Annotated in this window: 50 protein-coding genes and 1 pseudogene (1 of these 51 running past the window's edge); 23 read left to right on the top strand and 28 right to left on the bottom strand. The window is 58.1% G+C overall.

Translation table 11 applies throughout. From position 1 onward, the window contains the following. The 5 genes from ACWKV9_RS01215 to ACWKV9_RS01195 all read left to right on the top strand — a co-directional run. Nucleotides 1-523, top strand: the end of a protein-coding gene (locus tag ACWKV9_RS01215; RefSeq protein WP_483834266.1) for a sigma-54-dependent transcriptional regulator. 806 nt of this gene lie to the left of the window's left edge; only the last 523 of its 1329 coding nucleotides appear in the window; its start codon lies off the left edge, out of view; it ends in the stop codon at nt 521-523. A 278-nt stretch (nt 524-801) separates the two neighbouring features. Further along, nucleotides 802-2124 carry an MFS transporter gene (locus tag ACWKV9_RS01210; RefSeq protein WP_483834265.1) on the top strand — a complete coding sequence of 441 codons (1323 nt, stop codon included), beginning with the start codon at nt 802-804 and terminating at the stop codon, nt 2122-2124. A 224-nt stretch (nt 2125-2348) separates the two neighbouring features. Further along, nucleotides 2349-2813: a hypothetical protein gene (locus tag ACWKV9_RS01205; RefSeq protein WP_483834264.1), complete on the top strand. Its 465-nt coding sequence runs from the start codon at nt 2349-2351 to the stop codon at nt 2811-2813. Nucleotides 2814-3216: 403 nt separating this feature from the next. Beyond that, on the top strand, nt 3217-3696 hold the full coding sequence (locus tag ACWKV9_RS01200) for a hypothetical protein (protein ID WP_483834712.1): 480 nt from the start codon (nt 3217-3219) through the stop codon (nt 3694-3696). Nucleotides 3697-3888: 192 nt separating this feature from the next. Beyond that, complete coding sequence (locus ACWKV9_RS01195; RefSeq protein WP_483834263.1) at nt 3889-4512, top strand: flavin reductase family protein; 624 nt, start codon at nt 3889-3891, stop codon at nt 4510-4512. Here the strand turns inward: ACWKV9_RS01195 and ACWKV9_RS01190 are convergent, their stop codons facing one another. Next, entirely contained in the window at nt 4513-4752 is a 240-nt protein-coding gene (locus ACWKV9_RS01190) for a hypothetical protein (RefSeq protein WP_483834262.1), read from the bottom strand. Between the two features lie 176 nt (nt 4753-4928). Beyond that, nucleotides 4929-5282: an antibiotic biosynthesis monooxygenase family protein gene (locus ACWKV9_RS01185; RefSeq protein WP_483834261.1), complete on the bottom strand. Its 354-nt coding sequence runs from the start codon at nt 5280-5282 to the stop codon at nt 4929-4931. Nucleotides 5283-5679: 397 nt separating this feature from the next. Between ACWKV9_RS01185 and ACWKV9_RS01180 the strand changes: the two genes are divergently transcribed. Beyond that, nucleotides 5680-6567 (top strand): AraC family transcriptional regulator, encoded by an 888-nt coding sequence (locus ACWKV9_RS01180; RefSeq protein ID WP_483834711.1) that lies wholly within the window; start codon nt 5680-5682, stop codon nt 6565-6567. On the opposite strand, the gene ACWKV9_RS01175 is transcribed toward ACWKV9_RS01180, so the two are convergent. The 6 genes from ACWKV9_RS01175 to ACWKV9_RS01150 form a co-directional block, all read right to left on the bottom strand. Further along, on the bottom strand, nt 6568-7623 hold the full coding sequence (locus ACWKV9_RS01175; protein ID WP_483834260.1) for an ABC transporter ATP-binding protein: 1056 nt from the start codon (nt 7621-7623) through the stop codon (nt 6568-6570). A 15-nt stretch (nt 7624-7638) separates the two neighbouring features. Then, a complete protein-coding gene (locus ACWKV9_RS01170) occupies nt 7639-8484 on the bottom strand; it encodes an ABC transporter permease (protein WP_483834259.1) in 846 nt (281 codons plus the stop codon). Next, the gene (locus tag ACWKV9_RS01165; protein WP_483834258.1) at nt 8481-9389 is read right to left on the bottom strand and encodes an ABC transporter permease; all 909 of its coding nucleotides are present in this window, start codon (nt 9387-9389) and stop codon (nt 8481-8483) included. The genes ACWKV9_RS01170 and ACWKV9_RS01165 overlap by 4 nt, the downstream gene beginning before the upstream one ends. A 173-nt stretch (nt 9390-9562) precedes the next feature. Then, entirely contained in the window at nt 9563-10666 is a 1104-nt protein-coding gene (locus tag ACWKV9_RS01160; protein WP_483834257.1) for an ABC transporter substrate-binding protein, read from the bottom strand. Between the two features lie 207 nt (nt 10667-10873). Beyond that, a complete protein-coding gene (locus tag ACWKV9_RS01155; protein ID WP_483834256.1) occupies nt 10874-12346 on the bottom strand; it encodes an aldehyde dehydrogenase family protein in 1473 nt (490 codons plus the stop codon). Next, complete coding sequence (locus tag ACWKV9_RS01150; RefSeq protein WP_483834255.1) at nt 12343-13980, bottom strand: 5-guanidino-2-oxopentanoate decarboxylase; 1638 nt, start codon at nt 13978-13980, stop codon at nt 12343-12345. Before ACWKV9_RS01150 ends, ACWKV9_RS01155 begins: the two co-directional genes overlap by 4 nt. 175 nt (nt 13981-14155) lie before the next feature. Here ACWKV9_RS01150 and ACWKV9_RS01145 point away from each other — a divergent pair, with 175 nt between their 5' ends. Beyond that, nucleotides 14156-15052 carry a LysR substrate-binding domain-containing protein gene (locus tag ACWKV9_RS01145; RefSeq protein WP_483834254.1) on the top strand — a complete coding sequence of 299 codons (897 nt, stop codon included), beginning with the start codon at nt 14156-14158 and terminating at the stop codon, nt 15050-15052. 523 nt (nt 15053-15575) lie between these two features. Continuing rightward, nucleotides 15576-17084: an MDR family MFS transporter gene (locus ACWKV9_RS01140; protein ID WP_483834253.1), complete on the top strand. Its 1509-nt coding sequence runs from the start codon at nt 15576-15578 to the stop codon at nt 17082-17084. Nucleotides 17085-17112: 28 nt separating this feature from the next. Here the strand turns inward: ACWKV9_RS01140 and ACWKV9_RS01135 are convergent, their stop codons facing one another. Both ACWKV9_RS01135 and ACWKV9_RS01130 read right to left on the bottom strand, forming a co-directional pair. Further along, nucleotides 17113-17976: a cache domain-containing protein gene (locus ACWKV9_RS01135; RefSeq protein WP_483834252.1), complete on the bottom strand. Its 864-nt coding sequence runs from the start codon at nt 17974-17976 to the stop codon at nt 17113-17115. Nucleotides 17977-18282: 306 nt separating this feature from the next. Continuing rightward, the gene (locus ACWKV9_RS01130; protein WP_483834251.1) at nt 18283-18915 is read right to left on the bottom strand and encodes a TetR family transcriptional regulator; all 633 of its coding nucleotides are present in this window, start codon (nt 18913-18915) and stop codon (nt 18283-18285) included. Nucleotides 18916-19165: 250 nt separating this feature from the next. On the opposite strand from ACWKV9_RS01130, the gene ACWKV9_RS01125 reads away from it, so the two are divergent. The 3 genes from ACWKV9_RS01125 to adeC are packed head-to-tail and all read left to right on the top strand — an operon-like array spanning nt 19166 to nt 24951. After that, the gene (locus tag ACWKV9_RS01125; RefSeq protein ID WP_483834250.1) at nt 19166-20332 is read left to right on the top strand and encodes an efflux RND transporter periplasmic adaptor subunit; all 1167 of its coding nucleotides are present in this window, start codon (nt 19166-19168) and stop codon (nt 20330-20332) included. Nucleotides 20333-20335: 3 nt separating this feature from the next. Further along, entirely contained in the window at nt 20336-23488 is a 3153-nt protein-coding gene (locus ACWKV9_RS01120) for an efflux RND transporter permease subunit (RefSeq protein ID WP_483834249.1), read from the top strand. Further along, nucleotides 23485-24951 carry an AdeC/AdeK/OprM family multidrug efflux complex outer membrane factor gene (gene adeC / locus ACWKV9_RS01115; protein WP_483834248.1) on the top strand — a complete coding sequence of 489 codons (1467 nt, stop codon included), beginning with the start codon at nt 23485-23487 and terminating at the stop codon, nt 24949-24951. Before ACWKV9_RS01120 ends, adeC begins: the two co-directional genes overlap by 4 nt. Before the next feature lie 191 nt (nt 24952-25142). Here the strand turns inward: adeC and pcaD are convergent, their stop codons facing one another. From pcaD to pcaR, 5 genes and pseudogenes are all read right to left on the bottom strand, one after another. After that, nucleotides 25143-25931, bottom strand: a complete 789-nt coding sequence (gene pcaD, locus ACWKV9_RS01110; protein WP_483834247.1) for a 3-oxoadipate enol-lactonase — start codon at nt 25929-25931, stop codon at nt 25143-25145. Between the two features lie 90 nt (nt 25932-26021). Further along, on the bottom strand, nt 26022-27311 hold the full coding sequence (locus tag ACWKV9_RS01105) for an MFS family transporter (protein ID WP_483834246.1): 1290 nt from the start codon (nt 27309-27311) through the stop codon (nt 26022-26024). Between the two features lie 188 nt (nt 27312-27499). Continuing rightward, complete coding sequence (gene pcaF, locus ACWKV9_RS01100; RefSeq protein ID WP_483834245.1) at nt 27500-28702, bottom strand: 3-oxoadipyl-CoA thiolase; 1203 nt, start codon at nt 28700-28702, stop codon at nt 27500-27502. Between the two features lie 52 nt (nt 28703-28754). Beyond that, nucleotides 28755-28856 (bottom strand): annotated as a pseudogene (locus tag ACWKV9_RS01095) (CoA transferase subunit A); the annotation flags it as partial. A 238-nt stretch (nt 28857-29094) separates the two neighbouring features. Then, complete coding sequence (gene pcaR / locus ACWKV9_RS01090) at nt 29095-29937, bottom strand: pca regulon transcriptional regulator PcaR (RefSeq protein ID WP_483834244.1); 843 nt, start codon at nt 29935-29937, stop codon at nt 29095-29097. Between the two features lie 839 nt (nt 29938-30776). Here pcaR and ACWKV9_RS01085 point away from each other — a divergent pair. Together ACWKV9_RS01085 and ACWKV9_RS01080 are read left to right on the top strand one after the other, a co-directional pair. Then, nucleotides 30777-30974 (top strand): hypothetical protein, encoded by a 198-nt coding sequence (locus tag ACWKV9_RS01085; RefSeq protein ID WP_483834243.1) that lies wholly within the window; start codon nt 30777-30779, stop codon nt 30972-30974. Between the two features lie 256 nt (nt 30975-31230). Then, nucleotides 31231-32706, top strand: coding sequence for an inorganic phosphate transporter (locus ACWKV9_RS01080; protein ID WP_483834242.1), 1476 nt, complete (start codon nt 31231-31233; stop codon nt 32704-32706). A 123-nt stretch (nt 32707-32829) separates the two neighbouring features. On the opposite strand, the gene ACWKV9_RS01075 is transcribed toward ACWKV9_RS01080, so the two are convergent. Further along, entirely contained in the window at nt 32830-34314 is a 1485-nt protein-coding gene (locus ACWKV9_RS01075) for a helicase HerA-like domain-containing protein (protein ID WP_483834241.1), read from the bottom strand. Between the two features lie 560 nt (nt 34315-34874). Between ACWKV9_RS01075 and gpgF the strand changes: the two genes are divergently transcribed. Then, the gene (gpgF, locus tag ACWKV9_RS01070; RefSeq protein WP_483834240.1) at nt 34875-35870 is read left to right on the top strand and encodes a glucosaminyl phosphatidylglycerol flippase; all 996 of its coding nucleotides are present in this window, start codon (nt 34875-34877) and stop codon (nt 35868-35870) included. Here the strand turns inward: gpgF and ACWKV9_RS01065 are convergent, their stop codons facing one another. Next, nucleotides 35871-36065 carry a hypothetical protein gene (locus ACWKV9_RS01065; RefSeq protein WP_483834239.1) on the bottom strand — a complete coding sequence of 65 codons (195 nt, stop codon included), beginning with the start codon at nt 36063-36065 and terminating at the stop codon, nt 35871-35873. Nucleotides 36066-36087: 22 nt separating this feature from the next. Beyond that, entirely contained in the window at nt 36088-36939 is an 852-nt protein-coding gene (gene purU, locus ACWKV9_RS01060; protein WP_483834238.1) for a formyltetrahydrofolate deformylase, read from the bottom strand. Between the two features lie 348 nt (nt 36940-37287). Between purU and mvaT the strand changes: the two genes are divergently transcribed. Then, complete coding sequence (gene mvaT / locus ACWKV9_RS01055; RefSeq protein ID WP_483834237.1) at nt 37288-37668, top strand: histone-like nucleoid-structuring protein MvaT; 381 nt, start codon at nt 37288-37290, stop codon at nt 37666-37668. Between the two features lie 97 nt (nt 37669-37765). Here mvaT and sbcB read toward each other — a convergent pair whose 3' ends face one another. Further along, on the bottom strand, nt 37766-39196 hold the full coding sequence (gene sbcB / locus ACWKV9_RS01050; RefSeq protein ID WP_483834236.1) for an exodeoxyribonuclease I: 1431 nt from the start codon (nt 39194-39196) through the stop codon (nt 37766-37768). 240 nt (nt 39197-39436) lie between these two features. Here sbcB and ACWKV9_RS01045 point away from each other — a divergent pair, with 240 nt between their 5' ends. Genes ACWKV9_RS01045 through ACWKV9_RS01020 form a run of 6 tightly spaced genes read left to right on the top strand, consistent with a single transcriptional unit; the run spans nt 39437 to nt 46407 of the window. Beyond that, a complete protein-coding gene (locus tag ACWKV9_RS01045; RefSeq protein WP_483834235.1) occupies nt 39437-40162 on the top strand; it encodes an RDD family protein in 726 nt (241 codons plus the stop codon). Nucleotides 40163-40175: 13 nt separating this feature from the next. Continuing rightward, nucleotides 40176-41156, top strand: coding sequence for a stage II sporulation protein M (locus ACWKV9_RS01040; protein ID WP_483834234.1), 981 nt, complete (start codon nt 40176-40178; stop codon nt 41154-41156). Next, nucleotides 41143-42750: a DUF4129 domain-containing protein gene (locus ACWKV9_RS01035; protein ID WP_483834233.1), complete on the top strand. Its 1608-nt coding sequence runs from the start codon at nt 41143-41145 to the stop codon at nt 42748-42750. The genes ACWKV9_RS01040 and ACWKV9_RS01035 overlap by 14 nt, the downstream gene beginning before the upstream one ends. Next, the gene (locus tag ACWKV9_RS01030; RefSeq protein WP_483834232.1) at nt 42747-43964 is read left to right on the top strand and encodes a DUF4350 domain-containing protein; all 1218 of its coding nucleotides are present in this window, start codon (nt 42747-42749) and stop codon (nt 43962-43964) included. Before ACWKV9_RS01035 ends, ACWKV9_RS01030 begins: the two co-directional genes overlap by 4 nt. Beyond that, nucleotides 43961-45055 (top strand): AAA family ATPase, encoded by a 1095-nt coding sequence (locus tag ACWKV9_RS01025; protein ID WP_483834231.1) that lies wholly within the window; start codon nt 43961-43963, stop codon nt 45053-45055. Before ACWKV9_RS01030 ends, ACWKV9_RS01025 begins: the two co-directional genes overlap by 4 nt. Next, complete coding sequence (locus ACWKV9_RS01020) at nt 45052-46407, top strand: DUF58 domain-containing protein (RefSeq protein WP_483834230.1); 1356 nt, start codon at nt 45052-45054, stop codon at nt 46405-46407. The genes ACWKV9_RS01025 and ACWKV9_RS01020 overlap by 4 nt, the downstream gene beginning before the upstream one ends. Nucleotides 46408-46420: 13 nt before the next feature. Here ACWKV9_RS01020 and ACWKV9_RS01015 read toward each other — a convergent pair whose 3' ends face one another. Both ACWKV9_RS01015 and ACWKV9_RS01010 read right to left on the bottom strand, forming a co-directional pair. Continuing rightward, nucleotides 46421-46780 (bottom strand): PilZ domain-containing protein, encoded by a 360-nt coding sequence (locus ACWKV9_RS01015; RefSeq protein WP_483834229.1) that lies wholly within the window; start codon nt 46778-46780, stop codon nt 46421-46423. Nucleotides 46781-47072: 292 nt separating this feature from the next. Then, nucleotides 47073-47447 carry a tetratricopeptide repeat protein gene (locus ACWKV9_RS01010; RefSeq protein ID WP_483834228.1) on the bottom strand — a complete coding sequence of 125 codons (375 nt, stop codon included), beginning with the start codon at nt 47445-47447 and terminating at the stop codon, nt 47073-47075. Nucleotides 47448-47614: 167 nt separating this feature from the next. Between ACWKV9_RS01010 and pyk the strand changes: the two genes are divergently transcribed. Continuing rightward, nucleotides 47615-49066 carry a pyruvate kinase gene (gene pyk / locus ACWKV9_RS01005; protein ID WP_268797742.1) on the top strand — a complete coding sequence of 484 codons (1452 nt, stop codon included), beginning with the start codon at nt 47615-47617 and terminating at the stop codon, nt 49064-49066. A 167-nt stretch (nt 49067-49233) separates the two neighbouring features. Here the strand turns inward: pyk and ACWKV9_RS01000 are convergent, their stop codons facing one another. Continuing rightward, nucleotides 49234-50172 (bottom strand): iron-sulfur-binding ferredoxin reductase, encoded by a 939-nt coding sequence (locus tag ACWKV9_RS01000; RefSeq protein ID WP_483834227.1) that lies wholly within the window; start codon nt 50170-50172, stop codon nt 49234-49236. Further along, nucleotides 50165-51271: a GGDEF domain-containing protein gene (locus ACWKV9_RS00995; protein WP_483834710.1), complete on the bottom strand. Its 1107-nt coding sequence runs from the start codon at nt 51269-51271 to the stop codon at nt 50165-50167. Before ACWKV9_RS00995 ends, ACWKV9_RS01000 begins: the two co-directional genes overlap by 8 nt. Before the next feature lie 434 nt (nt 51272-51705). On the opposite strand from ACWKV9_RS00995, the gene ACWKV9_RS00990 reads away from it, so the two are divergent. Beyond that, on the top strand, nt 51706-53229 hold the full coding sequence (locus ACWKV9_RS00990; protein ID WP_483834226.1) for a fumarate hydratase: 1524 nt from the start codon (nt 51706-51708) through the stop codon (nt 53227-53229). A 75-nt stretch (nt 53230-53304) separates the two neighbouring features. Here ACWKV9_RS00990 and ACWKV9_RS00985 read toward each other — a convergent pair whose 3' ends face one another. The 5 genes from ACWKV9_RS00985 to ACWKV9_RS00965 all read right to left on the bottom strand — a co-directional run bounded on the left by ACWKV9_RS00985 (nt 53305) and on the right by ACWKV9_RS00965 (nt 57248). Continuing rightward, nucleotides 53305-53610 (bottom strand): ribbon-helix-helix domain-containing protein, encoded by a 306-nt coding sequence (locus ACWKV9_RS00985; RefSeq protein WP_483834225.1) that lies wholly within the window; start codon nt 53608-53610, stop codon nt 53305-53307. Between the two features lie 108 nt (nt 53611-53718). Next, nucleotides 53719-54300, bottom strand: coding sequence for a DJ-1/PfpI family protein (locus tag ACWKV9_RS00980; RefSeq protein ID WP_483834224.1), 582 nt, complete (start codon nt 54298-54300; stop codon nt 53719-53721). A 191-nt stretch (nt 54301-54491) separates the two neighbouring features. Continuing rightward, the gene (locus tag ACWKV9_RS00975; RefSeq protein WP_483834223.1) at nt 54492-55649 is read right to left on the bottom strand and encodes a phospholipase D-like domain-containing protein; all 1158 of its coding nucleotides are present in this window, start codon (nt 55647-55649) and stop codon (nt 54492-54494) included. A 166-nt stretch (nt 55650-55815) separates the two neighbouring features. Then, a complete protein-coding gene (locus tag ACWKV9_RS00970) occupies nt 55816-56154 on the bottom strand; it encodes an amidase (RefSeq protein WP_483834222.1) in 339 nt (112 codons plus the stop codon). Continuing rightward, on the bottom strand, nt 56151-57248 hold the full coding sequence (locus tag ACWKV9_RS00965; protein WP_483834221.1) for a serine hydrolase domain-containing protein: 1098 nt from the start codon (nt 57246-57248) through the stop codon (nt 56151-56153). The genes ACWKV9_RS00970 and ACWKV9_RS00965 overlap by 4 nt, the downstream gene beginning before the upstream one ends. Between the last annotated feature and the right edge of the window lie 423 nt (nt 57249-57671).

The raw sequence follows: 57671 nt of genomic DNA, 5'->3' as shown, positions 1-57671 counted from the left end.
CTCGAACCAGAGCATCACTGTGGACCTGCGGATCATCGCAGCGACCAAACCGGATCTGCTGGAGGAGGCTCGCGCCGGGCGTTTTCGCGAAGATCTGGCGTATCGCTTGAATGTGGCCGAATTACGTCTGCCACCGGTACGCGAGCGGCGCGAGGACATTCCCTCTCTGTTCAGCCATTTCGCGCAGGCGGCGGCGCAACGCCTGGGCCGTAACGCGCCCGTACTTAGCGGTGCGCAGCTAAGCCATTTGCTTAGCCACGACTGGCCGGGCAATGTCCGGGAACTGGCGAACGCGGCGGAGCGGCTGGTGCTGGGTCTGGATAATCCTGCCCCGTTGGAGGAGCCCAAGAGCCAATCCCTTGCAGCTCAGCAGGAGTCGTTCGAGGCCCATTGCCTGCGATCGGCACTGACCCGGCACAAGGGCGATGTCAAAGCAGTGCTCAACGAGTTGCAACTGCCGCGCCGCACGCTCAATGAAAAGATGCAGCGCCACGGGTTGTTGCGCGAGATGTTTCTGGATTGACCTGCCGCGTCTCTTTGTAGGAGCGCGCTTGCCCGCGATGCGTCGTGTCAGTCGCCTTCAATAAGACAGATGCACCGCAATCGCGGGCAAGCGCGCTCCTACAGGGAACAGATCAGCGGAAATCCGCTCACCACTTCTCAGCTCATGAGCGGATTCCCGCTCATAATTCTGCTGTAAGCCCTCTAAATCAACCCTCTCCCCGCTGGCACAGCTCCTGCTATCAGTTCAGTCAGACCGCATTTGCGCTCCCTCTAAAAACAATGAATAGCAGGAACCCCATGGACATCCCCAACTCTCTGTCAAAAGGGTCGGCTGCCACGCCGGTCACCGAAAAAACCACCAAAAGCCGTTTGAAATCCATTTTCAGTGGCTCCGTCGGCAACATGGTCGAGTGGTACGACTGGTACGTCTATGCCGCCTTCTCTCTCTACTTCGCCAAAGTCTTCTTCCCCAAGGGCGATACCACCGCACAACTGCTCAACACCGCTGCAATCTTCGCCGTCGGCTTCCTGATGCGCCCGATTGGCGGCTGGCTGATGGGGCTGTACGCCGACCGCAAAGGTCGCAAAGCCGCATTGATGGCCTCGGTGCTGTTGATGTGCTTCGGCTCGTTGATCATCGCCCTCACCCCCGGTTACGAAACCATCGGCGTCGGCGCGCCCATCCTGCTGGTCTTCGCCCGCTTGCTTCAGGGCCTGTCGGTAGGCGGGGAGTACGGCACATCGGCCACCTATCTCAGCGAGATGGCGACCAAAGAGCGTCGTGGCTTCTTCTCCAGCTTCCAGTACGTGACGCTGATCTCCGGGCAGCTCATCGCGCTGGCGGTACTGATCGTGCTCCAGCAAACCCTGACCACTGAACAACTGACCTCGTGGGGCTGGCGCATCCCGTTCGGCATCGGCGCGTTGTGTGCAGTGGTCGCGCTGTTCCTGCGTCGCGGCATGGAGGAAACCGAGTCGTTCACCCGCAAGAAAGACAAACCAAAAGAAAGCTTGATGCGCACATTGATGCGTCATCCCAAAGAGCTGATGACCGTGGTCGGCCTGACCATGGGCGGTACGCTGGCTTTCTACACCTACACCACTTACATGCAGAAATACCTGGTGAACACCGTCGGCATGAGCATCACCGACTCCACCAGCATTTCGGCGGCCACGCTGTTTCTGTTCATGCTGCTGCAACCGGTGGTGGGCGCGTTGTCGGATAAGATCGGGCGTCGACCGATCCTGATCGCGTTCGGGGTATTGGGCACGCTCTGCACGGTGCCGATCCTGACCACGCTGCACACCGTGCAGAGCTGGTGGGGTGCGTTCTTCCTGATCATGGCGGCGTTGATCATTGTCAGCGGCTACACCTCGATCAACGCAGTAGTGAAAGCCGAACTGTTCCCTACCGAGATCCGCGCCTTGGGTGTTGGCCTGCCCTACGCGCTGACCGTGTCGATCTTCGGCGGCACGGCTGAATACATTGCGCTGTGGTTCAAAAGCATCGGCATGGAGACCGGCTATTACTGGTACGTGACCGCCTGCATCGCTTGTTCGCTGCTGGTTTACGTCTTCATGAAGGACACCCGCAAGCACTCGCGGATCGAAACCGACTGACCGAAACCGCCGTTGCCTGCGCAAAACCCGGGGCAGCCACGCCAGTGAGCTGCCCTTTTTTTCACTGCCATGGCAGCTAAGTGACTGAATTGCCGACCGCTTTTTGCAGTATCAATTTCAGCGATGATCGCTACCAATGCGATTGACTTTTTAATAATCCAGAGCCGAGTAAAGTTAACTCCATACCGAGTTACACACTAACTAATCGATCTGGAGCAACTACCATGAAAACTAACAAATTGATCTTCGGCCTGGCGTTCTCGATTCTTGCTAGTAGCGCTTTTGCACTTCCTAGTGTTGAAGCTACTCAACAAACCAACGCACCGATTGTTGCTGAAAATGGTTCGTCCCACACTAACATCGGCCGCGTTGCTGCTGACGGCGCCGACCGCGTAGGCGCTAACCGCGTTGCGGCTGATGGTGCGGACCGTGTAGGTGCAAACCGCGTTGCTGCTGATGGCGCCGACCGTGTAGGTGCAAACCGCGTTGCTGCTGATGGTGCTGACCGCGTAGGTGCAAACCGCGTTGCTGCTGATGGCGCCGACCGTGTAGGTGCAAACCGCGTTGCTGCTGATGGCGCCGACCGCGTAGGTGCAAATCGTGTTGCTGCTGATGGCGCCGACCGCGTAGGTGCAAATCGTGTTGCTGCTGATGGTGCGGACCGTGTTGGTGCAAATCGCCTGAGCTGATTTATCGCCGGCTCTTCCCCAGCCCGGCTTTTGCCGGGCTTAATTTTGTCTGCCAAAAACGCCTTCCACAGCCCAAACATAAGGGCTAGCGCCAAATCGCTCGACCGCAGATCCAAGATAGAGCCTTTGAAAATCTGGATAACCCTCATAGCGGCTGCTCAGCAAAAACCACTAGAATCATAGAATCAAAAACCTGTCAATGGCAATATTTGTCACTACCGACAAGAATTGCCCCAACGTGGAACAAATTCCGCTGAAGCGCTTTAAAACCGGGCGCTGCAGCCAACTATCATTTTCAACGATGTTCGCTAGCAACCTTGTTAACTTCTACTTAATCTTTGCGCGCGTAGACTTAGCTCCATACCGAGTTAACAAATTATTTAACTTTGCTGGAGCAAACATTATGAAAACTAACAAACTGATTTTTGGCCTTACTCTTTCAATTCTGGCATCGAGCGCTTTCGCTCTGCCAACTACTGATGCTCAGTCTGCTCTGAACGCAACTGTTGTTGCTGAAGGCGGTTCTTCCCACACTAACGCTTCGCACACTGGCACTTATCGTCAGGCTTCTGATGGCGCTGACCATATCGGTGCTAACCGTCTGGCCGCTGATGGCGCTGACCGCGTAGGCAACAATCGTCAAGCTGCTGACGGCGCTGACCACATCGGTGCTAACCGTCTGGCTGCTGATGGCGCTGACCGCGTAGGCAACAATCGTCAAGCTGCTGATGGCGCTGACCACATCGGTGCCAACCGTCTGGCAGCTGATGGCGCTGACCGCGTAGGCAACAATCGTCAGGCTGCTGACGGCGCTGACCACATCGGTGCAAACCGTTTGGCCGCTGATGGTGCAGACCGTGTTGGTAACAACCGCGTCAGCTAACATCTGGCTTCAGGTTGTGTTCCCCACTAGCCCGGCTCTTGCCGGGCTTGATCGTTTCTGAGGCAAGGGTTTCAGCGCAACGTTCTGAATGCAGATAGCCAAACAGCTCTGGAATCCGTCGCCAATGCCTTGCACTATGACGACCTTCATTCTTCCAGACCGTCGTTTATCAGCTTTTTCAGGAAACGCGCCATGTCAGACGATATCCATTTCTACGAACCCGCCAACGGCCATGGCCTTCCCCACGATCCTTTCAATGCCATCGTCGGTCCGCGCCCTATTGGCTGGATCTCGTCCCACGATGCTCAGGGCAGACTCAATCTGGCGCCCTACAGCTTTTTCAACGCCTTCAACTACATCCCGCCCATCATTGGATTTTGCAGCATCGGCCGCAAAGACAGCCTGAACAACATCGAGCAGACCGGCGAGTTTGTCTGGAACCTGGCCACGCGCCCGCTGGCCGAACAGATGAACCAAAGCTGCGCGGCGGTTGCTTCTGACGTAAATGAGTTTGATCTGGCCGGGTTGACCGCCGAGCCATCGCGCATTGTCTCGGTGCCGAGGGTGAAGGAAACGCCGGTGGCGTTCGAATGCAAGGTCACGCAGATCATTCAGCTGCAACGCGCTGACAAGGCGCTGGTGCCAAGCTGGCTGATCATGGGGGAAGTGGTGGCGGTGCATATCGCCAAGCGCTTGCTCAAGGACGGGATTTACGACACCGCCGCAGGCGAGCCTATCCTGCGCGGCGGTGGCCCGGCTGACTACTTCCAGTTGGGCCCTGAATCGCTGTTCAAAATGTATCGCCCCAAAGTCTGATCAGTCCTGGGCGAACATCAATTCGCCTTCTGGCGTCACGTCGATCAGCCGCTCAAGTTCCTCGACAGCGGCTTGATCGGCTTCCAGCGCGGTTTTGAATTTCTGGTCTTGCAGGACGCGATGAAACGTCGGTGCGCCGCCAGCGCCCAGGCCTTTAACCGCAATTGCAGCGCTGTAGCCGTCTTCGCCGGGGGACGCCGCAGAAACGGCTTCGAAATGCTGGAATTCTTTGCGTGCCATCGATTTGGGCCCTGCTTAAAGTGAAAGCGGGGATTCTAAACTGGCTCAGTCTGTAGGAGCGAACTTGTTCGCGAGACGGCTGCGCGGGGTAACAGCGGAAAAAGGCTCGCCAACAAGTTGGCTCCTACACAAACAGCGACCAGAATCCATAAGTCATCAGCCGCCGAATCGCCAATTCATCCGGCCTTCCTTTCCAACGGCAAGGCATAAGCCGCCTCAGCCTCACCCGCACTCACACTGACGAACGTCTGAAAATCAAAGTGAGTGACCACTCGCCCAACCACCAGATCGGAGAAAACGGTCAGGTCTGGGGAGCAAAACCAGGCATTCATCGCCTGTTCCCCTGCCCACGTTCCGCTGATCACCCACACCTCGGCGTCGGTCATTGATCGTTGCAGCGCAAAATGCAGGCAACCCGGCGCGACAGATGCCGACGCAATCAACGGGCTCAAAGCGGCACCCAACTGTTCGCTGCGTCCTGCACTTGCTCGGGCGGCAACGTGGTGGCTCACGACGGAAGATCTGGACATGTCTGCACTCCTTTGATCAGCCGCGTGAAAGCAGTTAGCGCTTGCGGCAGGACAGCAGATTAGCGGCAGGGCGCAAGACCTCGTTAGCCGATTACTGCGCCGTTCTTGCCTGATCCTGCGCCAGTGTCGTTCCAACCGCGAACAGTACGCCAAAAGCCTGCTCCGCCCGGTCAGGACTTTTAAGCAAATGCGGTAAGCCCGTGGGGCATTTCATTGCCTCGTCATCAAAGCCACGACAGAATCAGGCAATCATCCGGCAGGATTCGCCTAACGCCGTTGCTTGCACAAAAATAAGCTATGCCCCATCGAAAGCTTGTCAGAGGATTTACCCATGGCGCAATCAGCCAGCCCCAGCGTTTCTATCGACGACCCGGTTCTGCCTGAGCTCACCGCGCACATGCAGCAGCAACGCGAAGAGTTGACGGACCTGATCCGGCGCTACGCCAAGGGTGAAGGCAGCCATCAGACCGCGATCAAATCGCTGCATATGGTGCGTCACGACTTCCCGACCCAATCGATCCCGACCCTGGTTCAGCCTGCGCTGTGCATCATGGCTCAGGGCACCAAAGACGTGAAGCTGGGTGACGCCTACTTCACCTACGACCCGCTCAATTACCTGGTCCTGTCGGTGGCGATGCCCATCAGCGGCAAGATCGTGCACGCCTCCGAAGATGAGCCGCACCTGGCCATGCGCATTGACATCGACCCCATCGAGATCAACGCGCTGATCGCCGAAGCCGGGCCCATGAGCGTGCCGGCGCGACCCAGCGGGCGCGGGCTTTACGTTGAGCGCATCGACACTACGCTGCTCGATGCGGTCATCCGCCTGATTCGCTTGCTCGACAACCCCAAAGACATCCCCATGCTGGCTCCGTTGATCCACCGCGAGATTCTTTACCGCTTATTGCGTGGACAGCAGGGGCATCGCTTGTATGAAATCGCCATTACTAACTGCCAGACCCATCGCGTGACCCAGGCGATCAAATGGCTGAACGAACACTTTCAGCAACCACTGCGCATTGATGAACTGGCCAAAGAAGTGAACCTGAGCGTCTCGACCCTGCACCATCGCTTCAAGGCGGTGACGGCGATGAGCCCGCTGCAATACCAGAAGCAGCTGCGCTTGCAGGAAGCCCGTCGGCTGATGCTCAACGACGGACTGGAAGCGTCCGCCGCAGGTTACAAAGTGGGTTACGAGAGTCCATCGCAATTCAGCCGCGAATACAGTCGGCTATTCGGCGCGCCGCCGTTGCGGGACCTGGCGCGCCTGCGCAAGACCGTTTGATCAGGCGCCTAGCACGCGACATGCCTCTTGCGGCAGGGTGATCGACACCGGATGACCGATGCTCAGGCCCACACTTTGATTGGGTGTGCTCAGCGCCGTGAATGACACGCCGCCACAATCGACCGTGGTTTCAATGGTCGCGCCAATGTCGCGCACGAAGGTCACGGTGCCCGTCAGGCGATTACCTTCAACAGCTTGTGGATGCGACAGCTGCACATCTTCCGGGCGCACCAGCATTTTGATGTCGGTGCCGATCTGAACCGAGTCACATATCGGCACTTCAATCGCTTCGCCGCCGGGCAATGCGACCCGACCGTTGCCCAACGCCCGCGCCGGGAAGATGTTCCCCGAACCAATGAAGTCCGCCACAAAGGCGTTGGCCGGGTTGCGATAGATCTCGATCGGCGTGCCGACCTGCTGCACTTTATGCTCCCCCAGCACCACCACGATGTCGGCCATGGTCATGGCTTCGCGCTGATCGTGGGTCACCAGAATGGTGGTGATGTTCAGCCGTTGTTGCAGTTGGCGGATTTCCACTTGCATCGATTCACGCAATTTGGCGTCCAGCGCCGACAGCGGCTCATCCAACAGCAACAGCTTGGGGTGCGAAGCGATGGCGCGGGCGATGGCGACACGCTGACGCTGTCCGCCAGAGAGTTTTGCCACCGGGCGATCGATCATTTGCTGCAATTGAATCAGCTCCAGCAACTCGCTCACCCGGGCCTTTTGCGCTGCCTTGTCGACGCCGCGCAGCTTCAGCGGATAGGCGATGTTTTCGCCCACCGTCATGTGCGGAAACAGCGCCAGCGATTGAAAGACCATGCCGAAATTGCGCTGATGCGCTGGCGTATGGCTGACGTCTTCGCCATCCAGACGAATCTCGCCGCTGGTCAGGGTTTCCAGTCCGGCGATCATGCGCAGCAAAGTGGTCTTGCCGCAGCCCGAAGGCCCGAGGAAACACACCAGCTTGCCTTGAGGCAGGTGCAGATTGACGTCGGTCACGGCGCAGGCCGAGCCGTAGTATTTTTCGACGTTTTCCAGAATCAGTCCGGTCATGGTTCAAGCCTCAATTCAGAACGAAACGCCACCTTCACCGACCAGCTTCTCCAGCGCCCAGATCAGGACGAAGTCGATAAGCACGATCAGCACGGCGAACGAGAAAACGGTGGGATCAAGAGAGGAAACCGTGCGGCTGTACATCCAGATCGGCACGGTCATCACGTCGATGTTGTAGAGAAAATAAGTCACCGTGAACTCGTTGAACGAGACGATGAAGGCCAGCAGCATCCCGGCGAGAATCCCGGATTTCATCAGCGGCACCACCACATCAATGATCGCGCGGGTCGGGGAGGCGCCGAGCATTTGCGCAGCCTCCTCGACTTCGCTGCCAATGTTGGTCATCGCCGCAGTGCAGTTTTTTATGACGAAGGGCAAGGCCAGAATCACGTGGGCGATGACCAGCCGCGAGGTATCCAGATGGAACGGCAGGCTGTCGAACACCAGCAGCAACGCCAACCCCAGCACCACCATCGGGAATACCAGCGGCAGCGACATCAATTGCATTGCAACGGCTTTACCTTTGAACTCACAGCGGGTCAGCGCATAGGACGCAGGCACAGCAATCAGCGTGGCGAAGATCATGGTCAGGCACGCCACGAGCAAACTGGTGCCCATGGCTTTGCCCAGACTGAGCACGTCACTGGAATCCGGCGAAACGATGGTCTGCCACGCGGCCTTGTACCACTGCAGGCTGTAACTGGCCGGCGGAAAATCCAGATTCGACGCGCCGCTGAACGACATCACGATCATTGTCAGGATCGGCGTCACGGCCAGGAATAGGATGACCCCGGACAGAATCGCAGCGAAACGGCCGGTTTCTCCCGGCAATAGCGGTTGGGAGCGCAAAAGCGTTTTCATTGCGAAGTCTCCAGCATGCGCCGACGGCGGCCGACGACGAATTCCGACAAGGTCATGATCGCAAGCGTCGTGACGATCAACACCACACCGGCGGCTGATGCGGCAGGCCAGTTCATCAGTGGCGCAATCTGGTCGTGGACCATCACTGCCAGCATCGGCACGCGACGACCGCCAAGCAAAAGCGGTACGACAAAGCTGCTAGCGTTGTAGGCAAATACCAATGTCGCGCCGGTGATGATCCCCGGCAGGCTCATCGGCAGAATCACCTGACGAAAGATCTGGAATCGGCTGGCGCCCAAGGTGGCCGCCGCTTCTTCATAACTGCGCGAAACCCCACGCATGGCGCTGGCAATCGGCAGCACTGCGAGAGGGAAAGCGGTTTGCACCAGGCCCATCAATACGCCGTTCTGGTTGTAGAGCATCATCACCGGACGGGTGATCAGGCCCAGGCCTTTGAGCGCTTGATTGAGCATGCCTGCCGGGCCGAGTATCACCAGCCAGCCGTAGCTTTGCAGCAGCAGATTGACCAGCAACGGCAGCAGCACCGCCGCGAGAAAAATGCGCCTAATGAAGGGGGATTGCAGGCGGGCCATGGTGTAGCCGACCGGGATCGCGAGGATCACCGCAATGACCGCACTGATCAGCGCCAGACGCAGGGTCAGCAGCAGCGATTTCAGGTAATAGGGTTCAAACAGCTGGGCGTAACTGGCGAGGCTGAAACCGGTCCATTCCGCGCCTTTGGTGCCGACGCTCATGCGCAGCACCAGCAAGCTGGCGATGATCAGCACGGCGAGAAACAGCATCGACGGCGTGAGAAACAGCCAGGCGCGGGCGGTAACGGACATCGACCGGGCGCGTGGCGAAAGTGGCGTCACGACCTGGGTTGTTATGGGTTGTTGTTCCATGGTGGTGATCCTGGGTTAGCGGTGTGTCAGGAACTCGTTACCTGCCTGTTAAATCCTCTCGCGAATAAATTCTCTCCTACAGAGCAACGCGATCTTCTGTAGGAGCGAATTTATTCACGAGGCGGCAGCCCAGACGATAGATTCCATCTGGCCAACGCCTTGAGGCTCAACAATCAGGAAGAAAAAATCTCGGTATACCGACGAATCCACTCTTCATGCACGGTCGCCAGAAACGCGTTGTCGTGCATGATCGCTTTGTCGGCGATCTGCTCGGGCGTAAGGATGTAAGGGCTCTTGCGCGCTTCGGCGGAGATAACCGCCTTGGAGTTGACCGGGCCGTTATAGATGTCTTCGGCCATCTTGCCCTGCACCACCGGGTCCAGAGAGTGGTCTAGGAACGCGTAGGCAAGATCCGTATCGCCAGGGCGATTTTTCGGCATCACCGACTGCATCAAATCGGTGTAGAAGCCTTCCTTCATGCCAAAGGTGGCGCCCAGGCCATAGTTCGGATCGCGAATCTGTTTCGGGAAAAACGCTGGCGCGTACAGGCCGCCCATGTCCAGGGAACCCGTGCGGAACAGCTCGGCAATCTGGTTCGGGTTTTCGCCCAAGGTCACCACTCGGTCTTTCAACTCGGCCAGCTTTTTGAAACCCGGCTCAATGTTGTGCTCGTCACCACCGGCCAGTTTCGCGGCGATGATGATCAGGTCCATGGCCTCGGTCCAGTTTGGCGGCGGCAGGAAGATGTTCGGTGCCATGTCCTTGTCCCACAAGGCGGCGTAGCTGTCGGGTGCTTCTTTCACGGTGCGGGTGCTGTAGACCAGGCTGTTGCACCAAAGCAGGTATCCGATGCCGTGACCGTTGGCGCCGGTCTGGTATTTCTCCGGGACATCCTTGATGTTGGGAATGCGGTTGAGGTCCGGCTTTTCCAGCAAACCTGCTGCGGCCAGGCCTTCGGCGCCGACACCGGCCAGCGTGATGATGTCGTACTGCGGACGATCGCCACCGGCTTTAAGTTTGGCGACCATTTCCGAAGTGCTGCCGGTACGGTCGGCAATCACCTTGGCGCCCGTCTTGGCTTCGAAGGTGGCCGCGATATTGCGCAACGCAGCAAGGCCGGTGTCGTCGGACCAGGTCAACAGACGCAGGGTTTTGCCCTGGAATTTGGTGTCGCTTGCGCTTGCCCGGATGAAGGGCATGGACAGGGCTGCGGCGCCCACCGATGCAATGCCCACGGCCTTGATGAATTGCCTTCTGTTCAGATCATGTTTGTCCACGTTGGACTCCATTGTTTTTCGGCTGCAGGTTGGAGGGAAGTCGCACATCCGGACTGTGCTGCAGCGCCCGTGCTCCGGGCCGTTCAGCGAGTCGGCGGAGTCATCCTGCGGGGGCGGACCACCCTCAACAATCGAAAGTTTTTCATTGAAGCCATGTGCCCCGCGCATGCCTTCTCGCGAGGCATGCGTGGGCCATTTGAGAGCAGTTCAGAGGGCCCGAACGACGTGTTTTATTTCCTGAAAAGCCTGCAAACCCCAAGGGCCAAGCTCCCGGCCGAGGCTGCTTTGTTTGTAACCGCCCCAAGCCGTCTGCGGGAAAATCACCTGCGGCGCATTGATCCACACGAGCCCCGCCTGTAGCGCGTTGGCGACTCGTCCGGTTGCGTTTGCGTCGCGGCCGACTACGCTCGCCACCAGCCCAAATTCGCTGTCGTTGCCCAAGGCAATCGCCTCCGCTTCGGTGGAAAAAGAGCGCACACACAACACCGGACCAAAGATCTCCTCGCGCCACAACGCACTGTCCAAGGGCACATCAGTGAAGACAGCAGGCCGTAAAAAGAAGCCCAACGGCTGATCATCAGGACGCTCGCCGCCGCATAACAGGCGTGCGCCAGCCTTTTTCCCGGCGTCGATATGGCGCAGGACACGCTGATATTGAGCTTTATTGACCAGCGGACCCATTTCGGCGCCGTCTTCCAGCGGCCCGCACACTTTGATCGAACGAGCTTTGGCGACGAGGGCCTTTAAGAACGGCTCGATCAACTCCTGGGCCACCAACACTCGACTGGTGGCCGAGCACATCTGTCCGGCGTTGAAAAAACCGCCGCCGCTGGCAAGTTCCACCGCAAGCGCCAGGTCGGCGTCTTTGAGCACGATCAGCGAGGACTTGCCGCCCAACTCCAGGCTCACGCCTTTGACTGTTTCCGCCGCACGCTGCATGACTTGCACGCCCACGGCATTACTCCCGGTAAACGAGATTTTCGCCAGCCCGCGATGGCCCGACAGCGGTGCGCCGACTACCAGTCCGGTGCCACACACCAGGTTGAAAACGCCAGCGGGGAGACCGCTTTCGCCAATGATCCACGCCAGTTCCAGTTCAGCCAGCGGCGTGACTTCAGACGGCTTGAGCACCACGCAGCAACCGGCGGCCAGCGCGGGGGCGAGTTTCCAGGCGGTGGTGACCATCGGGAAATTCCACGGCACGATCAACCCGACCACACCACAGGGCTCGCGACGCAGATGCGCTGAAAACTCATCGCTGGGCAAGTCGACCGGGCGATTTTGTTGAGCATCCAACTGGTCAGCCAATCCGGCGTAGTACTCGAAGGTCGCGATCACATCGTCAACATCAATGGCCGCTTCAAAACCGGGTTTGCCGTTGTTGCTCGATTGCAGCTGCATCAGCACCTCACGGCGCGCCGCTACACCGCTGGCAATCGAGCGCAAAATCTTCGCCCGCTCGGTCGCTGGGGTCGTCGACCAGCCCGAGAGGGCAGCACTGGCTGCATGCACCGCCAGATCAACCGCGTCGTAATCGCCGCCCGCTACCGTAGCCAGTCGCTCCTCGGTCGCCGGATTGATCACCAGCAGCGGCTCGTTACCCGAGCGCCATTGCCCGTTGATGTACAGACCGGCCAGCACCTGATTTAAAGCGCGGTTCAAAACAGTGGCTTCACTCACGATGCATTTAATCCATTCATCCAGTTGCGCTGATCGATTTCGATCACGGTAGGGCCTTGGCGGTCATTGGCTGCGTTGAGCGCCGCCTTGAGCTGCCCGACGCTGCTGATCGCTTCGGCGGCGCAGCCCAGTGCTTTGGCGACGCCGATAAAATCCGGGGTGTAGATGTCCACGCCCACCGGCTCGATAGCGCGGTTGACCATGTACTTCTTAATCTCTTCATAGCCCTGGTTATTCCACAAAAGGACGATGATCGGCGTACGCGCCTCCACCGCGCTGGCGAGTTCGGACAGGGTGAATTGCAGCCCGCCATCGCCAATCAAACAGGCCACCGGATTGCGCTCGCCTTTGTCCTGGCTGCCGAGCCAAGCGCCCACTGCAGCAGGCAAGGCATAGCCCAGCGTCCCGTAACCAGTGGACGAGTTGAACCAGCGGCGCGGGTGATCGAGGTCCAGCGTGAGGTTGCCGGTGTAGACCGGTTGCGTTGAATCGCCCACCAGAACGACGTTCGGCAGCACCTCCAGCACGGCTTTCAGAAACAGCGTCTGGCCGCGTGTCGCTTCGTCCCACGATGCATCCAGGGTGGCGCGCATTGCTGCGGCGCGCTTTTGCCCCCAATCATCGCTGCGTGGCGCCAACTGTTCGTGGGCCAGCGCCTCGACCAACGCTTCTGCGGCAGTGCGGGAGTCGGACACCAACGCCACTTTCGGCGGGAAGTTGCGCACGGTCTGGTCAGGATCGATGTCGATGCGCAGCAAGGTGCCAGGGATCTTGAAGTGACCCTGAAAAGTGATGTCGTAGTCGGTTTCGGCCAATTCGGTGCCAATGGCGAGCACCACATCGGCGGCTTCGATCAGCTCGCGGGTGGGGTCCAGGGACTGGGTCGAGCCAATCAGCAACGGATGATGGGAAGGGAGCATGCCTTTGGCATTGATGGTCAGCGCAACCGGGGCCTCAAGCCGCTCGGCCAATTGAGTCAACGCCGCAGCGGCATCGATCGCGCCGCCACCGGCCAGAATCAGCGGGCGTTTGGCGCTCGCGAGCAAGGCGCTCATCTGCTTGATCGCGGCAGGCGCGGGACCTGCGCGAGTGATGCAGACGGGCTCGCTGTCGAGAAGGTCGTCGGCGTTTTCGACCAGCACGTCCAGCGGGATTTCGATGTGCACGGGGCGTGGGCGCCCGGCCTGAAACAGCGCAAAAGCGCGGGCCAGCACTCCCGGCAATTCTTTGGCCGACATCAGCGTGTGGGAAAACGCGGCAACGCCCGCCACCAACGCGCCCTGGGCTGGCAACTCATGCAGCTTGCCGCGACCGCCGCCCAGTTGATTGCGCGATTGCACGCTGGAGATCACCAGCATCGGGATCGAATCGGCATAGGCCTGGCCCATGGCCGTGGTGATATTGGTCATCCCCGGCCCGGTGATGATGAAACACACGCCCGGCTTGCCGCTGGTGCGCGCATAACCATCGGCCATAAAGCCTGCGCCCTGCTCATGGCGCGGGGTGACGTGGTTGATGCTTGAGCTGGCCAGCCCGCGATACAGCTCAACGGTGTGTACGCCGGGGATTCCGAACACCTGTTCGACGCCGTAGCCTTCGAGCAATTTCACCAATACTTCGCCGCAGGTTGCCATTTCTCTGAGTCCTTATTCTCGGGTGTCGCTCAAAAGTGGGGGCCGTTTGAATGTCCTCAACGCGCAGGCGAAGAACCAACAGCAGTGAGGATCATTGGAACCGTGCAGCCATATCTGTGACAACGCAAAAAATGTCATGCTTAGGCATGTTCTCAACTCATGCCTGCGCCCACCCATGAAACGGCTGCCTCCCCTCCCCGCGCTGCACACTTTTCTGATCACGGCTCAGTGCTGCAATTTCACGCGTGCTGCCGAGCTGCTGCACATCACCCAGGGCGCGGTCAGTCGGCAGATTTCCGGGCTGGAAAGCCATCTGGGCTACAGCCTTTTTCAACGTCAGGCGCGAGGCTTGAGCCTGACCGCTCAGGGGCGTGAGCTGTTTCCAAGGATTCAGCAGATCTTCGCGCTGATCGATGAGGCGGTGGATCAGGTCGGGGTCAAGCGCGAGGCACTGCAACTCAAGGCGCCGACCTGCATGATGCGTTGGTTGCTCCCGCGTTTGCTGCAATGGCAGAAGGAGCGCCCGGACGTGCCGGTGGAATTAACCACTACGGTGCAGCATGCGGTGGATTTTCGCCGTGAAGAGTTCGATGCGGCTGTGGTGTATGGCGCCCGCCCAGACGGCTCGATGAAGGTTCATCACATTTTCGACGAACAACTGACTCCGGTCTGCTCGCAACAACTACTCGACGGCCCGCAACCGCTCGCTGCATTGAGCGATCTGGAACAGCACATGCTGCTGCACCCCACCCGGGACCAGCGCGATTGGGAGCAGTGGTTGAAAGTCGCGGGCACGACGCTGAGTAACATCGGCAAAGGTCAGCACTTCGACACGCTGGATTTGGCGATGACGGTGGCGTCCCAGGGCTCAGGCGTTGCGATTGGCGACTGGGCTTTGATCGGCGAGGACTTGAGTGCGGGGCGTCTGGTGATGCCGTTCGATCTGAAAGTCCGGACGGGCGCGGCGTATTACTTCGTGTATCCCAATCGCGCTGGCGCACCGCCGCAGTTGCAGGAGTTAATTGACTGGCTGCTTGCGCAGGCGTCAGCCAGAGAGGAAGCGGCTCTGTAGGAGCGAATTTATTCGCGAGAGGCTAGACGGAGCGCGCTTGAATTTTCGGCGTTCCAGCCATGCTCGCGAATGAATTCGCTCCTACAGAAAGGTCATTTTTTCAGCTCAAGCCTCGCGTCGATACAAACATTCAATGTGCCAGCGGCATGGCATCATCCTGATACAGGCCTACACTCACCTTGTCCCGTTTAAAAATCTTTTTAAGTCGGATCGAGGTACCCAGCATGAAAACTACAATAAAAAGACAATGCGTTTATGTACTGGCTGTCACGTTTGTACTGTCCCTGTACGGTGCAGGCGCCTATCGAATCGAGCAGCTACGCCAGACTCCACGTGTAGCGGTTTGCACGTTTGGGCACTGCATGCCAACGGCTGCAAGCTTTAGTGCGCTGCGGTAAGTCATACCCCTAACGGGTGGTCACAACGACGAAGGCAGCTATCGATTAGCATGCTAACGGACTAGACTGAACGACCTTTCCCGCTGACATTTCAGCGGGACAATCTGTCAGTTTGGGTTCCTGTCTTGACCAGTCTCAATCAAACCAGACCGGACATCCGCAGCGTCTTGTTCGCGCTGATGATGGCCGTTTTTCTCAGTGCGCTGGATCAGACCATTGTTGCGGTCTCGATGCCGGCCATTTCCGCTCAATTCAATGACTTCGACCTCCTTGCCTGGGTAATCTCCGCCTACATGGTGGCGTTGACTGTGGCCGTGCCTATCTACGGCAAATTGGGCGACTTGTATGGCCGCCGGCGCCTGATGCTGTTTGGGCTGGGCACGTTCACGGTGGCGTCGCTTTTCTGCGGCATGGCGCAAAGCATGGAGCAGCTGGTTCTGGCCAGAGTGCTGCAGGGCATCGGTGCAGGCGGCATGGTGTCGGTCAGTCAGGCGATCATCGGCGATATCGTTCCACCCCGCGAACGTGGTCGCTATCAGGGATACTTCAGCGGGATGTACGCGGCCGCCAGCGTCGCCGGCCCCGTGCTCGGCGGTTTCATGACTGAATACGTGTCGTGGCGCTGGGTGTTCTTCATCAATCTGCCACTGGGCCTCGCCGCTTGGTGGGTGGCGCGCAAGACGCTGGTAGGCCTGCCGATACCGCAGCGCAAACCGATAATCGACTACCTCGGCACCGTGTTGATGATTATCGGCCTGACCGCATTGCTTTTGGGTATCACTGAAATCGGCCAGGGGCACAGTTGGCGCGATCAAGGGGTGCTTGCTCAGCTGGGCGTGGCCTTGCTTGCGCTGGCGTTGTTCGTGATCTACGAACGCCGTACCGCCGAGCCGCTGCTGCCGATGCACCTGTTCACCAATCGCAGCGCAGTACTGTGCTGGTGCACGATTTTCTTCACCAGTTTTCAGGCGATCTCGCTGATCGTGCTGCTGCCGTTGCGTTTTCAGACGGTGACCGGTGGCGGCGCGGACAGTGCTGCGCTGCATCTGATGCCGCTGGCAATCGGTATGCCGATGGGTGCTTATTTTGGTGGGCGTCGCACTTCGCTGACCGGGCGCTACAAGCCGATCATTTTTACCGGCGCGCTGTTGATGCCGCTGGCTATCGCGGGCATTGCGTTCACGCCGCCGCAATCGGTAGTGTTGACGGGTCTTTTCATGGTGTTGACCGGGATTGCCAGCGGGCTGCAGTTCCCGACGTCGCTGGTGGGCACGCAGAATTCGGTCGAAGCCAAAGACATGGGCGTGGCGACCAGTACCACCAATCTGTTTCGGTCGTTGGGCGGCGCTGTCGGCGTCGCGTCGATGTCCGCATTGTTGTTGGCGATGCTGGCAGGTTCGGGCGTGGCCAATCCTGGTAGCGGTCCAATCGCGGGCGAAGGCGCATCCGGCAACGTGCTGATGGACAGCTTGCACGCCGCGAGTGGGCCAGCCCTTGAGTTGCTGCGTGGCCAACTGGCGACAACGTTCCAGCAATTATTGCTGGTCAGCGCGGCAGTCTCCTTATTAGGTCTGGCCGCCGCAGCGTCGATGCCTAATCACCTGTTGCGCGGTCGGGGCGACAAGGATCGCTAAAGCGCTGAGCGGGGATTTACGTCCTCGCTCAGCCGTTGTAGTAACCGACAGCAACCAGAAAGTTACCCACTTTGCGCATGTAAGCGTGCTTGTGCTCGATCTTGCTAGTGACTGGATTACGCCAACGGTATTCGTATTCGCCTTCACTCTGCTTCTTGAGTATTTCCAGCATCGGCAGGCCCACGGGCTTGCCTTCGGGGTCCTTGACCTTGCTGAAGTCAGTGTTCACCAGCCTCAAATTGGTGCCGTGGGCGACGTAGCGTTTGGTGTCGGTGTTGACCACGAATACGTAGAGATCGTCCTGCAGGAATCCGCCCTTCAAGCTGTTGATCGCATCAAGGGTACCCTTCTCGTCTGCAACCAGCGCTTTGGATGCTTTATCGAGTAGCGCCTTGGCTTGCGCCGGTGCTGCTCGGGGCAGGTAGTAACCGACCGCTAGCACACGATTGGCCACGCGCTGAAAGTAAACACGCTTGCGCTCGATTTTTCCGTCTGCCCAGTTCTGCCAGCGATATTCGGCCTGTTGAACACCCGCACTTTCCGGCGTTTGCAGGACTTGCTTGAAGCTTTTTTGCAGCTCCGGGTCCAGTACTGAGGACACGTCGCGGCCGATCAGCACTACCGATGGCCCGCCGCTGGCCAGCATGATGCCGTTGGTATCCGTCACGAACACATAGCGCTCGCCGTCGACAAATTCGCCTTGGCGGCTGAATTCAGCCAGCGCCTTGTCTCCTTCCTGACGGTACCGGGCAACGGCTTTTTCCAAAAGGGCCTTGGCGGCGGGCGCTTCTTGCGCTTCGTCACCGGCCGCCCACAGCTGGCTTGCGCACAGACAGGCGAGCAATGCGACAACGGCTTTTCTGACAGCATGACTTCTGGTTACAGGCAGCATCGCCGACCCTCGTTGTTATTGGTTTTGTAGGAGCATTCGGCTCACAGCGTAGCCGGGGAATAACGATGAGGAAGGATTCGTGACGTTGATGCATTGAATCTTCTACGCGCATGGATTCTGTCGGGCGGCTGAAGGATGCTCGGTATTAGGTAAAAGGTAAGTAAACCGACTGTTCAATCGGCGGGGACCAAGGTATAGATGCAGGCTAAGCGCCATGCAGTTATAGTCGAGCGGATTGATAAACAGGGCAGCCTGTATCGACGTTCGAGCCCTGCGCATGGACTCGATCGGTAGTTGTTTAGTGCCCTAGCCGCGCAAGGCCGGGCTCAGGCGAAGCATATCCAGGACAGTGTCCACAAGGCGCTCGGCTTCCTCAAACAGTGAAAAGCTGTCTGGAACCAACAGCCACTGGCCTAGGATGCCGTCTATATACGCATGTAAACAGATCGCTCCGCGTACGGGATTCAAATCGGCAGGTAACTGCCCCCGACGTACGGCATTACTCAGCGTCAGGGCAATGCGCTCGTTGCAGTCCAGAGAAATGATCTGACGCTGACGACGCATGTCACACATCTCATCGGTGAATTCGATCTTGTGGAAGAGAATTTCATTGATGCGACGGGTTTTGGGGTCCATTGCAACTTGTTGAAACAAATGAACCAGAAGTTTACGCATCCAGCCCAGTGGGTCGACTTCGTCCTCACTTTCGCTGTTCTTGGCCATTTCCTCCAGCGGCTCATGCAGGCTGTCGAGCATCGCCTGTACCAAATCCGACTTGTTGCTAAAGTGCCAGTAAATCGCGCCACGGGTCACGCCCGCCAAAGCGGCAATGTCTGCCAGGGTGGTCCTGGCGACGCCTCGCTCGTAAAAAGCCTGTTCCGCCGCTTCCATGATCTGTTTGCGGGTTTCCTGGGCTTCTTCTTTGGTACGTCGGACCATGGCAGTAATACCTCGATGAATTTCCTTCATGCTGTCCGGCCTGTTGGCCTGGACAGCTCGCCGGGCGGCCCTTGTATCGCCTTGTCCCAGCCTTGCTATAGGTCACTTGCTGCGCCTGATTGTCGCAGGCCTGGGTATTTACAAACAACCGTGAACGTAAGTATATTCATTAGCTTGCTACTTATCCAGCCGGAAAACGTTTTCGCCCTTTCCACTTTCATGAGCGCTAGCTCCTGACCCGAGGATCTACATGCAATTCAAGCCAGCTGTTACCGTACTGGTCACTGCCGTCGCCCTGGCATCGCTGCTCAGCGGATGCAGCAAAAAGGAAGAAGCGGCCGCTGCACCACCGCCCCCTCAGGTCGGCGTAGTTACCCTCAAAACCCAGCCCTATACCCTGACCACCGAATTGCCGGGGCGCACCAATGCATTCCGTGCAGCTGAAGTGCGTCCGCAGGTCAACGGCATCATTCTCAAACGCCTGTTTACTGAAGGCGCCGACGTCAAGGCCGGTCAGCAGCTGTATCAGATCGACCCATCGGTTTACCAAGCGACCCTGGACAGCGCCAAGGCGACGTTCCAGTCGAGTAACTCGCTGGCCGGTCGCTATAAGCAGTTGATCAACGAACAGGCCGTCAGCCGTCAGGAATACGACACCGCCGTGGGCTCTGCCCGTGAAGCTCAGGCTGCTGTGCAGACCGCCGAAATCAACCTGCGCTACACCAAAGTGTACGCGCCGATTTCCGGCCGAATCGGTCGCTCTGCCGTGACCGAAGGCGCATTGGTCAGCAACGGCCAGACTGATGCGATGGCAATCATCCAGCAGCTCGATCCAATCTACGTCGACGTCGTTCAATCGTCCGTTGACATGCTGCGCCTGCGCCGCGATCTGGAATCCGGCAAATTGCAAAAAGCCGGTGACAACGCTGCCAAGGTCAAGCTGACACTGGAGGACAACAGCGTTTATGGCCAGGAAGGCAAGCTCGAGTTTTCGGAAGTGTCGGTCGATCAGACCACCGGTTCCGTTACCTTGCGCGCTATATTTCCGAACCCTGAACACCGCCTGCTGCCAGGCATGTTCGTTCACGCCAAGTTGCAATCGGGTGTAGCCGCTCAAGCGATTCTGGTTCCGCAACAAGCCGTGACACGCGATCTGAAAGGCACGCCGACAGCGTTGATCGTCAATCAGGACAACAAGGTTGAATTGCGCACCCTGGTCGCTAATCGCACTGACGGCACCAACTGGCTGGTTGAGAAAGGCCTTAACGCTGGCGATCGTGTCATCACCGAAGGTCTGCAATTCGTCAAGCCTGGCGCAGAAGTGAAAGTCACAGACGCCAAGAACGTGACAACTGCAGACCCCGCCCCGGCCGCTGCTCCGGCAACCGAAAAAGCCGCAGGTAGTAAAGGGGAGTAATTCATGTCGAAATTTTTTATCGACCGACCGATTTTCGCGTGGGTAATTGCCCTCGTGATTATGCTGGTTGGGGCTCTATCGATCCTCAAGTTGCCGATCAACCAATACCCGGCCATCGCGCCGCCTGCCATCGCGATCCAGGTCACGTACCCAGGCGCTTCTGCACAAACCGTGCAGGACACCGTGGTTCAGGTCATCGAGCAACAGCTCAACGGTATCGATAACCTGCGTTATGTGTCGTCGGAAAGTAACTCCGACGGCAGCATGACCATTACCGCTACCTTCAACCAGGGCACCAACCCGGACACCGCGCAGGTTCAGGTCCAGAACAAACTGAACCTGGCAACCCCACTGCTGCCGCAAGAAGTGCAGCAGCAGGGCATCCGTGTGACCAAAGCGGTGAAGAACTTCCTGATGGTGATCGGTTTGATCTCCGAAGACGGAAGCATGGGCAAGGAAGACCTGGCCAACTACATCGTTTCCAACATGCAGGATCCGATCTCCCGGACCTCCGGTGTAGGTGATTTCCAGGTCTTCGGTGCGCAGTACGCCATGCGTATCTGGCTCGACCCTGCCAAGTTGAACAACTTCCAGCTGACTCCAGTCGATGTACGCACTGCCGTTTCGGCGCAGAACGTTCAGGTTTCGTCCGGTCAGTTGGGTGGCTTGCCAGCGGTCAAAGACCAACAGCTCAACGCCACCATCATCGGCAAGACTCGTCTGCAGACCGCAGAGCAGTTCGGCAACATCCTGCTCAAGGTCAACCGCGACGGCAGCCAGGTGCGCATCAAAGATGTGGGCAAGGTCGGTCTGGGTGCTGAGAACTACAGCATCGACGCACAGATCAACGGCAAGGCGGCTTCCGGCCTGGCGATCAAACTCGCAACCGGCGCCAACGCTCTGGACACGGCCAAGGCCATCCGGGCAACCGTTGCGCAACTCGAGCCGTTCTTCCCGCCTGGGATGAAGGCCGTTTACCCGTACGACACCACGCCAGTGACCAGCGAATCGATCAACGGGGTAGTGCATACCCTCGGTGAAGCGATCGTGCTGGTGTTCCTGGTGATGTATCTGTTCCTGCAGAACTTCCGCGCCACCATCATTACCACGATGACGGTTCCGGTCGTATTGCTCGGTACGTTCGGCATCCTTGCGGCCGCTGGTTTCTCCATCAACACCCTGACCATGTTCGGCATGATCCTGGCCATCGGCTTGCTGGTGGACGATGCGATTGTGGTGGTAGAGAACGTCGAGCGGGTGATGGCAGAGGAGAAACTTTCGCCTCGAGATGCCACGATCAAATCCATGGAGCAGATTCAGGGTGCGCTGGTCGGTATCGCCATGGTGCTGTCTGCGGTTCTGCTGCCAATGGCATTCTTCGGCGGTTCCACAGGCGTGATCTACAAGCAGTTCTCGATCACCATCGTTTCGGCGATGGCCCTGTCGGTACTGGTTGCGCTGATTTTCACTCCGGCCCTGTGCGCCACCATGCTCAAGCCAATCGACCACGAGAAACACGGTCAGCCTAAACGCGGCTTCTTCGGCTGGTTCAACCGCACCTTCGATCGCAGCGTTGTCAGCTACGAACGCGGTGTCGGCAACATGCTGCGCCACAAGATCCCGGCGTATCTGGTTTACCTGCTGATCTTCGCCGGCATGATCTGGATGTTCATGCGCATCCCGTCCACGTTCCTGCCAGAAGAAGACCAGGGCGTCATTTTCGCCCAGGTCCAGACGCCAGCGGGTTCATCGGCAGCCCGGACACAAGCGGTGCTGGACGAAGCGCGGACCTACTTGCTCGACAAGGAATCGGCAGCGGTTCAATCGGTCTTCACCGTGAACGGCTTCAACTTCGCCGGTCGTGGTCAGAGCTCTGCGTTGGCGTTTATTCTGCTCAAGCCATGGGCCGATCGTGACGACGATAACAGCGTATTTGCGCTGGCCAAGCGGGCACAGACGCACTTCTTCACCTTCCGCGATGCACTGTCGTTTGCCGTGGTTCCGCCTTCGGTTCTGGAACTGGGTAACGCCACCGGTTTCGACTTCTATCTGCAGGATCAGGGTGGCGTAGGCCATGCCAAGTTGATGGAAGCGCGTGCGCAGTTCATGGGCCTGGCGTCTCAAAGCAAGATACTGGCGGGCGTTCGTCCTAACGGTCTGAACGACGAGCCTCAGTATCAACTGAAGATCGACGACGAACGCGCAAGCGCTCTGGGTGTGTCGTTGACCGACATCAACACCACCATGTCCGTCGCCTTTGGTGGTAGCTACATCAACGACTTCATCGACCGTGGTCGTGTGAAGAAGGTGTATGTGCAAGGTCAGCCTGATGCGCGAATGAAGCCAGAGGACCTGGAGAAGTGGTACGTGCGCAACAGCGCAGGTGACATGGTGCCGTTCTCTGCCTTCGCCAGTGGCGAGTGGGTCTACGGTTCACCGAAGCTGTCACGCTACAACGGCGTACCGGCAGAGGAGATCCTGGGTACTCCGGCACCAGGCTACAGCTCTGGTCAGGCCATGGATGAAGTCGAAGCACTGGTGAAAAAATTGCCAGCGGGTATCGGCTACTCATGGACCGGTCTGTCCTATGAAGAACGTCTCTCGGGATCGCAGGCACCTACGCTGTACGCCATTTCGATTCTGGTGGTGTTCCTTTGTCTTGCGGCACTGTATGAAAGCTGGTCGATTCCGATTGCGGTCCTGCTGGTCATTCCGCTCGGCGTCATCGGTGCGCTCCTGGCCACAAGCCTGCGGGGTCTGTCCAACGACGTGTTCTTCCAGGTGGGCCTCTTGGTGACGGTGGGTCTGGCGGCGAAAAACGCCATCCTCATCGTCGAGTTCGCCAAAGAGCTGCACGAGCAAGGCAAGAGTCTGGTGGATGCGGCGATTGAAGCGTGCCGCATGCGTCTGCGACCGATCATCATGACGTCCATGGCGTTCATCCTTGGGGTTGTGCCGCTGGCGATTTCCAGCGGTGCCGGTTCGGGTGGTCAGCACTCCATCGGTACGGGTGTAATCGGCGGTATGATCACCGCCGTGGTCCTGGCGATCTTCTGGGTGCCACTGTTCTTTGTATCGATCTCCGGACTGTTCAAGAGCAAACAGCGACATACCACTCCAAAAGACACCACCCCACACGACGAGGCTGGCCAATGAGCAAGTCCCTGATCTCGCTGGCAGTTTCCGCGTTCATTCTCGGCGGCTGCTCGTTGATCCCCGATTACAACCAGCCTGCCGCGCCGGTCGCCGCACAGTATCCGCAAGGGCCGGCCTACTCGCCGGCGCAAGCGGCCAACGTCGCGGCAGCCGAACAAGGCTGGCGTCAGTTCTTCCATGATCCTGCGCTGCAGCAGTTGATCCAGACCTCGCTGGTCAATAACCGCGACCTGCGTGTCGCGGCCTTGAACATCGATGCCTACCGGGCGCAGTACCGCATTCAACGTGCGGACCTGTTCCCGGCTGTGAATGCAGAAGGCAGCGGCACCCGTCAGCGAGTGCCGGCAGACTTGTCGCAAACGGGCCAGGCGGGTATTACCAGTCAGTATTCGGTCGGTTTGGGCATTAGTGCCTACGAGCTGGATCTGTTCGGGCGCATTCGCAGCCTCAGCGAGCAAGCGCTGCAGCAGTACTTCGCAACTGAAGAAGCGCGTCGCAGCACGCAAATCAGCCTGGTGGCCAGCGTCGCCAACGCTTATCTGACCTGGCAGGCGGACAAGGAACTGCTCAAGCTGACCCAGGACACCCTGGGTGCGTTTGAAGAAAGTTACCGTCTGACCTCGCGCAGCAGTGAAGTCGGCGTGGCCTCGGCGCTGGATCTGGCGCAATCGCGCACCTCGGTAGAAAGCGCTCGCGTGAGCCTCTCGCGCTACGAGCGTCAGGTTGCTCAGGACGTGAATAACCTGACGTTGTTGCTCGGCACAGCCCTGCCGCAGAACCTGCCGCCTTCCAAGCCGCTGAGCAATGACCTGCTGACTGAGTTGCCACCGGGCCTGCCTTCGGATCTGTTGCAGCGTCGTCCCGACATCCTGCAAGCCGAATACAACTTGAAAGCGGCCAACGCGAACATCGGCGCAGCCCGTGCAGCGTTCTTCCCGAGCATCAGCCTGACGGCCAGTGCCGGTACGGCCAGCGGCGACTTGAGCGGCCTGTTCAAAGGTGGTTCGGGTACGTGGTTGTTCACGCCGCAGATCAACCTGCCGATCTTCAACGCTGGCAGCCTGCGGGCGAGCCTGGATTACTCGAAGATCCAGAAGGACATCGGCGTGGCTAATTACGAGAAGACGATTCAGACCGCGTTCCAGGAAGTCTCCGACGGCTTGACTTCACGTAAGACGTTCAAGGATCAACTTCAGGCGCAGAGCGATTTCGTGCAGGCCAACCAGGATTACTACCGTCTGGCCGAGCGACGTTATCGCATCGGGATCGACAGCAACCTGACTTTCCTCGATGCCCAACGCTCGTTGTTCAGCGCGCAGCAGTCGTTGATCACTGATCGCCTGTCTCAACTGACAAGCGAAGTCAACTTGTACAAGGCGCTTGGCGGTGGCTGGTATGAGCAGACTCCGACTGGTCAGAAGCAACCGACCGCAGGTGATGTACCAAAAATGCGGATGTTCTGATCTAACACGGCAACAAAAAACCCACCGATCGGTGGGTTTTTTTATGGCCGTTCACTTATTAATTTTGGGAGAGGTCAGAGCACCCGCGGGAGCGGACCCGTCCGCGAATGCTATCTGCCAATCGACACATTTCTATCGGACCCACCGGCTTCTTCGCGGACAGGTCCGTTCCCACAAAATCGGAGTGTGACTCAACTCAACAAAAACTCGGTCACGCGCAGAGTAAATACCTGCCCCAGTTCCACGCTGGACAGGTGCGCCGCGTAATAGTCGGATAGCTGCGTGCCGTGGATGTGGTTTTGCAGGTAATGCCCATCCGCGACTGTCGTGACCGCATCATGGCTGCCGCAGATGATCAGCGTATCGACCGTGATAGCGGCGACCTGTTTGAGGAAATCCGCATCGCGCACCGCAGCGCAACACGCTGCATACCCCTGCGGGGAGGTCGCGGCCAGCACGTCGGTCACGGCTTTCACCTTATCGGGATGCTGCTGCGTAAATTCGGGCGTGAACCAACGCTGCGGCGCAGTCGAAGCCAGCGTCACCATTCCCTGCGCGTCTTCACTCTCCAGCAACCCGATCCGCTGGTTCCAAATCTCGGGCGTGCCGATCTTCGCAGCGGTGTTGCACAGGATCAGCTTGTGCAGACGGTCGTTGGCGTGAATCCCCAACCACTGACCGATCAGCCCGCCCATCGACAAGCCGCAAAAGTGTGCACGTTCAATGTTGAGAGAATCCAGCAGCGCCAGCACGTCCTGACCCAGCTGCTCAATCGTGTACGGCCCTTGGCTGACCAGAGATTTGCCGTGGCCACGGGTGTCATAGCGCAGCACCCGAAACGTTTTGCTGAGCGCCTCAACTTGCGCGTCCCACATGTGCAGATCTGTACCGAGAGAATTGGACAGCACCAACACCGGAGCGCCTTGCGGGCCCTCGATCTGGTAGTGCATTTCACCGTCATCAAGTTGTACGAAAGCCATGGCAGCCCCTCTTTATTTGAGCACTCAGGTGATCGTTAGCGAATTGAAGTATGGATGACGCGCGCCCGGATACAGGCGCGCGCAGATCAATCAATGATCTTCGTGCAGATAAGCAGGTTGTTTAGGCAGACGCAGACTAAACAGGAACGCAATGGCCATCATCACCGTGACGTACCAGTAGAACGTGTTTTCGATGCCTGCGTTCTTGAAGCTCAAAGCCACGAACTCAGCCGAGCCCCCGAAAATGGCGTTAGCCACGGCGTACGCCAGGCCCACACCCAGTGCCCGCACTTGCACCGGGAACATCTCGGCTTTGACCAGACCGCTGATGGACGTATAAAAACTGACAATCGCCAGCGCCAGAGTGATCAGCACGAATGCGAGTACTGGGCTAGTGGTGGTTTTAAGTGTCATCAGCAGCGGCACGGTGCACAACGTGCCCAGGGCTCCGAACCACAACATCGAGTTGCGTCGACCGATTTTGTCAGCCAGTGCCCCGAACGCAGGCTGCATGCACATGTACAGGAACAGCGCGCCGGTCATGATGTAGCTGGCGATTTTCGGGTCCATGTGCACGGTGTTCACGAGGTATTTCTGCATGTATGTGGTGAACGTGTAGAAAATCAGCGAACCACCTGCGGTGTACCCCAGCACGGTGATGAATGCAGTCTTGTGGTGTTTGAACAGGGCGGCGATGCTGCCGGCGTCCTTGTCCTGACGGGCTTCAGCGGTGGTTGTTTCTTTCAGCGTGCGACGCAGCAGCAACGAGATCACTGCGGCAATGGCGCCAACCACGAACGGGATACGCCAGCCGTAGGCCTTGAGCTCATCGGAACTGAGAAATTGCTGCAGGATGACAACGGTCAAAACGGCCAGCAACTGGCCCCCGATCAGAGTCACGTATTGGAATGATGCGAAGAATCCACGCTGCCCCCGCAACGCGACTTCACTCATATAGGTCGCAGTGGTGCCGTATTCGCCACCGACCGACAGGCCCTGAAACAGGCGCGCCATCAACAGCAGCGCCGGTGCCCAGGCGCCGATCTGCGCGTAGGTTGGCAGACAGGCGATGACCAGCGAACCTGCGCACATCATCAGGACCGAAATCATCATCGAGTTTTTGCGGCCGTGCTTGTCGGCCACGCGGCCAAACAACCAGCCGCCGATTGGACGCATCAGAAAGCCTGCTGCAAACACGCCAGCGGTGTTGAGCAATTGAACAGTCGGGTCATCAGACGGGAAGAACGCAGGAGCGAAATAGATCGCGCAGAAGGCGTAAACGTAAAAGTCGAACCATTCGACGAGGTTGCCCGAAGAGGCGCCCACAATCGCAAAAATCCTCTTGCGCCGCTCTTCACCGGTGTAGTGAGTCGTTGTCATTATTTTTTCCCCAGTTTTGAAAACAGCCGGTTAAAGCCGGCCATAAGCTGCCAGTCTACGACATAACCAGTAACACTAAGACTTAAGCAGTAAGTCTCATCCATCACAAGAACAATCACCCAAGCCCGCGATTCGCCTGTTCGTGGAGGCGGTCGCGGACCTGGGTGATTGAATGTGCAGAAGATGTTTTATCGTTCGATCGCCAATGCCAGCCCCTGCCCCACGCCGACACACATCGTTGCCAGGCCTTTGGTGCCGCCGGTTTTTTCCAGCTGATGCAAGGCGGTCAATACCAGTCTCGCGCCACTCATGCCCAAGGGATGGCCCAACGAAATAGCGCCGCCGTTGGGGTTCACTTTCAAAGAATCGTCAGCGATTCCCAGTTCACGCATCACCGCCAGGCCTTGGCTGGCAAACGCCTCGTTGAGCTCGATGACGTCGAAATCCGACACCGCCAACCCCAGACGCTCAACCAGTTTGCGCACTGCAGGCACCGGGCCGATGCCCATGACGCGTGGCTCGACCCCGGCGCTCGCCATGCCAAGCACTCGTGCCCGTGGCGTCAGGCCGTGTTTTTTTACCGCTTCGGCAGATGCCAGTATCAGCGCGACAGCGCCGTCGTTAAGCCCGGCCGCATTACCTGCCGTCACGGTATTGCCTGCACCGTTCACCGGTTTGAGTTTGCTCAGGCCTTCCAGGCTGGTGTCGGCGCGCGGATGCTCGTCTTTATCGACCACCGTTTCGCCCTTCTTGTGGGCGATTCGAACCGGGACGATCTCTTCAGCAAAAAAACCTGACGTTTGCGCTGCTGCTGCACGCTGTTGACTGCGCAGGGCGAAGGCGTCCTGATCCTCACGTGAGACCTTGAAGTCTGCGGCGACGTTATCGCCGGTCTGCGGCATGGTTTCGACGCCGTATTGGTCCTTCATCTGTGGATTAACGAAGCGCCAGCCCAGGGTCGTATCCTCGAGCTTCTGGCCACGGCCAAAAGCGGTGTCGGCCTTGCCCATGACAAACGGAGCGCGAGACATCGACTCGACCCCGCCAGCAATCGCCAGCTCAATTTCGCCACAGGCAATGGCGCGAAACGCTGTACCGACCGCATCCAGACCCGAAGCGCACAGGCGGTTGAGCGTCACGCCGGGGACAGTTTCCGGCAGGCCGGCCAACAACAGCGCCATGCGCGCGACGTTACGGTTGTCTTCACCCGCCTGGTTGGCGCAGCCGAGAAACACTTCGTCGACCTCGCTCCAGTTCACCGAAGGGTTGCGCTCCATCAGCGCTTTAATTGGCAGCGCTGCCAGGTCGTCCGCTCGAACCGTGGCAAGTGCCCCACCGAAACGGCCGATTGGAGTGCGAATCGCGTCGCAGATAAAAACGTCACGCATCATGCTTCTCCCGGTTCTTGACCGTAAGCGGCAGCGGTTCTCGCTTCCAGATATCGGCCGCAGCAGGAATCAAATGAGTGAAGCCTTCCAGCGCAACGGTGTCGCCATCGTTGACGAATTGCTTCGCGGCGTCGTGCAGGGAAATGATTTCAACCATGAGGTGCTCCAGGTTCATACGCTCAATGATGAACAGCGCGATGAAATGCGCTGGAATGAGATTGAGGTTATGCCTGGGCGTGGAGGTGAACAATCCGGTAATCGACTAAGTGTTCGATTACCGAACAACTTAAGCCGAGCTTCCGATTTCTGTAGGAGCGAACTTGTTCGCGAGAGATTTACCCGATACGCCGCATTGATCGTCTCGCCAACAAGTTGGCTCCTACAGGGCTACTCACTCACGTAAACAACTGCGTACTCAGATCCCGGCTGGCATCGAGCATGATCGGCAGGAATTTCTGTTCCAGCTCGTTGCGCGTCACGCGCCCAGCGCTGGTGCTGACGTTCAGCGCCGCCAGTACCTGACCAGACGCGTCATAGACTGGCACTGCAATAGAACGCAAGCCCTGCTCCAACTCTTGATCAACGATGCACCAACCCTGCTGACGAACTTGCTGCAGGCATTCAAGCAGGGCATCAGCGGTACGTAATGTCCGGCTGGTTTTGGGCTGAAGGTCAACGTGATCAAGGTATTCGTGCAGCGAGACATCGTCCAGTGCTGCCAGAAGAATCCGTCCCATGGACGTGCAGTAGGCCGGTAATCGGCCGCCGACGGCGAGGTCTACCGAAATCAGGCGTTGCGTGGTGGCCGAGCGGGCGATGTACAAGATATCGTCGCCTTCAAGTGTCGCCATATTGCACGCCTCATGCAGCTGGTTACTCATCCGGTCAAGGTACGGCTGCGACGACACCGCCAATGGCGTTGACGATAAATAGGCGTGCCCCAGGGTCAGCACTTTTGGCAGCAGCGAGTAGGTTCGGCCATCGGTGGTGGCGTAACCCAGTTTGATGAGTGTGTGCAAACACCGGCGAACGGCGGCGCGAGGGATTTCGGTGCGGTGACTGATCTGCGCGATAGTCAGGTGCCGCTTGCGCTCCTGGAATGCATGAATCACCGCCAGTCCACGGGCCAGTGAGGTCATGAAATCCGGGTCACCCGTGAGCGCCTGAATCCGCTTGGCAGGTGAAGCTACGATGGGCGGCGCCAGTGAGGAAAAGGAATTACGCAGTTGATCGTTCATTTCTCGATACCGTTCGTCGTGGCTTGCACAGCCATACAGATCACCACTCTCGCCTTTGTGTGAGGCGCTGGCAAGCAGGTTTTGGGCGATTATCGAACCACTGACCGATAATCGCATTTGACCCGTGGAGGCGTTGCTTATACCTTTTACACGCCGCTATGTGGCTTCTTGGCAATACTGGTCAGGTACCCACTGAGAAGTCCCAGGCACGGCCTTGCTAACCGCGAGGCCGTTTTTGTTTCTTGCGTGTCATTTCAATGCATTGCGAAATATGACTTGTATGAAACCTGACACAACTGCCAAAAACATTTGACGTGTGCTTCGCACTGAAATTATGTCGCCAGAAATTTGTCTTCGAGTGCCTGTCATTTGAATAACAACTTTCGTCATAATTTTGCCTTCCGTAACTTCGGAATCTTCGTACAAAAAAACATTAGGTTTCTGCGCTAATAGAAAGTCGCGAACATGGGCGGTTGACACTTTCAACAGTCTTGGAGATAGTAGCGAGCAATTGACGCGCTATACCGTTGCGACGTGATTCAGCCAGTGCCTACCGGTTCGGTTTCAATCATGCGACGCATGCTTCGCGAGTGTGCATTGAGCAGCGATAGACAGGCCAGAAGCCTGGTCAATCCGCCAGCGGCCTGGCAACCCAAAAAGAATGTCGCTACGACAGATGTGTTGTTCTGGTGCTCGTAGCCGCAGTGGCAGAAGTGATTATTTCATTGGTTGAAAGCGCACGCCGGGCAGTTATCCAACAGCCTGATCGCTGACAACATTCAACACTTCTCACCCCCGCGTCGTCACCAGAATCCATTCAAACTAAATAAGGTAACACCGTGACCAAAGATGAACTGCGCGCGGAACTAGAGCGCCAGGAACAACGTTTCAAGGATGTATACGGCGGGGAAGTCACGACCTACGCCGCACAACCCGAGCCGGAACGCAAACCCTGGCGCAAAAGAGCTAGCCTGCTGGATCAAGCATTTCAGCAAGAGCTGCAAAAAATGGAAAAAGAGCTCAAAGAAGAGCCGTGATTGCCTTGACCCTGGGCGCCGATAAATTTTTCCTCGCCTGATGGTCGCTTATCGCTCCAACCCGGTTTAAAGCAAGGCTTCCCGTCCCAGCTACTGTTGAAGAGCGGGGGCTTGTATTTTGCTTGCGTACTGGAAGTCAACAGGTGTGCGGGCCTGAAATTTCGTTGCAGGTTGCTACCAATTAGCAGCGTGCCTATCGATTAGTTTTTTTTCTGTCATAATCCCGCCCCCTTAAGACCGGGTCAGAAAACCTTCCATGATCGATTTATTCAGCGGACTGGATGCTTGGGTAATTGTGAGCCTGGTGCTCGCCCTCGCTTTCGTCCTCACCTTCGAGTTCATCAACGGCTTTCATGACACCGCAAATGCGGTGGCGACAGTCATCTACACCAAAGCCATGCCGCCGCATCTGGCTGTATTCTTTTCCGGGGTATTCAACTTCCTCGGGGTATTGCTCGGCGGTGTGGGTGTGGCTTATGCCATCGTCCACTTGCTGCCGGTCGAGTTGCTGATCAACGTTAATACCGGTCATGGCCTGGCGATGGTGTTCTCGCTACTGGCAGCCGCCATCACCTGGAACCTTGGTACCTGGTATTTCGGTATCCCTGCTTCCAGTTCCCACACCTTGATCGGTTCGATTTTAGGCGTAGGCCTGGCCAACGCCTTGATCAACGACATTCCCCTGTCAGACGGCGTCAACTGGCAAAAAGCGATCGATATCGGCGCATCGCTGGTGTTCTCGCCGCTGGCGGGCTTCATCGTCGCGGCACTCGGGCTACTTGCCCTGAAAGCCTGGCGGCCCTTGTCGAATATGCACAAGACACCCGACATGCGCCGCAAGAGCAATGACAAAAAGAAACATCCGCCCTTCTGGAATCGCCTGGTATTGGTTATTTCCGCCATGGCGGTCAGCTTCGTACACGGCTCCAACGACGGACAGAAAGGCATTGGCCTAATCATGCTGGTGCTAATCGGGATCGTGCCTGCGCAGTTCGTACTTGATCTGAGCAGCACCACTTACCAGATCGAACGCACCCGTGATGCGACTCAGCATTTGAGCCAGTTCTATCAGCGCAACAACGCCACGCTGGGCGAATATCTGGCGTTGGGAAAATCGCAAACGGGTGATCTGCCAGAGCGTTTCAGCTGCAATCCGGAACAGACCGAACCCACCATCGACGCCCTTCTGACCAACTTGAAAGGTGTGTCCGACTACCGCGCCATCTCGCCGGAACACCGGATCGAAGTGCGCCGCTACCTGTTGTGCCTGGACGATACCGCGCGCAAGGTCGGCAAGCTGCCGACGCTTGATGCCCGCGAGAAATCCGATCTCGACAAGCTGCGCAAAGACCTGACAACCACCACCGAATACGCGCCATTCTGGGTGATTTTCGCAGTGGCGCTGGCGTTGGGCATTGGTACCATGGTCGGCTGGAAACGCGTTGTACTGACCATCGGCGAGAAGATCGGAAAGCAAGGCATGACCTATGCGCAAGGCATGTCAGCGCAGATCACCACCGCCTGCGCCATTGCGGCCGCTAACGTTTTCGCCTTGCCGGTTTCGACGACGCACATTTTGTCGTCGGGTGTAGCAGGCACGATGGTCGCTAACAAAAGCGGCCTTCAAGGTGGCACCGTGCGCAACATTCTGCTGGCGTGGGTCCTTACCTTACCGGCCACTGTCGCGCTCTCTGCCGGGTTGTTCTGGCTGGCGTCCAAAGCGCTGGCGTAAGAGCTAAGTAATACAAACCTGTGGGAGCGGACCGGTCCGCGAAGAAGTCAGTTCACTCGACATAGCGTTCGAATGTATTGGCCCCTTCGCGGACAGGTCCGCTCCCACAAGTGTTTTAGGGCTTTATTTGCGTTTTTTACCTGTACCCAACAGCGACCCCATCAAACCGCGCACCAAGTCCCGCCCGATCTGATTGGCCGCAGTACGCATTGCGCTCTTCATTGCCTGCCCTGCCAGCCCACCCAGAAATCCGCCCGCCATATCAGCGAAACCTCCTCCCTCTTCCTTGGCCGTTGCTGCGTCTGGATCTGGGGCAGCGACTTTACGTGCCATCAGCATTTCATAGGCCGATTCCCGGTCCACTGGCTTGTCATAGCGACCGGCTAACGGCGACTGGGCAATCAAACTGGCGCGTTCAGCTTCGCTCAACGGCCCAATTCGCGACTGAGGCGGCGCGATCAGAACACGCCGGACTACCTCAGGGGTGCCCTTTTCCTGCAACGTGCCGACCAAGGCCTCACCCGTGCCCAGCTCGGTAAGCACCGCCAGCGCGTCAAACTCAGGGTTGGGACGAAAGCCCTCCGCCACGGCACGCAGTGACCTTTGCTCTTTGCTGGTGAACGCGCGCAACCCGTGCTGAATGCGCAGTCCCAGTTGCGCAAGAATGGTGTCGGGCAAATCGCTAGGTGACTGAGTGACGAAATAAACGCCAACCCCTTTTGAACGAATCAATCTGACGACCTGCTCCAGGCGCTCCTGCAACGCCTTGGGCGTGTCGGCAAACAGCAAATGCGCTTCATCGAAGAACAGCGCGAGCAACGGCTTGTCAGCATCGCCTCGCTCTGGCAACTGCTCGAATAATTCGGCGAGTAGCCATAGTAAAAACGTGGCGTACACCTTTGGTGCTTCATGTACCAGACGACTGGCATCGAGCAGATGAATCCGCCCCCGACCATCGCTGCCGGGTTGCAATATGTCTTCAAGCTGTAGCGCAGGTTCACCGAACAACGCCTCGGCGCCTTGCTGTTCAAGCACTGCCAAACGACGAAGCAACGCCTGACTGGAACCGGTGGTCATCAAGGCGCTGTCTTCACCCAATAACTCCGGATGCTCACGCAGGTGATTGAGCAGCGCCTTGAGATCCTTGATGTCTAATAGCAACATCCCTTCACGGTCGGCTACCTTGAACGCAGCGTACAACGTGGATTGCTGGCTGTCGGTCAGCTCCAGCAGGCTACCAAGCAAGAGCGGGCCCATTTCCGACAAGGTTGTGCGCAGAGGATGTCCCGACTGACCGTGTACGTCCCACAAGGTAACGGGATAACCCTGTGGACGATGATTCAGCCATGACATGCTGGCAATTCGCTCAGCAATCTTGCCTTGGGGATTGCCGGCAGCACCTAACCCACACAAATCGCCCTTGATGTCGGCAGCAAACACTGCAACACCGGCATCGCTGAATGCTTCGGCCAACCGCTGCAAGGTGACGGTTTTACCAGTCCCCGTAGCACCGGCAATCAATCCATGGCGATTAGCCAAACGCAGCGCTTGGCCTACCGGCTGCCCATCGAGACTGGCGCCAAAGACAATTTGTTGAGAGTCAGGCATATCATTCCCCGCCATTTTGAAAGTGAGTATTCATAGCACGCCGACATCCTGCGAGCGCAACCCCGCCTCACGCCTACGAACAGGTGTGTCCCGTTCAGGCCGTTTTGTTCACTCTAGCCGAGACCGCTTCCACCTGTTGAAACAGCAGGCAGCCTGCGCGCTGCTGACCGAACAACTATTATTTACAGTGGTCAACACATCGCATGACAAAACACCCCGCAGACGTAAATGCACCTCGCCGCCGCGACCATTCTGAGGGCCGTGACCGATGGCAGTCTGCGCGAACGAGGTGATGAACAGGCGCTGCACGGTTATCATCACGCCAACGATGGGCCGAAACGCCCATAATCTTCATGAGTCGCCATGAGTCATCCAGAAAAACCGGTCAGGTGAATCTCTGCCTTGGCACGCCAGACCCGGCGCTAATACCCGGCAGGCATGGCCCATGAACTTCCCGCATTTACTTGGTTGATTATTTTGCAGCTATCGATTGAAAAAAGCCGCGCGCCTGTTATCTGGTTTTCAGCGCTGATATCCGCATCCCGCCAGAGGTCTGCTGCGTGAAGCGACTTGCATGGCTTGTCGCGGCAATGATCGTGGCATTGTTGATTCCGCTGTTTATGGGCGGCACGGAAATGTTCGAGCGCCTGCGCGCCTTCCCCCGCGACTTGCTACTGATCATGTTCGGTATGGTGCTGGTGGGATGGTGCTGCAATACCGCGCGTTTACGCTTGTTGCTCGGGGAAAGCGCCATCGACCTGGGCATCCGCAAAAGCCTGGGCATCGTGATGGCCACCGAGTTTGCCTACAGCGCAACGCCGGGGGGCAGTGGCGCGCCGCTGACATTGGTGGCACTGCTGTCGCGTAATGGCATTGGCCCAGCAAAAAGCACTGCTGCATTTGCCACCGACCAACTCATGGATTTGGTGTTTTTCCTGTTGGCCTTGATCGGCATTTTGATCTATGCGCTATTTCATAACCTGAGCGAACGACTAGAGTGGATGCTGATCGTCAGCGCACTGCTGATCGGTGCTGGCCTGGTGGCCTGCGCAGGTTTCGCGCGTTATCACCGACGGATCATTCTGCTGAACGGCTTGCTGCTCAAACGCTTCAACACCAAAGCGACAACGCGTACCCGCTGGGCCCGAAAGCTGCTGCACTTTCGCGATGCACTGGCTGACACCTGGAAAATGCCCCACCGCACGCTTTTCAAAGTGTTCGTGCTGACATGCTTGCATTGGGGGCTGCGTTACAGCGTGCTTTACCTGACGCTCCAGGGGTTAGGCGCCAATATCCAGTGGGCCTGGACATTTCTGGTACAAATGCTCTCGCTAAGCGCGGGGCAATTCAGCCTGTCGCCAGGGGGCGCGGGGACCGCAGAGTTGACGTCTGCAGCCTTACTGGCGCCAATGGTAGGAAAGTCGACTGCCGCCGCTGCGATTCTAATCTGGCGGGCGGTGACGTATTACTTCTATCTGGTCGCCGGCGGCCCGGTGTTTTTCTTGATGGTCGGCCGCCCGCTGCTTAATAAGCTGATGCGCGTGAAACGCGTCTGATCACTCGTCGTGGCTGTCCGGCTTAGTATCCGCAGTAACCTCTGAAGACCCATGAGTTTGGTGCCACAGTTCGGCGGCGCCTTCAAATTCGGCGCCATCTTCAGGGGTCAGCTCATCGATATCGTAACGGCCCAGGCAGCCCTCACCTACTGTAGGCGGGGCTTTGGACGTAGCTTTGTTGAGTGGATCAGCCATGGGCGGTTTTTCCATCAAATGCTTAGTCGAACACAACAGTCTTGTTGTCATGCACCAGCACGCGATCTTCCAGATGCGCACGCAGACCCCGAGCAAGAACCATTTTTTCCACGTCCCGACCAAAACGAACCATGTTTTCGATGCTGTCTCGATGGCTGACGCGGACGACGTCCTGCTCGATGATCGGCCCGGCGTCGAGCTCTTCGGTCACATAATGGCAAGTTGCGCCTATCAGCTTCACGCCACGCAAAGATGCCTGATGGTAAGGTTTGGCGCCGACGAACGACGGCAAAAAACTGTGGTGAATATTGATCACTTGATGCGCGTATTCACGGCATAACTGCGGCGGCAGAATCTGCATGTAACGCGCCAGCACCACGACATCCGCTTCGTGCTGTTTAACCAGACGCGAAACTTCGGCAAAGGCCGGCTCCTTGTCTGCCGGGTTCACAGGGACGTAGTGATAGGGAATGTTGTGCCACTCAACCATGCTGCGCAGGTCTTCGTGGTTGGAGATGACACAGGCGATTTCGCAATCAAGTTCATCACTGTGCCAGCGATGCAGCAAGTCGGCCAGACAGTGGGACTCGCGACTCGCCATCAGCACCACGCGCTTCTTCTGATCCGAATCCGTGATGCGCCAGTCCATCGAAAACTCTTCAGCGATGGGCTTGAACGCTTCGCGAAAAGCATCCAGCTCCAGCGGCAACGTGTCGGCACGAATCTCGTGACGCATGAAGAACCAGCCGCTGAGGTTGTCCGAGTGGTGACTCGCTTCGGTAATCCAGCCGTTGTAGGAGGCCAGAAAGTTACTGACTTTGGCAACGATACCGACACGGTCCGGGCAGGCAATCACCAGACGAAAAGTGCGCATTAGGGAGACTCCAGAACTTCGCAAGGGCGGCTATTCTAGCGACTACTCAACGACTGTGCAGTACTGGAATGCGGTGAAGGGAGACGAGATGACGCCGAACTCGCTTACTGACTAACCAAAGGTAAAGGCCACGCCTCATTGATGACGTCATAAAATACCTCTTCGGCAGCAATAATGTTCAAGATCGCCTGCCTGCCTAAAGCGCCGCTATTAATTTAACGAGTGCTACGCGGCAAGCATTTATTTGAAACCATTCCAAATAAACAGTGTTTGAATGTTTACTTGCACAAACTCTGTGACTATTATTGCGTCCATACACCCCGAACATCACAACATAAGGTAACCCTCATGTCCCTGATCAACGAATACCGCGCAACAGAAGAAGCCATCAAAGAGCTGCAAGCTCGTCTGCAAAACCTGAAACAAGACGACAAATTGCAGACCGAGCTTGAGTTCGAAGGCAAATTGCGCACCCTGATGGGCGAGTATCAGAAATCCCTGCGCGATATTATTGCGTTGCTCGATCCTGAGTCCAAAGTTAACAAAGCCCCGCGTGGCGCGGTGGTGAAAACTACCGGCACCAAACGCGCCCGTAAAGTAAAGCAGTACAAAAACCCGCACAACGGTGAAATCATCGAAACCAAAGGCGGCAACCACAAGACATTGAAAGAGTGGAAAGCCAAGTGGGGCGGTGACGAGGTTGAAGGCTGGGCAACGCTGCTGGGCTGATCACCCGACTTCAGGGACAGTTGTGCAGTAATGCACAACTCTAAAAACGCCAGCTTGCTGGCGTTTTTTATTGCATCACTTCGGGGGGGGGTATCGGTTACATGCCCAGTCGAGCACTCAGTTGCTGCGCATAATCCTGCCACTGCCCCAACACTTTGAGCTGAGCAGGCGAAGCCGTCAGCGATGCCGCAATCAGTGCCTTGGTAAAATCCTTCAGCGTATTGGGCGCACCCGCCGCCGGGTCAGTCAGGCGCGTCTGGCAAAAGCTCAGCCAACGATGCTGCTCGTCAGTACTCAACGTTTCTGCAAAGTTGCGCGCCCGATAACGAAATAGCAATTCAGGCAAGCGTTCATCATCGAATGGCCAAGGCTCACTGGCTAACTGTTGGGGTTCAGCAATGCGAACCTGTTCACAAAGGCGACGGTCGCGATCGTTAATAAACCCGTCATATAACTGTTGTTCCGGGTCCTCGCTCTGAGAAAAGTCATCGCGGGCATAAATGGACTTCAATTTCTCCTGCCACAACCCCTGCCCTTCATTGAGAAGCTGCACGCGCTGTTTATAGAGGTCCATGTCCAACTGAAGTCGCTGGCGGTCCTCCTCGCGCAGTACGCTTAAGGGTGCAATGACCGGGCACTTATTTATATGCAGCAACTTCAAGGGCACCGGGAGTTCGCCTTCGCCCAAATCGTCCCGTCGCGTATATAAGCGGCTGCGTAACGCCTCATGGCTTTCTTGCAAAAGAGGGGCATGGTCTAGATGAAGGTCACACACGATCAACGCATTCTTGTTGGTCGGGTGCCACGCCAGCGGCAATACCACCCCCAGATAACTTCGCGCCGCAGAAAAACGTCCTGATATATGCACCAGTGGTTGCAGCAGACGGATTTGCTCCTGGACCTTGTGTTTACTTCGCAACTGAAAAAGATAGTCATATAGCTTAGGTTGTTTATCACGGATCAAGCGAGCCAGGGAAATGGTCGCACGCACGTCGGACAATGCATCGTGCGCCTGTCCATGATCGATTCCATTTGCCGCCGTGAGCCGCTCCAGTTTCAGCGTGACCCGGCCCTCTTCCTCGGGCCAGACAATGCCTTCGGGGCGCAACGCATAAGCAGTGCGAACTACGTCGATCAAGTCCCACCGACTGTTGCCGCCCTGCCATTCCCGTCCATACGGATCGAAGAAGTTGCGATAAAGGCTATATCGCGTCATCTCGTCATCGAAGCGCAAAGTGTTATAGCCAGCGCCGCAGGTCTCGGGCGCTGCCAGCTCGGCGTGTACACGGGTCATGAAATCAGCTTCGCACAATCCCTTCTCTGCGAGTCGCTCAGGGGTTATACCGGTAACCAGACAAGCCGCAGGGTGGGGCAATATGTCGTCGCTTGGCTGGCAATAGATATTGACGGGATCCGCAATCTCATTGAGTTGATCGTCCGTGCGGATGCCTGCTACCTGCAGCGGCCGATCATTTCGCGGATTGATCCCGGTAGTTTCGTAGTCGTACCAGAAGATGCTTGAGGTCACGGGTTGATCCTGAACAGAAGTCGCGCAAAGTCTATCAGATCACCTCAGCCCGGCTCTGTAGGACGCTCACAAGGTTCCCACCGCGAAAATACGACCAGAGAAGAAAGGAAAATTCGGTCGGAAAATTACTTCGGCATGCCGACGTAATTTCTTACATCCTGCGCACGCAGTGTCCAGTTGCTTAGCTGTCCCGCGCTGGCTAGCATCAGCCTTTCATCTCAAGGTGCATCCCCCCAGATAATGTCCTCTTCGCACGCTACGCCAAGGAACGCTCCGCAGCCTGCGCCGCTGGACACGCGCATCCGTATGGAAACCCCAGAAGGAATCTTCCTGCTGCTGCGCCCCGCTGGCCTGATTCCAAGGGCAGTGGCGTTCAGCGTCGACCTGCTGATACGCGCCCTGATTCTGGGCGTGCTGTTCTTGCTGCTGCGTCCTTTCGATAAATTCGGAATGGGCTTGAGCGCTTTGACCCTATTCTTCGTGACATGGTGGTACATGGTGCTGTTCGAGGTACTGAACCAGGGGCGCTCGCCAGGAAAATCCATCATGGGCCTACGTGTCGTACACGACGACGGCACGCCGATTGGCTGGTCTGCATCGCTGCTGCGCAACCTCCTGCGATTCGTCGACATGCTGCCGTTTGGCTACAGCATTGGCGCGTTCACCTGCCTCCAACATCCTTTATTCAAGAGACTGGGCGACCTCGCTGCTGGCACACTGGTGATCTATCGCGATGCGCCCCTTAAACGTCCTGACCTGCCCGACGCCGAGCCGCTGGTTGCGCCGATAGCCATGACGGTGGATGAACAGCGGGCAATCCTGGCCTTTGCCGAGCGTCAGACGGGATTGTCGCCTGCCCGGACCCAAGAGCTGGCAGCCATCCTTGCACAACCACTGCATGTCCGACCTGATCAAGCGGTCACCCGCCTGAATGGCATCGCACGTGGATTATTGGGGCGCACATGAAAGCCCACGCAGCATGAAACAGAGCCAGTTCGAGAGCCGCTATCAGCATGACTGGGAAAGCTTCGCCGAGCGTCTGGACGTGCTTGAGCGCAGCCGACGCACTGTTGATGCCAGTGAAACCTTCGCCGCCGACTATCGACGTATTTGCCTACAGTTGGCACTGGCGCAGGAGCGTGGCTACAGCAGCCATCTTGTAGACCCCTTGCACCAACTGGCGATGCGCGGTCACCAACAACTCTATCGCCACCGCAGCCAACTCGGCGCGCAATTGCTGGCGTTCATTGTCGCCGGCTTCCCGAGGCTGGTCCGTGCCGAGTGGCGCATGGTGCTAATTGCAGCGGCACTGTTCTTCGGCAGCCTTGTGCTGATGGGCATGCTGGTATACGGCTTCCCGGACCTTGTTTATAGCGTGGTAAGCCCCGCCGACGTCGGCGATATGGAGACCATGTACGATCCGGCGGCACGGCGAATCGGTCAGGCAGCAGATCGCGGTTCCAGCGAGGACTGGATGATGTTCGGCTACTACATCATGCATAACATCGGCATAGGGTTTCAGACCTTTGCCAGCGGACTGATCTTCGGCTTAGGGAGCGTGTTCTTCCTGTTTTTCAACGGGCTGATGATTGGCGCTGTCGCGGGGCATCTGACCGGGGTGGGCTACGGAGAAACATTCTGGTCGTTCGTGATCGGACACGGAGCGTTCGAGTTGACGGCCATCGCACTATCGGGCGCTGCCGGCTTAAAGTTGGGATGGGCTCTGCTGGCACCCGGCCCGCTATCGCGGGGCGAAGCATTGAGAGTGGCGGCGCAAACCAGCGTGCGCCTGGTTGCAGGCGTAATCATTTTTCTGCTGATCGCCGCGTTCATCGAGGCTTACTGGTCATCGATGAGTTGGCCCGCACCGCTGACCAAATATCTTGTGGGTGCAGCACTCTGGGCGCTGGTCGCCGCCTATCTGCTGTTCGCCGGGCGGTCCTCTCATGCGCCTGACTGACGCCAGCGTCGCCATCCGACCGCGCAACCCTTGGGAAGCCATCGACCTCGGCGTATTGCTGGCGCGAGAGCATCGCGGCTTGCTGATGACCAGTTGGGCGATTGTCACACTGCCGGTGTTTGCTTTGCTCAGCCTTGCTCTGTGGGATTACCCGTCCTTCGCGATATTTCTGTTCTGGTGGCTGAAACCGCTGTATGAACGGCTGACATTACTCATCCTCTCGCAAGCACTGTTTGGTGCCACGCCTACCCTCAAGCAAGCCCTTGGCGCTTGGCCACGTGCGTTAAAACCGCAACTGCTGGCGAGCCTGACATGGCGCCGCCTGAGTTTGAGCCGCAGCTTTAAGATGCCGATCCTGCAACTTGAAGGGCTCTCGGGACCGGAGCGAGCCCAGCGTGTCGCAATGCTTAGCCAAAATGGACTGCGCGCCGCCCGCTGCCTGACCTCGATCGGCAGCACGCTGGAAATGTGTTTCTGGGTCGGATCGATGGTGCTGTTCTACGCCTTTGTGCCGCAGCAACTGCAACTCGACTGGTCGTGGCAAAGCTTGCTGGATGTCGAGGGCGACTGGAACTGGCTTGAACACCTGACGAATGCCTTTTACGCACTGCTTCTGATTGTATGGGGGCCGATATACGTCGCCTGCGGCTTCACTCTTTATCTCAACCGCCGGACAGAACTTGAAGCCTGGGACATTGAGCTGATGTTTCGACGCCTTCGCCAACGCCTGATCGGCTCAGCCTATGCGTTGCTACTTGGATGCACGCTGTTACTGTCAATGCCGCCGACGTCGGCGATGGCAGATGAAAGCTCGATCCAGCCAGACCCGCAGCGATTCAGCTGCCCGCTCCCTCCATTGGATCTGCCTCAATCCGAAGATGCGGTTGCGCCGCCTTTCAGCCCTCGGTTGCTCAATCAGCCCCTCACCAGCAAAGGATCGGAAGCAGCCATCAAGTCGGTTCTAGAGAATCCGCCGTTCACAAACCTCAAGACCGTTTCCGGCTGGCGCATCCCGCAACACTCCGACGTCAAATCAGCAAAAAACGCCGACACGCCTACTTGGCTGGTGAGTTTCATACGCGGTTTACTGGCTATCACGGCGCTGTTTGCCAACGCCGTTGAGGTCTTGCTCTGGAGCGTGGTTCTTGTCTTGCTGCTGTGGGTAGTCTGGCGCTACAGAAGCTGGATCAGCACGTTCGTCAGTCGCCGGGAGCGCAAGCCCGCGCCACGCCCCACCACGCCACAACAGTTGTTCGGGTTGCACATCGGAGCCCAGACCCTACCGGCTGACGTGGCAGGCAGTGTCGAAAAACTCTGGTCCGAGCAACCACGCCAGGCATTGAGCCTGCTGTATCGGGCGCTGCTGAGCCGCTTAATCACTGATTACCAACTGCCGCTTAAAAACGCAGATACCGAGGGGGAGGTGCTTGAGCGGATCGCCACTCTCGGCCACCCATCGCTAGAGCATTTCAGTCAGACACTGACGAACCATTGGCAAAATCTTGCCTATGGTCATCGCTTGCCGCCTGTCGATGCGCAGCAGACATTGTGTGATGACTGGCGCCGACTTTTCGCAATAAGGCCTTCAACATGAGTCGGCGCGCCCAAGGCTGGGTGGCCTTATTGGCCTTGGCCCTGATCGCGGCAATCAGCATTCCGCTGTTGCAACGACTGGAGCGCTTTCAGGAGGTTATCAATCAGGGGGCATCCCCGGAAGCACGCGCTAATCCTTACCTGGCTGCCGAGACCTTCCTGCGCCAGCGCTCTATCTCTGTAACCCTGATCGAGACTCTACGTGGCCTGCCCGATATTGGACCGCAAACACAAACGCTGATGCTGCTCGACAGCCGCGAGGACATGACCCCCGCAGACGTCGAGCGGGTACTGACCTGGACCCGCGCCGGAGGGCGCCTTTTGTTCGTCGCAGAACAATTGTGGGACGAAAAAAAGGGCCGCAGCGGCGATTTGCTACTGGATCAGATACAGATTCATCAATTTCTTACCCGAGACCTTCGCGAGCAGGATCGGCGCCGGGAGTTGGAGATGATCAAGCCGGTCATTCCGCTGAACCCGACGCTCCTACCCGCTCCCGAAACCCCTTGGCCGGAGCTGACGCGTCTTTATGTTGAAGGCGAAACCGACCCGGCTTACATGAGTTTCGATCCGGCGTTTCATCTGGATGACCCCAAGGATCACGCGCAATCCTGGGCCAACAGCGCCGATGCTACGCACATGCTGCAAATGGTTTACGGCAAAGGTTTGATCACGGTTCTCACCGATGCCGACCTCTGGAAGACGCGCGGCATCGGTAAATACGACAATGCCTGGCTTCTGTGGTATCTGACCCAGGACAGCGCCGTCACCATGTTGTTGCGCACCGAACACGCGGACCTCTTCAGCCTGCTGACCAGGCACTTCCCACTAGCGCTGACCACGCTTGGGTTACTGACGCTGCTGGCATTATGGCGAGTTGGCATGCGCCAAGGTCCCATGCAACCGGCACCGGAGCGTACACGGCGGCAATTGGCCGAGCATCTGCGCGCCAGCGCTGATTTTTTACTACGTCGTCGAGGCCAACAGGCACTGTTGCGCGGTCTTCAAACCGACATTCTGCACCGGGCGCATCAACGCCATCCGGGCTTTGAGCGGTTGGCTGTGGCCGATCAATGGCAAGCCCTTGCACGACTCACCCGTCAACCGACCAGTGCAATTGGTCAGGCGTTGCGGCCACGTCCCGATACGCGCCTGTCGCGAACCGAATTCATCCGGCAGGTTGCCTACCTGCAAACCCTCAGGAATGCCCTATGAGCAATCAACCGACCGACCCGGCGAACAGCCTTGAGACCGTCACCGGTGCAGCATCGGAGCCTGCAGTAACAGATCAGGCAACGAAAGAACACGCAACACCCGATGCCCCTACGCCCGCCAGCAACCCGGCGCAGCAAAGGCAACGCGCGATCCATCTGGCTCAGGCCATCCGGCACGAATTGCAAAAGGCGCTCATCGGCCAGGATGCGGTGATCGACGATGTGCTCACCGCGCTTATCGGCGGCGGCCATGTGCTGCTGGAAGGCGTGCCGGGGTTGGGCAAGACGCTACTGGTTCGGGCGCTTGCGCGATGCTTCGGCGGCGAGTTTGCGCGCATTCAGTTCACCCCCGATCTGATGCCCAGCGATGTCACTGGGCATGCGGTGTACGACCTGCACACCGAGCAATTCAAACTGCGCAAAGGCCCGCTGTTTACCAATATGTTGCTGGCAGATGAGATCAACCGAGCGCCTGCCAAGACCCAGGCCGCCCTGCTGGAAGCAATGCAGGAACGCCAAGTGACCCTCGAAGGCCGAGCGCTGCCGATCCCACAACCGTTCATGGTGCTGGCGACTCAAAACCCTATCGAGCAGGAAGGCACTTATCCCTTGCCTGAAGCCGAGCTTGATCGCTTCATGCTCAAGGTGCGTATGGATTACCCCGAGGCTGCGCAGGAGCTGGAAATGGTTCGCCAGGTCAGCAAATCCACGCGCTCCGACATGCTTGATGTGCAGCCCCTACGCACGCTGCTGCAAGCCAAGGACGTGCTGGCATTGCAGCGCATCGCTGGCGATCTGCCCGTGGATGAGCACGTACTCGATTACGCGGTACGTCTTGCCCGTGCCACCCGAACGTGGCCCGGCTTGACACTGGGTGCTGGCCCGCGCGCCTCCATCGCGCTGGTTAGAGGTGCCCGAGCCCGCGCGTTGCTGCGTGGCGGCGACTTCGTCATCCCCGATGACATCAAAGGCTGTGCTTTGGCGGTGTTGAGGCACCGGGTACGGTTGTCGCCTGAGCTGGATATAGAAGGATTAGCCGTGGATCAGGTGCTCAAGCAACTGCTCGATCAGGTGCCGGCGCCTCGTCAATGAAGCAAATGCTCAAGCCGTCCTCGCGCCTGCTCCGCTGCCTGACATTGTTGTCGGGCATAGCGGTGTTTCTGGGGATACTGGACGCACTGAGCCTGGGCCCTACGGCGAAACTTGCTGGCGTGTTCTGGGCCTTGCTGTTGGTGCTGGGATTACTGAGCGCGCTGGATGCCGCCGCGCTGTGGCGCATGCCTTCGCCCCGCCTGAACCGCCAACTGGCAGGCAGCCTGGCTCTGGGCCGCTGGAGCGAGGTGCGCATCGCGATTGAGCATGAGTACCGCAGAGCGCTGCCATTGAGCGTTGTCGATCACGGGCCAGCAGGCCTGACCAACCGTTTCGACACAGAGAGCCTGGCGCAGACCATTACGCTTCGTCCTGGCAGGACCGCTGAGCTGGGCTATCGGCTGCGCCCCACCAGCCGCGGCCTTTTCAGCTTCGAAAGGATCGAAATCGGCATCCCCGGCCCGCTTGGCTTATGGTCCTCGCGACGCTATCTGTCCGTTGTCAGTTCAGCACGGGTTTACCCTGACTTCGCACGGCTGCATGGCGGTCAGTTGCTGGCTGTGGATAACTGGCTTAGCCAGCTCGGCGTGCGTCAACGTCAGCGCAGAGGCATTGGCCAGGAATTCAATCAGCTGCGGGAATTTCGCGAGGGTGACAGTCTGCGGCAGATCGACTGGAAAGCCACTGCCCGCCAACGCGTACCCATTGCTCGGGAATATCAGGACGAACGCGACCAGCAAATCATATTCATGCTCGACTGCGGTCGCCGGATGCGCAGTCAGGATGGCGACCTGACGCATTTCGACCATGCACTCAATGCCAGTCTGCTGCTCAGCCACGTCGCTTTGCGTCAGGGGGATGCTGTGGGGCTGTCGACCTTCGCTGCCGAGCACAATCGCTATCTGGCCCCGGTCAAAGGTTCAGCGCAGTTGAGCCTGTTGCTAAACACGGTTTACGACCTGGACAGCACCCAACGCCCGGCGGATTACAGCGCAGCAGTCGCCGCCCTGCTGATCAGACAGAAGCGCCGCGCGCTGGTGGTGCTGATGACCAACTTGCGTGACGAGGACGATGACGGGTTGCTGACCGCCGTGAAGCAGCTGAGCCGGCATCATCGGGTTCTGGTGGCCAGTCTGCGCGAGGAAGTGCTCGATGACCTGCGTCGCATGCCCATTGAAACGTGGCAGGAGGCGTTGGATTACTGCGGCGCCGTGGACTTTCTCAACGCACGCGCAAAACTGCATGAGCGGTTGATCGCCCATGGCATTCCGGTGCTGGATGTACGCCCCGGAGAGCTGGGGCCAGAATTGGTCAGTCGTTACTTGAGCTGGAAGAGAGCCGGCACCTTGTGAAAAGGCGCCGCCGTCAGGCTGACGCTTCCAGCGTGTGGAAACTGAAATAGCGCTGCAGCGCCTGAATCAGTTGGTGATATTCCAAAGGTGCAGCCTGCAACCGGAACCCTGAATCCCAAACGCCGGGTGTTTCATCTTCTTGACACCACAAGCAGCTGGCATTGATGTCGATAATCGTCGGTTTGTTCTGCAAATCGGGCACTTGCAGTCGTAGCTGATAATCCGCGCCCACAAGCACGGGCAAATCACTGATCAGCATCAGCCCATGCTCGGATACGTTGCCCAGGCATCCCATCGGTTTGTTGGTGTACCGATTGATAACCTGCAGGTAATAGGGCAACTGATGACGCTCGATTCGCCTTTCGATCAGCATTGGACATCCGCCTTGGAATTACCATTAAGCATGGTCGCGCTAGTGCATTGAGATTCGATCGCAGGAGACAACAAAACGACCTGACAATGGAATCTACCTGTTTAAACGACAGGAACGTCATCTGACACATCAGAACCGCCCAAAGTCACGTGCGCGGTTATTCATTCGGACGTTAACCCGCGCGCGCAAACCCGTTGCGCACGTCGTGCTTTCACTTCCCTGATAGTGGCAGCCTAGCTGAAGATCGTTTGCGAGGCACTCAAAACGATACCATCCATCCGTTCAGGTGTAATCACAGTGATGCAGGTTTGACCACAGCTGGAGGGGCGTTCCGGTCATGCCCAAGCTGTTGCAAAGTGTCCATTCGCGCCTGAGCCCTGTAGGCATATTCGCTATTGGGGTAATTAGTGATGATGAACTGATAGGTCTGCATGGCATCGAGGTAAAACTTTTGGCGCTCGAGGCATTGCCCGCGCAGCATCGAGACTTCCGGCTGAACATAGCGACGCGAGCGGCTTTCACGGTCGACTTTCGACAGGTTGTACATGACCGTGTCGCAGTCGCCCTGCGCATAGGCGCGGTTGGCATTGTTCAAATGGCTGTTCATCGACCAGCGTGTGCAACCGCCGAGCGCGGCCATCACGATTATAATCATCACGATTCGCATGAGACTCTCCTGTGCTCTGCATTGTATCGGCGCATCTCGGCAATTCTTCAAGGCCATTTGAGGCGCCGATTGCCCAGTCATCCGGGAGCAAGGTAGTGCAAAGGAACAATGACTACAGCGCCGGAGAGTAGTAGCCTCTCGCTGCGCTTCATTTAAGGAGTTTGTGCATGTCCGTTCGCCGCACCAAAATCGTAGCCACACTTGGCCCTGCAAGTAATTCGCCAGAAGTTATCGAGAAGCTGATTCTCGCGGGCCTGGACGTCGCCCGTTTGAACTTCTCCCACGGCACCCCCGACGAGCACAAAGCCCGGGCAAAGCTGATTCGTGACATCGCTGCCAAAAATGGTCGCTTTGTGGCGCTGCTGGGTGACCTGCAAGGCCCGAAAATTCGCATCGCCAAGTTCACCAACAAGAAGATCGAGCTGAAAGTCGGTGACAAATTCACCTTCTCTACCAGCCATCCTCTGACCGACGGCACCCAGGAAATCGTCGGCATCGACTATCCCGATCTGGTCAAGGATTGTGGCGTAGGCGACGAACTGCTGCTGGACGACGGACGCGTGGTCATGCGTGTTGATACGCAAACTGCCGACTCGCTGCACTGCACCGTGCTGATTGGCGGTCCGCTGTCTGACCATAAAGGCATCAACCGTCGCGGCGGTGGCCTGACAGCTCCGGCACTGACCGAAAAAGACAAGCAAGACATCAAGCTCGCTGCCGAAATGGACCTGGATTACCTGGCCGTTTCCTTCCCGCGCGACGCTGCCGACATGGAATACGCCCGCAAGCTGCGTGACGAATCCGGCGGCACCGCCTGGCTGGTGGCGAAGATCGAACGCGCCGAAGCCGTTGCCAACGACGAAACCCTCGACGCCCTGATCCGTGCCAGTGACGCAGTGATGGTTGCCCGTGGCGACCTCGGCGTGGAAATCGGCGACGCCGAGCTGGTCGGCATTCAGAAGAAAATCATCCTGCACGCACGTCGCCACAACAAAGCGGTGATCGTCGCAACGCAGATGATGGAATCGATGATTTCCAGCCCAATGCCAACCCGCGCCGAAGTGTCCGACGTGGCCAACGCCGTGCTCGACTACACCGACGCCGTCATGCTGTCGGCTGAATCAGCCGCAGGTTCGTATCCGGTAGAAGCGGTCGAAGCCATGGCGCGCATCTGCGTCGGCGCCGAGCGTCACCCGACCGGCAAGACGTCCAGCCACCGCATCGGTCACTCGTTCACCCGTTGTGACGAAAGCATCGCGCTGGCGGCCATGTACACGGCCAACCACTTCCCCGGTGTCAAAGCGATCATCGCCCTGACGGAAAGTGGCTACACCCCGCTGATCATGTCGCGCATCCGCTCTTCCGTGCCGATCTATGCGTTTTCTCCGCATCGTGGCACTCAGGCGCGCGCCGCCATGTTCCGTGGCGTATACACCGTGCCGTTTGACCCGGCAGCCCTTCCGCCAGGTCAAGTGAGCCAGGCAGCCGTCGACGAACTGCTCAAGCGCGGTCTGGTCGAGCAAGGCGATTGGGTCATCCTTACCAAGGGCGACAGCTACCACACCATCGGTGGCACCAACGGCATGAAGATCCTGCACGTCGGCGACCCAATGGTCTAAGACGACAGCAGCAACAACAAAAAGCCCCGGCTCGCGAGAGTTCGGGGCTTATTGTTTTAACAGGGAATTAGACGAGCACCTGTAGGAGCCAACTTGTTGGCGAGCATTTGGTGTGGGGAATGAGATACAAGCCTCGCGAATAATTTCGCTCCTACAGAGACCGCAACCTACTCACGCCCGACAAACACATCCGCCAGTACCTGCCCCCTTGGCATCCCGGCGATGTAAAGCCGTTTGCGAAAACTCTCCACACTCTCGGGTGAGCCGCACACCAGCGCGATAGACTGACGAGAAGCGATCCTCAAACTTGCCATCGCCGCGTCGAAACCGGCGGCGGCGATCAGCTCGAACTGGAATTGGGAATGCTCGACAGCCAGTTGGCCAAGGGCGTCGGCCAGATAATGCTCGCGGCTGTCGCGCGCCACGTGCATCAGGCGAATCATGCCTTGATGTTCCTGACGCAACGCTTCGCGCAACACGCCCCACAGTGGACCCAGTCCCGTACCCGCCGCCAATAAAAGTAGCGGCCGATCCTGCCAATCCGGATCGTATTGCAGCGCGCCGCCGCGCAGCTCCCCGAGCCTGATCGGATCGCCGACATTGAGCCGCCGAGCAGCATCGACAAATGCGCCGGGGCGATGGCAATCCACATGAAACTCCAAGAAAGAGTCTTCACCCGGCAGGCTGGCCAGCGAATAAGGCCGCGCCACGCCGGTGGAGGTCCACAGCACAAGGTGTTGACCGGCGCGATAGCGCATTGGGCGTTCTGGCTCAAGGCGCAAGCGCAGGACATCATCACTGAGCCAATCTGCGCCGACGACCCGTGCAGGCAACCCGTCGCGCAGCGGGTCGAAAACTTCGACGCTCAGGTCTTCGACGACTCGGCATTGGCAGGACAAACGCCAGCCCTGCTCACGCTTGCCAGCATCCAGCGCCTGAGGCAACGCGTCCAAAGGTTCGCCGGACACACACCGCACCAGACACGCATGACAACTGCCAGCGCGGCAGCTGTAGGGCACAGATATACCCGCGCTATTGAGCGCATCCAGCAAATTGGCAGAAGGCGCGATCGACCATTGCCGATCGCCAACGCGCAGCTCAGGCATCGGCGTGTTCCCATGCGCCACTGCAGCGATTACGTCCGTTGTGCTTGGCGCGATACAGCGCCTGATCCGCACGCTGCAGGGCTTTATCCATGTCATCACCGGTCTCGATCAGGGTCATGCCGACGGACAGACTCAAATCCAGTTGAGCCAGACCTGCCACCTGGACTTGCTCGAACATGTGGCGAATACGCTCGCAGCAATCGAATAGTTGTGCGCGGGTGCAACGCGGGATAAGCAGCACGAACTCTTCACCGCCGTAACGCGCCAGGATGTCGTCTTCACGCAGGCATTTGATCGCGCTGGCCGCGAACGCCTGGAGCACCCTGTCTCCGGCGGCATGGCCGTGGACATCATTCACGCGCTTGAAGTGATCAAGGTCAATCAACGCCAGCCCCAGTGTGTAATTCCCGTCCATGTCCTCCAGTTCACGTACGGCCATGCGCAGGAAATGACGGCGGTTGTAGAGATTGGTCAATTCATCGGTTGCGGCCAGTTCTTCGAGCTGAAACATCATGCCCCGCAACGTGTCCTGGTGGGCTTGCAGCGTCACTCGCCGCTGGTGCATGCGAAAGCGCGAGCGCTGCACAAAACGGGCGTAAAGGCACAGCCACAGCAGCGCGATGAACAAGGTGCAGACTTGCAACGCAGCAAGATCAGGGTCATGCAGTTGCTGGTGCAGGGCCTCCCACAGGTTCAGGCCACAAAAACCCAACAGCGCCAGCACAGCGGCGCGGGCGAATATTTTGGGCGGAAGGTGAAACAGGCCGAACAGCAGGATCAGCACATAGATCAGCAGAAAGGTGCCACGGGCACTGTCGAGCTGACTGATCAAATAGGTTTGCCAGCCCAGCGCCAGTAGCACTTGCAGCTCAGTGAGGCTCGGGTCTTTGAAGCGGCAGTTGAAACCGCAGAGAAAAACGATGCCGAGGATTACCAGCATCAACAACACCAACGAAGTATTGATCAACGCCATTCGAATTGGCGCTTGGAAGTAGCCAGCGAATATCGCCACCCATACAAGGGCGATAACCAGCAAATAGGTGCCAGCAGCTAGGGCGAACCGTTTCAGCAACAATCGTTGTATGGCTTTGTCGGTCACTTGATGACTCATCATGCTTAAAAGGATCCATCCCATATTGCAAGATGCCCCGCGCCACCGCCAAAACGGAGCGATGAGGCCAATCTCCAATGACTCATCAGCGATGCAGGCAGCCTGCCACTGTAGTGGTTACGCTGAAAATTGACCAATCAATTCTGGTGTCTCCCGGACAACGGCAATGCCCCCTTGAGTGACGCCCGGCACAAAAAAAAGTGCGCTCATAGACTAACGAATACCCACCACCCGATGTGCCCGCTCCGACCACGGGTTATACTGCCGCGCCTTTTTATGCCCACGCTGCCGAACCAGGCTTTCGAGTTTTAAAAGCCGGCATGCCTGACCAACGCTTAATGAAGATGCTTTCGTCAGACCATAGCGGTACTGTCGAAAACAGCAAATCGAATGTTCCCGCCAAATCAGAGGAGCGCGCCCCCATGACCGTGATCAAGCAAGATGATCTGATCCAGAGTGTCGCAGACGCCCTGCAGTTCATCTCCTACTACCACCCCGTTGACTTCATCCAGGCTATGCACGAGGCCTATTTGCGCGAAGAGTCACCCGCCGCGCGGGACTCCATGGCGCAGATTCTGATCAACTCGCGCATGTGCGCGACTGGTCATCGTCCGATCTGCCAGGACACCGGCATCGTGACCGTGTTCGTCCGCGTTGGCATGGATGTGCGCTGGGATGGCGCCACCATGGGCCTGGACGACATGATCAACGAAGGCGTGCGTCGCGCCTACAATCTGCCGGAAAACGTCTTGCGAGCTTCGATCCTGGCTGACCCGGCGGGTGCTCGCAAAAACACCAAGGACAACACCCCGGCCGTCATCCACTACTCCATCGTTCCGGGTAACACCGTGGAAGTGGATGTGGCGGCCAAGGGCGGCGGTTCGGAAAACAAATCGAAGATGGCGATGCTCAACCCGTCCGACTCGATCGTTGACTGGGTCCTGAAAACCGTTCCTACAATGGGCGCGGGCTGGTGCCCACCGGGCATGCTGGGTATCGGCATCGGCGGCACAGCTGAAAAAGCCGCCGTGATGGCCAAGGAAGTGTTGATGGAATCCATCGACATCCACGACCTGATCAAGCGTGGCCCGTCCAGTCGTATCGAAGAGATGCGCATCGAGCTGTTCGAGAAGGTCAACCAACTGGGCATCGGCGCTCAGGGCCTGGGCGGTCTGACCACCGTGCTGGACGTCAAGATCATGGATTATCCGACCCACGCCGCCTCGTTGCCGGTGTGCATGATCCCCAACTGTGCCGCCACCCGTCACGCGCACTTTGTGCTCGACGGTTCCGGCCCGGCTTCGCTGGAAGCGCCACCGCTGGACGCCTACCCGGAGATCGTCTGGGAAGCCGGCCCGTCGGCTCGCCGTGTCAACCTCGACACCTTGACCCCTGAAGACGTGCAGAGCTGGAAGCCGGGCGAAACCGTCCTGCTCAACGGCAAGATGCTCACCGGTCGCGACGCTGCGCACAAGCGCATGGTCGAGATGCTCAATCGCGGTGAAACCCTGCCGGTGGACTTGAAAGGCCGCTTCATCTACTACGTCGGCCCGGTCGATCCAGTGGGCGATGAAGTTGTGGGCCCTGCCGGTCCGACCACAGCCACGCGCATGGACAAGTTCACCCGCCAGATCCTGGAGCAAACCGGCCTCTTGGGCATGATCGGTAAATCCGAGCGCGGCCCGACCGCCATCGAAGCGATCAAGGACTACAAAGCCGTTTACCTGATGGCCGTCGGTGGCGCTGCTTATCTGGTTGCTCAGGCAATCAAGAAGTCGCAGGTGCTGGCCTTCCCTGAAATGGGCATGGAAGCGATCTACGAGTTCGAAGTCAAAGATATGCCGGTGACTGTCGCAGTGGACAGCAAAGGTGAGTCGGTACACATCACGGGTCCTGCCATCTGGCAGAAGAAGATCAGTGAAAGTCTGGCGGTGGAAGTGCAATAAGCGCATCTACGCACCCAACGTAACATCCACAAAAAACCCGCTCGATGAGCGGGTTTTTTGTTATCGATCCAAACTCTATTTGCCGACAGCTCTGACAACGCTCAATTCAGGCACTGCCGGCCGCTTCTGACTTAAATACCGGGTGCAACTTACTCGCAAGAACGAAGCGAAATTGATCACTTCCCCGTTGTGCCCCATGACTTCCTCATACAACTTGCTGATCAATTGATTGGTGGTCATGCCGTCATGGCTGGCGATCTCGGACAAGATGTCCCAGAACTGGTTTTCCAGGCGCAAGGTCGTGACCACGCCGCAGATGCGCAGCGAGCGCGAGCGGGACTCATAAAGAATGGGGTCGGCTTTTACGTAGAGTTCGCACATTGTCCAATCTCCTTGTCCACCTGTAGGACCGATTTATCCGCGAGACCATTTGCCTGCAACACCGGGTCAAACCTTGCCAACGCGTTGGCTCCTACAGGATCTGCGCGGTTACAAAATGATCTGTGTACCCAGCACTTTCAAAAACGCTGCCAGCCAGGCCGGGTGCGCAGGCCATGCCGGGGCGCTTACCAGGTTGCCGTCAGTGTGCGCTTCATCCATGCCGATCTCGACGTACTCGCCGCCCGCCAGTCGGACTTCCGGTGCACACGCCGGATACGCGCTGCACGATTTGCCCTTGAGCACGTCAGTAGCTGCCAGCAATTGCGCGCCGTGACAAACAGCAGCAATCGGCTTGCCCGCGCTGCCGAACTCTCGCACCAGTTGTAGCACCTGTTCATTCAACCGCAGGTACTCAGGCGAGCGTCCGCCGGGCACCACAAGTGCGTCGTAATCAGCGGATTTGACGTCATCGAAACTGAAGTTCAGCGCGAAATTGTGGCCCGGCTTTTCGCTGTAGGTCTGGTCGCCTTCGAAGTCGTGAATCGCGGTGCGAATGGTCTGGCCCTTCTTCTTGCCGGGGCAGACAGCATGCACCACATGACCCACCATCAACAGCGCCTGGAACGGCACCATGACTTCGTAATCTTCGACGTAATCGCCGACCAGCATGAGAATCTTCTTTGCCGCCATGACCGCTGCCCTCCGGGTGGGTGGTTGTCTGATGTGGCCAAGTATTGAGCCGCGCCGACATCGGTGGGTAACAGCGTAGTACTACAACGGGTGGCTGGGGTTCACCTGTAGGAGCCAACTTGTTGGCGAGAGGGATGTACGCGGCGATCCCGATACGACGGCTCGCGAACAAGTTCGCTCCCACAGAGCACTCAGCCCCGCCGATCCAGCACGTTGACCACCAAACGATCCAGCCAACCCCACACCCGCTGCTGCACCCGTCGCCACAGCGGTCGGGCTTTCCAGTCTTCCAGGCTCACCAGGTTACTAACCGCGAAGTCCTTCTCGAAGCTTTGCTCTACAGCATGGGTCAGTGAGGGGTCCAGCGCTTCGAGGTTGGCTTCCAGATTGAAACGCAGATTCCAGTGGTCGAAGTTGCAGGAACCCAGGCTCACCCAGTCGTCAATCAAGACCATTTTCAGGTGCAGGAAACACGGCTGGTATTCGAAAATTTTCACACCGGCGCGAAGCAAGCGCGGGTAATAACGATGGCCGGCATAGCGCACTGAAGGGTGATCGGTGCGCGGGCCGGTCAACAGCAGCCGCACGTCGATGCCCCGGGCAGCCGCGCGCCTGAGCGAACGCCGGACCTTCCAGGTTGGCAGGAAATACGGCGTCGCCAGCCAGATGCGCTTCTTGCCGCTGTTGAGCGCGCGCACCAACGACTGCAGGATGTCGCGGTGCTGCCGGGCGTCGGCATAGGCAACACGGCCCAGGCCCTCACCGATCACGGGCGCTGGCGGCAGACGCGGCAAGCCAAAGTTTTGCGAGGGTCGCCAGGCGGTACGCCGCTGGTTGGCGTGAAACTGACGATCAAACAGCGCCTGCCAGTCGATCACCAGCGGCCCGCGTATCTCGACCATGACTTCATGCCATTCGCTGGTGTCGTGGTCAGGTCGCCAGAACTCGTCCGTCACGCCGGTGCCGCCCACTACCGCCAACTGTTTGTCTACCAGTAACAACTTGCGGTGATCCCTGTAGAAATTACGGATGCCGCGTCGCCAGTTCACTTTGTTATAAAACCGCAGGATAACTCCGGCTTCGGTCAGGCGATTACGCAGGGCAAGGGTAAATGCCAGCGAGCCGAAATCATCAAACAGGCAGCGCACCATCACGCCGCGCTCGGCCGCATCGACCAAGGCTTGAACCACCGCCTCGGCGCACTGCCCCGCCTCAACCAGATACAGCTCAAGCTCCACCTGCTGCTCAGCTTTCTCGATGGCAGCAATCATGCGCGGGAAAAACGCAGGGCCATCGATCAACAGTTCGAAGTTGTTCTCTTCACGCCACGGAAAAATCGCACCGGCCATATCAGTGCGCGGCTGCTGTGAATAATAAAACCGGGATGACGTCAGTCAGCGACGTGCCCAGCAGTGGGCAGGTGAACGTAGGCATGCGAACTCCAGATGAGCGATTGGTGCAACCTTATCCGCCTGTCTGACCGCTGACAAACCGCTATGTTCGGGTGAATCCACATTACGGCATGGGCGCCTGCAATCGGCAGCCTTGTCGCGTGCCGATCCATGCTGCGCTGTTGCTGCGGCCCAGGCCGTTGGCGCTCACCGTTTTGTTGCCTTCGTCGTCCTGCACGTCGCTCGGCAGCCATTGCTTGACGTAGGCTCGGCAGTATTCGGCAGGGTTATTCACCACGTAGCGGCACGAACAATATTCCTTGGCGGTGTAAGCGCTGATGATGTCGGGAAAGGCCAGAAGCTGAAGGCGGTACTGCCAAATCAACACAGCCAAGCCTACGGAGATGACGATTAGCAGGCGAATGAACGGGCGACGAAGGAGAAAGCCTGAACGGGGGCTCATGGCTTGCTCTCCTGTTTAAACGCGGCCAGCGCCAGCTTGAGCAACTGGTTGTGATCGAAGGTGGCGTCGCGATCATCTGCGTAGCGCACGACGATCAACCTGGCCTGGGGAATGACGTACATCGCTTGCCCCCAATGCCCAAGCGCAGCGAACGTATCCGGCGGCGCATCGGACCACGGGCCTGCTTGGCCATGGGCCGTGCGATTGAGCCACCACTGGCCGCCCGGCACTTCGTTGGCGGGTAAGGGTTCGTTTTGAGTAAAGGGCGTGAGGTTGAAATCGACCCAAACCTCGGGCAGTAATTGACGACCTTCCCAACGCCCGCCGCGCTGCATCAGCAGGCCGATGCGCGCCAGATCTCGGGCGGTCATGTACGCGTAAGAGGAGCCCACGAAGGTGCCGGTGCTGTCAGTTTCCCACGTCGCGCTTTTGATGCCGAGCGGGTCGAACAGCGCAGTCCACAGATAGTCGGCGTATGCCTTTTCGCCCACCATGCCTTTTAGCGCCGCCGCCAATACCGTGCTGTCACCACTGGAGTAGCGATAAGACGTGCCCGGCGCGCTGGCAACATCGTGATCGGCGGTAAAGCGCGCCATGTCGCCGCGCCCTCGGGTGTACAGCATCGCCACTACCGAGGAGTTGAGCGGCGCATATTCGTAGTCTTCCTGCCAGTCCAGCCCGGACGCCCAGTGCAGCAGGTCCTGCATCTTGATCGCGGGATGGGCGCTGAATGGCGGATAAAACGTCGCCACCGGATCGTCCAGTTTGAAGCGCCCTTCCCCGTAGGCAACGCCCAAAACCGTCGCCATCACGCTTTTGCTGACCGACCAAGTGAGATGGGGAGTGTCTGCCGTCGTCGGGCTGGCGTAGCGCTCGTAGATGATTTCACCGTCGCGGATGACCAGCAGCGCATCAGTGCGAATGCCCTTGCGGGTCTGATCGTCGCGGGGTGGGAAAACATACTGCTCAAGGTCTCCTAGCGCGGGAGTTGGAGCGGTGGGTTGTACGGCCCATTGCTCGCCGGGCCAGGGTTCGGCGGTGGCTGAGTGGGCGATCAGCGACAGCAAGCAAATGAGAAAAAGACGGCAGCTCATGGACGAGACTCTGGCGAAGGCTGCGAAAACCGTAGCAGCTATTCATGACAACGGATCTGTAAGAGCGCACTCGATTTCTGTAGGGGCCAACTTGTTGGCGAGAAGGCTCGACGCGATTCCCCTGACACACCGCCTCGCGAACAAGTTCGCTCCTACAGGCCCGACGCCGTGCCTATGGATCGCCGATTTCTGTAGGAGCCAACTTGTTGGCGAGAGGGTCCGACGTGATTCCCCTGACACACCGCCTCGCGAACAAGTTCGCTCCTACAGGCCCGACGCCGTGCCTTCGGATCGCCGATTTCTGTAGGGGCCAACTTGTTGGCGAGAAGGCTCGACGCGATTCCCCTGACACACCGCCTCGCGAACAAGTTCGCTCCTACAGGCCCGACGCCGTGCCTATGGATCGCCGATTTCTGTAGGAGC

The organism is Pseudomonas corni (assembly GCF_057128765.1).
The sequence above is the reverse complement of the archived record's forward strand: the minus strand, read 5'-3'. Positions and strand labels throughout refer to the sequence as shown.

What these genes read in the sequence shown, in the direction of transcription:
- ACWKV9_RS00965 (WP_483834221.1), bottom strand. Translation starts at nt 57,248, where the DNA reads ATGAGCTGCCGTCTTTTTCTCATTTGCTTGCTGTCGCTGATCGCCCAC.
- ACWKV9_RS01120 (WP_483834249.1), top strand. Translation starts at nt 20,336, where the DNA reads ATGTCGAAATTTTTTATCGACCGACCGATTTTCGCGTGGGTAATTGCC.
- ACWKV9_RS01105 (WP_483834246.1), bottom strand. Translation starts at nt 27,311, where the DNA reads ATGACAACGACTCACTACACCGGTGAAGAGCGGCGCAAGAGGATTTTT.
- ACWKV9_RS01205 (WP_483834264.1), top strand. Translation starts at nt 2,349, where the DNA reads ATGAAAACTAACAAATTGATCTTCGGCCTGGCGTTCTCGATTCTTGCT.
- ACWKV9_RS00980 (WP_483834224.1), bottom strand. Translation starts at nt 54,300, where the DNA reads ATGGCGGCAAAGAAGATTCTCATGCTGGTCGGCGATTACGTCGAAGAT.
- pcaR (WP_483834244.1), bottom strand. Translation starts at nt 29,937, where the DNA reads ATGAACGATCAACTGCGTAATTCCTTTTCCTCACTGGCGCCGCCCATC.
- ACWKV9_RS01195 (WP_483834263.1), top strand. Translation starts at nt 3,889, where the DNA reads ATGTCAGACGATATCCATTTCTACGAACCCGCCAACGGCCATGGCCTT.
- ACWKV9_RS01180 (WP_483834711.1), top strand. Translation starts at nt 5,680, where the DNA reads ATGCAGCAGCAACGCGAAGAGTTGACGGACCTGATCCGGCGCTACGCC.
- ACWKV9_RS01200 (WP_483834712.1), top strand. Translation starts at nt 3,217, where the DNA reads ATGAAAACTAACAAACTGATTTTTGGCCTTACTCTTTCAATTCTGGCA.
- purU (WP_483834238.1), bottom strand. Translation starts at nt 36,939, where the DNA reads ATGCGCACTTTTCGTCTGGTGATTGCCTGCCCGGACCGTGTCGGTATC.
- ACWKV9_RS01020 (WP_483834230.1), top strand. Translation starts at nt 45,052, where the DNA reads ATGAAGCAAATGCTCAAGCCGTCCTCGCGCCTGCTCCGCTGCCTGACA.
- ACWKV9_RS00975 (WP_483834223.1), bottom strand. Translation starts at nt 55,649, where the DNA reads ATGGCCGGTGCGATTTTTCCGTGGCGTGAAGAGAACAACTTCGAACTG.
- pyk (WP_268797742.1), top strand. Translation starts at nt 47,615, where the DNA reads ATGTCCGTTCGCCGCACCAAAATCGTAGCCACACTTGGCCCTGCAAGT.
- mvaT (WP_483834237.1), top strand. Translation starts at nt 37,288, where the DNA reads ATGTCCCTGATCAACGAATACCGCGCAACAGAAGAAGCCATCAAAGAG.
- ACWKV9_RS01040 (WP_483834234.1), top strand. Translation starts at nt 40,176, where the DNA reads ATGAAACAGAGCCAGTTCGAGAGCCGCTATCAGCATGACTGGGAAAGC.
- ACWKV9_RS01125 (WP_483834250.1), top strand. Translation starts at nt 19,166, where the DNA reads ATGCAATTCAAGCCAGCTGTTACCGTACTGGTCACTGCCGTCGCCCTG.
- ACWKV9_RS01185 (WP_483834261.1), bottom strand. Translation starts at nt 5,282, where the DNA reads ATGTCCAGATCTTCCGTCGTGAGCCACCACGTTGCCGCCCGAGCAAGT.
- ACWKV9_RS01130 (WP_483834251.1), bottom strand. Translation starts at nt 18,915, where the DNA reads ATGGTCCGACGTACCAAAGAAGAAGCCCAGGAAACCCGCAAACAGATC.
- pcaD (WP_483834247.1), bottom strand. Translation starts at nt 25,931, where the DNA reads ATGGCTTTCGTACAACTTGATGACGGTGAAATGCACTACCAGATCGAG.
- ACWKV9_RS01035 (WP_483834233.1), top strand. Translation starts at nt 41,143, where the DNA reads ATGCGCCTGACTGACGCCAGCGTCGCCATCCGACCGCGCAACCCTTGG.
- ACWKV9_RS01030 (WP_483834232.1), top strand. Translation starts at nt 42,747, where the DNA reads ATGAGTCGGCGCGCCCAAGGCTGGGTGGCCTTATTGGCCTTGGCCCTG.
- ACWKV9_RS01190 (WP_483834262.1), bottom strand. Translation starts at nt 4,752, where the DNA reads ATGGCACGCAAAGAATTCCAGCATTTCGAAGCCGTTTCTGCGGCGTCC.
- ACWKV9_RS01175 (WP_483834260.1), bottom strand. Translation starts at nt 7,623, where the DNA reads ATGACCGGACTGATTCTGGAAAACGTCGAAAAATACTACGGCTCGGCC.
- ACWKV9_RS01075 (WP_483834241.1), bottom strand. Translation starts at nt 34,314, where the DNA reads ATGCCTGACTCTCAACAAATTGTCTTTGGCGCCAGTCTCGATGGGCAG.
- ACWKV9_RS00970 (WP_483834222.1), bottom strand. Translation starts at nt 56,154, where the DNA reads ATGAGCCCCCGTTCAGGCTTTCTCCTTCGTCGCCCGTTCATTCGCCTG.
- ACWKV9_RS01145 (WP_483834254.1), top strand. Translation starts at nt 14,156, where the DNA reads ATGAAACGGCTGCCTCCCCTCCCCGCGCTGCACACTTTTCTGATCACG.
- ACWKV9_RS01045 (WP_483834235.1), top strand. Translation starts at nt 39,437, where the DNA reads ATGTCCTCTTCGCACGCTACGCCAAGGAACGCTCCGCAGCCTGCGCCG.
- adeC (WP_483834248.1), top strand. Translation starts at nt 23,485, where the DNA reads ATGAGCAAGTCCCTGATCTCGCTGGCAGTTTCCGCGTTCATTCTCGGC.
- pcaF (WP_483834245.1), bottom strand. Translation starts at nt 28,702, where the DNA reads ATGATGCGTGACGTTTTTATCTGCGACGCGATTCGCACTCCAATCGGC.
- ACWKV9_RS01170 (WP_483834259.1), bottom strand. Translation starts at nt 8,484, where the DNA reads ATGAAAACGCTTTTGCGCTCCCAACCGCTATTGCCGGGAGAAACCGGC.
- ACWKV9_RS01015 (WP_483834229.1), bottom strand. Translation starts at nt 46,780, where the DNA reads ATGCTGATCGAAAGGCGAATCGAGCGTCATCAGTTGCCCTATTACCTG.
- ACWKV9_RS01010 (WP_483834228.1), bottom strand. Translation starts at nt 47,447, where the DNA reads ATGCGAATCGTGATGATTATAATCGTGATGGCCGCGCTCGGCGGTTGC.
- ACWKV9_RS01065 (WP_483834239.1), bottom strand. Translation starts at nt 36,065, where the DNA reads ATGGCTGATCCACTCAACAAAGCTACGTCCAAAGCCCCGCCTACAGTA.
- ACWKV9_RS01210 (WP_483834265.1), top strand. Translation starts at nt 802, where the DNA reads ATGGACATCCCCAACTCTCTGTCAAAAGGGTCGGCTGCCACGCCGGTC.
- ACWKV9_RS01025 (WP_483834231.1), top strand. Translation starts at nt 43,961, where the DNA reads ATGAGCAATCAACCGACCGACCCGGCGAACAGCCTTGAGACCGTCACC.
- ACWKV9_RS01000 (WP_483834227.1), bottom strand. Translation starts at nt 50,172, where the DNA reads ATGCCTGAGCTGCGCGTTGGCGATCGGCAATGGTCGATCGCGCCTTCT.
- ACWKV9_RS01150 (WP_483834255.1), bottom strand. Translation starts at nt 13,980, where the DNA reads ATGGCAACCTGCGGCGAAGTATTGGTGAAATTGCTCGAAGGCTACGGC.
- ACWKV9_RS01165 (WP_483834258.1), bottom strand. Translation starts at nt 9,389, where the DNA reads ATGGAACAACAACCCATAACAACCCAGGTCGTGACGCCACTTTCGCCA.
- ACWKV9_RS01135 (WP_483834252.1), bottom strand. Translation starts at nt 17,976, where the DNA reads ATGCTGCCTGTAACCAGAAGTCATGCTGTCAGAAAAGCCGTTGTCGCA.
- ACWKV9_RS00985 (WP_483834225.1), bottom strand. Translation starts at nt 53,610, where the DNA reads ATGTGCGAACTCTACGTAAAAGCCGACCCCATTCTTTATGAGTCCCGC.
- ACWKV9_RS01080 (WP_483834242.1), top strand. Translation starts at nt 31,231, where the DNA reads ATGATCGATTTATTCAGCGGACTGGATGCTTGGGTAATTGTGAGCCTG.
- ACWKV9_RS00990 (WP_483834226.1), top strand. Translation starts at nt 51,706, where the DNA reads ATGACCGTGATCAAGCAAGATGATCTGATCCAGAGTGTCGCAGACGCC.